The following is a 57,671-nucleotide window of genomic DNA, read 5'->3' on the forward strand; positions in this document are numbered from 1 at the left end:
CTGGCGGTCCAACGCGGCCAGATCCCGCCGAATCTCCATTTCTCGCAATGGAATCCGGCGATCAACGCCGCGGCGACCCGGTTCTTCGTGCCCACCGAGAACAGCCCGTGGCCGGGCACCGGAGGCCCCCGCCGCGCGGCGGTGTCCTCGTTCGGGCTGGGCGGCACCAACGCACACGTCGTCATCGAGCAGGGACCCGACCTGGCGCCGTCGGCCACCGCCGGCACCGGGGTGTCGGCACTGGTGGTTTCGGGCAAGACCCCGCAGCGGATGGCGGCGACGGCCGGAATCCTGGCCGACTGGCTGGACGTCACCGACGCGGCCGTCGCTGACGTCGCCCACACCCTCAACCACCACCGCACCCGTCACAGCCGGGTCGCGACCGTGGTGGCCCGCGACCGCGGCCAGGCAGTGACCGCGCTGCGCGCCCTGGCCGCCGGTCAGCATGCGCCGAACCTTGTTAATTACCAGGATGATTCGCCTGGACAGGGCATCGTGTTCGTGTACTCCGGACGCGGCTCGCAATGGGCGGGCATGGGCCGCCGGCTGCTGGCTGAGGAACCGGCCTTCACCGACGCGGTGGCGGAACTGGAACCGGTCTTCGCCGAACAGGCCGGCTTCTCGCTGCGTGATGTGCTGGCCGAGGGCCGGGAACTGGCCGGCATCGAGCAGATCCAGCTGGGCCTGATCGGCATGCAACTCGCGCTGACCCGGCTGTGGCGCTCCTACGGCGTGCAGCCCGACCTGGTGATCGGGCACTCGATGGGTGAGGTGGCCGCCGCGGTGGTGGCCGGCGCGCTCACACCCGCCGAGGGCCTGCGGGTCACGGCCACCCGCTCGCGCCTGATGGCACCGCTGTCCGGGCAGGGCGGCATGGCCATGCTCGGGCTCGACGCCGAAGCCACCGAGACGCTGATCGCCGGCTACCCCGAGGTGACGCTGGGCATCTACAACTCACCCCGGCAGACGGTGATCTCCGGTCCCACCGGCCAGATCGACGAATTGGTCGCGGCGGTGCGCGCCCAGAATCGCTTCGCCGGCCGGGTGAATATCGAGGTGGCTCCGCACAACCCGGCGATGGACGCGCTGCAGCCGGCAATGCGTGCGGAGCTGGCGGATCTGGCGCCGCGCCGGCCGGCCCTGCCGATCCTGTCGACGACGTACGAAAATCTGGACCAGACGCCCACTTTCGATGCCGAGCACTGGGCCACCAACATGCGCAACCCGGTGCGCTTCCAGCAGGCCATCGCGGCGGCGGCCGAGCGGCACCACACTTTTGTCGAGATCAGCGCCCACCCGCTGCTCACCCAGGCCATCGCCGAAACCGTGCCCGGCCCCGGCTACCGCGCCGTCGGCACCTTGACGCGCGACGCCGACGACACCGTCACATTCCGCACCAGTCTCTACACGGTGCGGCCGGCGGACACCCCGCACCCGCCCGAGCCGCACCCGGCCATCCCCACCACCCCGTGGCAGCACACCCACCACTGGATCGACCTGGAGGCCGCCGGCCCGGAACGTCCGGCGCGCAACCGGATACAGCGATCCGCAGACACCGTCGAGGCATGGAGTTACCAGCTGGACTGGCCGCTGCGTCCGGCGCCCGCCGCCGAGACAGCAGGCGGCCAGACCTGGCTGGTGGCGGGCGATCCCGCCCTGGTCGCCGCCATGGGTGCCGCCACGGGCTCGCGGGTGACCGAGCTGCCCGATGGTGCCGCCGACCTGCCCGATGCGCTGCACGGCGTGGACAACGTGCTGTATGCACCGCCGAGCGGCGATGAGCTGCTCGACATCCCGGCTGCGTATCGGATTTTCGGCGCCGCCCGCCGGCTCGCCGCGGCGCTGGTGGCCGGCGGCCCGCCACGCAGGCTGTTCATCATGACCCGCAACGCCCAGCCGATCGCGCAAGGCGATCGGGCCAATCCCGCCCACGCGGTGCTGTGGGGCCTGGGCCGCTCGCTGGCCCTCGAACACCCCGAGATCTGGGGCGCTCTGATCGACGTCGACCACACGATGCCCGCCGAGATCGCCGCGCAGCGCGTGGTCGAGGCCGCCGGCGCCGGAGACGGCGAGGACCAGGCGGTGTACCGGTCGGGCGGCCGCCACGTCCCGCGGCTGCACTGGCGACCGCAGGACGCGGGCTCTCCGCAGGCACAGCTCGGCGGCGACACCAGCCACCTGGTCATCGGTGCGACCGGCAACATCGGGCCGCACCTGATCCGCCAGCTCGCCCGGATGGGTGCCACCACCATCGTCGCGGTGGCCCGTAAACCCGGCGCGCTGCAACAGCTGGCCGACGAATTGCGCACGGCCGGAACGCAGCTCATCGAAGTGTCAGCCGACGCGACCGACGCCGACGCGATGGGCGCGCTGTTCGACCGGTTCGGGGCCGACCTGCCGCCCCTCGAGGGCATCTATCTGGCGGCGTTCGCCGGTGGACCGGTGCTGCTCAGCGAGATGTCCCAGGACGACGTGGCCGCCATGTTCCGTCCCAAACTGGACGCCGCGGCGCTGCTGCACCGGCTGTCGCTGCGGCAGCTGACCGGAAACCCGCTGCGGCACTTCGTGTTGTTCTCCTCCGTCTCCGGTCTGCTCGGTTCCCGCTGGCTCGCGCACTACACCGCGACCAGTACTTTTCTGGACACCTTCGCCTACGCGCGGCGCACCATGGGGTTGCCGGCAACCGTCGTCGACTGGGGATTGTGGAAATCGCTGGCTGACGCGCAACGCGACGCCAGCCAGGTCAGCGCCGAATCCGGGCTGGTGCCGATGGACGACGAAACCGCCATCGGCGCGCTGTCTTTCGTGATGAGCCCGGACGCCGCGGTGCGCACCGCGGTCGTCGCCGCCGATTGGCCCCTGCTGGCCGCGGCATTCCGCACCCGCGGATCGCTGCGCATCGTCGATGACCTGCTCCCCGCCTCGGCGGATGCCGCGCTGCCGGAAAGCGAATTCCGCAAGGCGTTGCGCACCGCCGACGCACACCGGCGCCACGACATGCTGCTCGACCACGTCGGCCTGCTGGCCGCCACGGTCATGGGCATGCCGGCCACCGAGACTCTCGACCCGTCCACCGGATTCTTCCAGCTCGGCATGGACTCGTTGATGAGCGTGACGCTGCAGCGGGCGTTGTCCGACAGCCTCGGCGAACATCTGCCCGCCTCAGTGGTTTTCGACTATCCGACGGTCTACGGCCTGACCGACTACCTGGCGACCGTGCTGCCGGAATTCGCCGAGCTTGCGACGGCAGCCGAAGAGGCGCCGCACGACACGTACGACGACCTGAGCGAGGACGAGTTGCTGCAGCACCTTTCGGAGAGGCTGAGCTGACCGCTGTGACTAGTCAGAATGCCCCGACACCAGACCGCCGGGCGATCATCACCGAGGCGCTGCGCAAGATCGACGATCTCACCGTACGTCTTGAGGTCGCCGAGGCGTCCCACCGTGAGCCGATCGCCGTCGTCGGCATCGGCTGTCGGTTCCCGGGCGGGGTGACCAACCCGGAGGAGTTCTGGGACCTGTTGCGCGACGGGCGGAGCGGCATCATCCGGGTGCCCGGACAACGCTGGGACGCCGACGCCTACTACACCGACGACCACACCGTGCCGGGCACCATCTGCAGCCGCGAAGGTGGGTTCCTCACCGGCTGGCAGCCCGAGGAGTTCGACGCCGAGTTCTTCGCCATCTCTCCCCGCGAAGCCGCGGCGATGGACCCACAGCAGCGGTTACTGCTCGAAGTCGCCTGGGAGGCATTGGAGAACTCCGGCGTTGCCCCGCACACCATTCGCGGCACCCAGACGTCCGTCTTCGTCGGGGTCACCTCGTACGACTACATGGTGACCCTGGCCGGTCAATTGCGGCCCGAGGACCTCGACGCCTACATCCCCACCGGCAACGCGCTCAACTTCACCGCGGGCCGGCTGGCGTATTTCCTTGGCGCACAGGGTCCCGCGGTGGTCGTCGACACCGCCTGCTCGTCGTCGCTGGTGGCGATCCACCTGGCGTCGCAGAGCCTGCGGTCCCGGGAGAGCGACATGGCCCTGGTCGGGGGCACCAACCTGCTGCTGAGCCCGGGACCCAGCATCGCCTGCTCCCGGTGGGGCATGTTGTCCCCGGAGGGCCAATGCAAGACCTTCGACGCCGCTGCTGACGGTTATGTGCGCAGCGAGGGCGCCGGAGTCGTGGTGCTCAAGCGGCTGACCGACGCCCAGCGTGACGGCAACCGCATCCTGGCCGTGGTGCGCGGTTCGGCGGTCAACCAGGACGGCGCCAGCAGCGGCGTGACGGTGCCCAACGGCCCCGCGCAGCAGGCGTTGTTGCGCAAAGCCCTGGCGACAGCCGAACTCGCGCCCGCCGACATCGACTACGTCGAGGCACACGGCACCGGGACCCCCCTGGGCGACCCGATCGAACTCGATTCGCTGAGCAAGGTTTTCAGCGAGCGCGCCGGGCGGCAACCGCTGGTGCTGGGTTCGGTCAAGACCAACCTGGGCCACCTCGAGGCCGCGGCCGGCATCGCCGGGTTCATCAAAACCGTGCTGGCACTGGGTCACCGGCATATCCCGCGGCACCTCAACTTCCGGCAGCTGACACCGCACGTCAGCGAGGGGGTGTCCCGGCTGGTGATCGCGGCGGACGGGATGGCCTGGCCTGCCACCGAGGGCCCGCGCCGCGCCGGAGTGTCCTCGTTCGGCGTCAGCGGCACGAACGCGCATGTGGTACTCGAGCAGGCACCTGATCCAGTTGTGCCACAGCCTGTTCCGCAAGCGCCGGTGTGCACCCTGGTGATATCGGGCAAAACACCGCAGCGGATCGCGGCCACCGCGGCGGCCCTGGCCGACTGGTGGGAAGGCCCGGGCACAGACATCGCGGCGGCCGACGTCGCGCACACCCTGAACCACCACCGCGCCCGGCAGGTCAAGTTCGCCACCGTAGTGGCCCGGGACCGGGCACAGGCGATCGCGGGGTTGCGGGCCGTGGCCGCCGACCCTGTCTGCAACGACGGCTCCGCCGCGCCCGGCACGGTGTTCGTCTACTCCGGCCAAGGTTCCCAATGGATCGGCATGGGCCGCCAACTGCTGGCCGACGAACCCGCGTTCGCCGCGGCGGTGGCCGAACTGGAGCCCGATTTCGTTGCGCAGGTAGGCTTTTCACTGCACCAGACCCTGACTGAGGGCCGCGAACTGGTGGGCATCGAGAACATTCAGCCGGTGCTGGTCGGAGTTCAGCTGGCACTGACCGCACTGTGGCGCCACTACGGCGTCAAGCCCGATGCGGTGATCGGCCACTCGATGGGCGAGGTATCGGCTGCCGTGGTGGCCGGTGCACTCTCCCCCGCCGACGGCCTGAAGGTGATCGCCACCCGCTCGCGGCTGATGGCGGCACTGGCCGGTCAGGGTGCGATGGCCCTGCTGGAACTCGACGCCTCCGACACTGCGGCGGCGATCGCCGCTTACCCGGAGTTGACCCTCGCGGTGCACGCCTCACCGCGCCAGTCGGTGATCGCCGGGCCGCCGGATCAGGTGGACGCGGTGATCGCCGCGGTCGCCACCAGGGACCTGCTGGCGCGGCGCATCGACGTCGACGTCGCCTCGCACCACCCCATCATCGACCCGATCCTGCCCGAATTGCGCTCCGCGCTCGCCGATCTCCAGCCCCGGCCGTCCGCCATCCCGATCATCACCACCGCCGTCCAGGGACCGACCCCGGCCCTGCTCGGCGCCGACTACTGGACGGCGAACCTGCGCAACCCGGTCCGGTTTCACCAGGCCGTCAGTCTGGCGGCACAGAGCCACCACACCTTCGTCGAGGTCAGCCCGCACCCACTGCTCACCTACGCGATCACCGACACACTCGGCGAAGCGAACGCGCGCGTGCTGGGCACGTTGCAGCGCGACACCGACGACACCGTCACCTTTCACACCAACGTCAGCGCGACGCACGGCACCCGGCCGCCCGACACACCGCATCCGCCCGAGCCGCACCCGCTGTTGCCGGGCACCCCGTGGCAGCACACCCGGCACTGGATCGACGCGGGCTCAACCACCGCGACAGCGGGCCATCCCCTGCTGGGCTCCGGCGCCGAGGACCCCACCAACGGCACCCGGGTGTGGGAATGCGCGATCAGCCCCGACCTGCTCTGGCTGGGCGACCACTGCGTGGACGGTGTCTGTGTGCTGCCCGGAGCCGCCTATGCGGACATCGCCCTGGCCGCGGCGACCGAGACCTTCGCCGGCGCGTCCTGGATGATCCGCGAACTCACCCTCGATCAGCTGATGCACGTCACCGACAACACCATGATCGCCACCACGCTCACCGGTGACGACCAGTCCTGCCGGGTCGAAATACGCACTCGCAGCTCAGGTTCCGGCTGGATCAAACATGCCACCGCCACGCTGGCGCCGGCTTCACCCGCCGCACCGGAGCCTGCGGAGCCCGTCGTGGCGGGCACACCCGTCGATCCCGAGGAGCTGTATCGACGCCTGCGCGCCGCCGGGCAACAGCACGGGGCGGCATTCCAGGGCATCGCCGGGTTGTCGCTGCTGCCGTCCGGCGCCGCCCGCGCGCAGGTGCGACTGCCGGCGACGGCCAAGACCGGAGCCCGCAAGTTCCTGCTGCACCCGGTCATGATGGACATCGCGATGCAGACCCTCGGCGCGACCCGGCCGGCCACGGAACTGACCACCGGCGCCCAGCCGGCGATCGTGCTGCCGGTGGGTTTCACCGGCGTCCGGGTCTACGGCGACGTGCTGGACGGCGTGACCGCGATCGCCTCGCTCGCCCCGACCGACGACCCGGACCGCCTGGCCGGCCGGGTGTCGCTGCTCGACGACGACGGCCGGCCGGTGCTGGATATCGAGCGGGTCGAGATGGCGGTACTGCGGTCCGGGACGAGAGAACTCGAGAACCGGTTGTTCTCCGTGCACTGGGCGGCTGCGGCCCTGGATGGGCAGGCCGCTGCGCCCGGGGCGCTGTTGCTGGTCGGCTCCGACGACGTCACGGCCGCCCTGCATGCGGAACTCACCGGCCGAATCGCCTGTTGCGAAACCGTTTCCGACGACGAGGCCATGCGCGCGGCGATCGGTCGGCGCGATATCTCGTGGGACGGCATCGTGGTGGTGTGCCCGCCCCGCTCCGCCGATGAGGCTCTCCCCCTGCCGGCCCAACTCGACCTCGCCCGCGCCCGCACGCAGCGGATCGCCGACATCGTCAGGACGGTGTCGCGGGTGGGCGCACGCAACAGCCCGCGACTGTGGATCGTCACCCGCGGCGCCCAACAGCTCGGCCCCGCCGAGTCGGTGACCCTCGCGCAGACGCAGCTTCGCGGCGTCGCGCGGGTGCTGACCTTCGAGCACCCCGAACTGAAGACGACGGTGGTCGACCTCGACTCGGACGGCACACCCGCGCTCGCCGGTCTGGCCGACGAGCTGCTGGCCGGCTCCGATCAGGACGAGGTGGCTCTGCGCGCCGGGCAACGGTATGTGAGCCGCTTGGTGGCGACGCCGGTGGTGTCCGGCGGGCTGATCCCGGAAAACCGTTTCAGCACAGTGGATATCGATGCCGGCGGTGCCTTCGTACTCGACAGCGAACTGCAGGTGCGCGCGGCCGGCCGCCCCGAGCCGGGTGACAACCAGCTCGAGGTCCGCGTCCTGAAAGCCCCGCTGAACCACGGCGGCGAGGTCACCGAATGCCTTGGGCTGGTCGAAAGCGGCAGGCGCGTAATCGCATTCGGTTCCGGGCCGCTCGGTTCTCACCTCGTCGCGGACGCCGACCTCGTCGTCCCCGTCCCCGACGTCGTGTCGGACGCCGAGGCGGCCGGCTTCGGGTTGCCCTATCTGACGGCATGGCATGCGCTGTGCACGGTCGGGCGGCTGGCGCCCGGTGAGAAGGTGCTGATCCAGGCCGGCGGTGACGGCGTGGAACTGGCGGCGGTAGCCATTGCCACCATGATCGGCGCGCAGGTGCATACCAGCGCGCCCGCGGAGCCGGTTGACATTGTCCTCAATTCGCTTCCGGGAGAGGCGATTCACACGGGTGTACAGCTGCTGGCCGCGGGTGGGCGGTTCATTCAACTGGGCGGGGCCGACACCTCGCTCGGCCTGGAGGCGCTGGCCCGCAGTGCTTCGTTTGCGGTCGTGGACATCGGGCTGAACCTGCGTCTGCAACCCACGCGCTACCGCGCCTACCTCGAAGAGATTCTGGGGCACGCGGCCGCCGGCCGGTTGGCGCCGCTGCCGGTCACGGAATTCGATCTCGAGCACGCGGTCGACGCCCTGCGGGCAACAGGCAAGCACCCCGGTCGCGTCACGCTGTCCATCCCGCAGACAGGCCGCATCACCGCACTCGCACCGCGTCCGGCACCGCCACTGGTCCGGCCGGACGGCGGCTATGTGGTGACCGGCGGCCTCGGCGGGCTGGGCTTCGTCACCGCCCGGTGGCTTGCCGAGCAGGGCGCGGGACTGGTTGTGCTCAACGGACGTTCGGCACCCGGTCCGGAGATGCAGGCCGCGATCGACGGTCTCAACGCCGCGGGCGCCCGCGTCGAGGTCGTCACCGGGGACCTCGCTGATCCCGATACCTCCCGGCGCCTGGTGGCCGCCGTCGGCGACGCCGGCTTCCGGCTGGCCGGCGTGGTACACAGCGCGATGGTGCTGGCCGACGAGATCGTGCTCAACATGTCCGACGCCGCGTCGGCGCGGGTGTTCGCCCCGAAGGTGGCCGGCGGCTGGTGGCTGCACGAAGCGACCAAGGATGCCGGCCTGGACTGGTGGGTGTCGTTCTCGTCGGTCTCCTCCCTGGTCGGCGCACCCGGGCAGGGCTCCTACGCCTCGGCGAACTCCTGGATCGACGGGCTGGTCGCCTACCGACGTGCCCACGGCCTGCCGGCAGCCGGAATCAACTGGGGCCCTTGGGCGCAAGTGGGCCGCGCGCAGTTCTTCGCCGACCTCGGCGTCTCGATGATCACCCCGGCGCAGGGCCTGGCGGCGCTGGAGTTGGTGCTCGCCGCCGACCGGGCGCGCACCGGCGTGTTCGCGCTCGACGCGCGGCAGTGGTTCCAATCCTTCCCCGCCGCAGCGGGATCGTCGTTGTTCGCCACGCTGCGAGAGTCGATCACCGTCGAGCAGCGCACCGGCGGCGGCCGGATCCGTGCCGAACTGGACGCGACCGATCCCGCCGACCGCCCGAGGCGGCTCGCCACAGCCATCGCCGACGAGATCCGGGCGGTGCTGCGCTCGACCGACCAGATCGACCACGACCTTCCGATGGAGCAGCTGGGCCTGGACTCGCTGATGGCGCTGGAACTGCGCAACCGGCTGGAGGCGAGCCTGGGCACCACCCTGCCGGTGGCGCTGGTCTGGGCTTACCCGACCATCACCGACCTGGCCGGCGCCCTGTGCGAGCGACTGGGTTACCAGGAGGACGCCCCCCAGGCCGAGTCTGCCGAGGAGGAGCCCGAGTTATCGGACGAGGAACTGGATCTGCTGTCGGACCTGGTTGCGGCCAGTGAGCTGGAAGCAGCGACGGAAGGCGCGGAGTAATGACGAGTCTGGCCGAACGCGCCGCCCAAATGTCCCCGAAGGCCCGCGAGGTTCTCGCGCGCGAACTGGTGCGTGCGGGCACGGCCTTCCCCACCGACGTCGCCGAGCCGATCGCGGTGATCGGGATGGGCTGCCGGCTGCCCGGGAATGTGCATGGGCCGCAGGACTTCTGGCAACTGCTGCTCGACGGCCGGGACACCATCGGTGAGGTGCCCGCCGACCGTTGGGACGCCGACGCGTTCTACGACCCGGATCCGGAGACCCCGGGCAAGATGACCACCAAGTGGGGCGGGTTCATCGACGACGTGGCGGGATTCGACGCCGACTTCTTCGGCATCACCCCGCGCGAGGCCGCCGCCATGGACCCGCAGCACCGCGTCCTGCTGGAGGTGGCCTGGGAGTCGCTGGAAAACGCCGGGCTGGCACCGGATTCGCTGAGCGGCAGCCGAACCGCCGCCATCATGGGCTTGTCGACGTGGGACTACACCATCGTCAACATCGAGCGCCGCGCCGAGATCGACGCCTACCTGTCCACCGGCACCCCACACGCGGCCGCGGTGGGCCGCATCGCCTACCTGCTCGGCCTGCGCGGCCCGGCGGTGGCGGTGGACACCGCGTGTTCGTCGTCGCTGGTGGCGGTGCACCTGGCCTGCCAATCCCTGCGGCTGCGGGAGAGCGACGTGGCGCTGGCCGGCGGGGTGCAGCTGGCGCTGTCACCGTTCGCCGCGATCGCGGTCTCCAAATGGTCGGCACTGTCCCCGACCGGCCGCTCGAAAGCCTTCGATGCGATGGCCGACGGCTTCACCCGCGGGGAAGGCTGCGGCGTGGTGGTGCTCAAGCGGTTGTCCGACGCCACCCGCGACGGCGACCGGATCCTGGCGCTGATCCGCGGATCGGCGGTCAATCAGGACGGCCGGTCCAACGGCATGACCGCCCCGAACGCCCTGGCGCAACGAGACGTGATCACCACCGCCCTCAAGCAGGCCGACGTGGCCGCCGAGAGCGTGCACTATGTCGAAGCGCACGGCACTGGAACCATCCTGGGTGACCCGATCGAGTTCGAGTCACTGTCGGCCACCTACGGAAGAGGTGAGGGCCGCTGCGCACTCGGGGCGGTGAAGACCAACCTGGGCCACCTCGAAGCGGCGGCCGGTGTCGCGGGACTGATCAAGGCGATTCTGGCCGTCGAGCACGGCTACATTCCGCGCAACCTGCACTTCACCCGGTGGAACCCGGCGATCGACGCGTCGTCGACCCGGCTGTTCGTGCCGACCGAGGGCACCCCGTGGCCCGACGGCTCGGGCCCGCGCCGCGCGGCCGTGTCCTCGTTCGGGCTCAGCGGGACCAACTCGCATGTGGTGATCGAGCAGGCGCCTAATACCGTTGCGGCGCAGGTGGATACCGGTGCGGCGGTCTCGACGCTGGTGGTCTCCGGCAAGACGCCGCAGCGGGTGGCCGCCACCGCGGGGGTGTTGGCCGATTGGCTGGAGAGGGCCGGCACCGACGTCCCGCTGGCCGACATCGCGCACACGCTGCACCACCACCGCGCCCGGCAGGCGCGGTTCGGGACCGTGGTCGCCCGCGACCGCGAACATGCGGTCTCCGGATTGCGCGCGCTGGCCGCCGGGACACCCGCACCGGGTGTGGTCGGCCCGCAGGCCACGGCTGCGGGGGCGGGGACGGTGTTCGTTTATTCGGGGCGGGGATCGCAGTGGGCCGGGATGGGTCGCCGGTTGCTGGCCGATGAGCCTGCGTTCGCGGCGGCGGTGGCCGATTTGGAGCCCGATTTTGTTGCCCAGGCCGGCTTCTCGCTGCAGGAGGTGCTGGCTCAGGGCGCCGAGCTGGTGGGGATCGAGCAGATCCAGTTGGGTCTGATCGGCATGCAGCTGGCGTTGACCGCGCTGTGGCGTTCCTACGGGGTGGAGCCCGATCTGGTGATCGGGCATTCGATGGGTGAGGTGGCCGCCGCGGTGGTCGCCGGTGCGTTGACCCCGGCCGAAGGGTTGCGGGTGACGGCGACCCGGTCCCGGCTGATGGCGCCGCTGTCCGGGCAGGGCGCGATGGCGCTGCTGGAGCTCGACGCCGCGGCCACCGAGGCGCTGATCGCCGACTACCCGCAGGTGACCCTGGGCATCTACAACTCACCGCGCCAGAGCGTGATCTCCGGGCCCACCGCGCAGATCGAGGAGTTGATCGAGAAGGCGCGCGCTCAGGACCGGTTCGCCAGCCGGGTCAATATCGAAGTGGCCCCGCACAATCCGGCAATGGACGCGCTGCAGCCGGCGATGCGCGCCGAGCTCGCCGACCTGCAGCCACGCACCCCGGTGATCCCGATCATCTCCACCACCTACGAAAACCCCGACATCACAGCGGTATTCGACGCCGAACACTGGGCCGTCAACATGCGCAACCCGGTGCACTTCCAGCAGGCCATCGAGCGGGCCGGCGAGCAGCACCACACCTTCATCGAGGTCAGCGCGCACCCACTGCTCACCCACGCCGTCATCGAAACGCTGGACGGCCCGGGTTATCGCGCTGTCGGCACACTCCAGCGCGACGCCGACGACACCGTCACCTTCCGCAGCCACCTCGCGCAGATCACCGGCCATCCCCCGGCGACGACCGGCGGCCGGTTGGCGGATATCCCCACCACCCCGTGGCAGCACGAGCAGTTCTGGGTAGCGGACCGGTCCTCGATGGCCGACCTGGTGATGAAACACCCGCTGCTGGGTGTGCACGTCGAAGTACCGTCCAGCCGGGATCACGTGTGGCGGGCCGACGTCGGCACCGATGTCTCTCCGTGGCTTGCCGAGCACCGGGTGTTCGGGCAGTCGATCATGCCGGCCGCCGGCTACGCGGAGATCGCATTGGCGGCGGCCGGCGAGGGACTGGGACTGCCCGCCGAGAGCGTGTCGGTCAACCAGCTCGAGGTCGAGCAGATGCTCACCCTGGACAAGCACACCGAGCTGACCACCCAGCTCATCCGCAACGGCGACAGCAAGATTCGTGTCGAGATCCACTCGCGCGCCGGCGGCGGTGACTGGACCCGGCACGCCGTGGCGAAGGTGGAGGCGACGCAGGCCGCCCCCGGACCGGTGCCTGCCACCGGACAATCCCAGACCTCGGTCTCGCCCGCCGACTTCTACGCGCTGCTGCGTCAGACGGGCCTGCACTACGGTCCGGCCTTCGCCGGCCTGACCCGCATCGACCGGTTGTCGGACGGTTCGGTGGAATCCGAGATCACGCTGCCCGACGAGGCGCCCCGCCACCCCGGCTACCGCATTCATCCCGCGCTGCTCGATGCCGCCCTGCAGAGCCTCGCGGCCGCGATGCCGACCGATGGCGTGACCGAATCCAGTTATCTGCCAGTCTCTTTCGAGAGCTTGCGGGTGTACGCAAACCCCGGCCGGTACGCCCGCTGCCGCGCCACCCTCACCGACGCGGGCGGCAGCGGCAAGCTCGGCCGGATCGTGTTGATGGACGCCGCCGGCAACGTGACCGCCGAGATCAACGACATCTTCCTGCGGTCGGTCGAACGGCGCAGCGTGCCACTGCCGCTGGCACAGAAGATCTTCGAAGCCGCGTGGATCGATCAGCCGCTCACGGCCGCAGCCGCTCCGCCGCTGCCGGGCAGCTGGCTCGTGCTGGCCGCGCCGACCGCCCAGGCGTCCGCCGAGCAATTCGCCGCCGCATGGCGATCCGACCAGCATCGGGTGCTCACCGCCGCATTGGACGACGAACCCGCGATGCTGGCCGCATTCGCCGAGGCCGCAGGCGATCCGGACCATCCGCCCGCCGGTGTGGTCGTCTTCGTCGGCGACACCTCCGACGTGACCGGGGCACGTGACCTGGTGTGGTCGATCAGCACCGTGGTCCGCGCGATCGTCGGCGGCTGGCACGGCGAACCGCCGCGGCTGTGGCTGGTCAGCAGGAGCGGTCTGGTGGTCGCCGACGGTGAAGCCGGGCAACCCGCCGTCGGTGCCCTGAAGGGTCTGATCCGGGTGCTCGCCTACGAGCACCCCGAATTGCGGGGCACTCTGCTCGATCTCGATGGCGGTACCGACGGACTGATCGCCGAACTCGGCGCGGCCGATACCGAACTCTTGAGCACCGTCATCGCGCACCGCGGCGAGCACCGCTATGTCGAACAGCTCACCCGGGCCACGCTCGACGACACCCGGAGCCATCCGGTGGTGCGCTCCGGTGCCGGCTACATCATCACCGGCGGCCTCGGCGGCCTGGGGCTGGTGGTGGCGCGTTGGCTGGTGGAGGGCGGCGCGGGCCGCGTGGTGCTCAACGGCCGCAGCGAGCCCGGCGAGGAACAGCGCAGAATCCTGGCCGACCTGCAGGGCCGTGCCGAGATCGCGGTCGTCCTGGGCGATATCGCGGATCCCGGCGTGGCGGAGCGGCTGGTCGCGGCGGCCGAGGACGGCGGCAGGACGCTGCGCGGCATCCTGCATTCGGCCGCCGTCATCGACGACGCCCTGTTGTACTCGATGACCAAAGACAGCCTGGACCGCGTCTGGGCACCCAAAGCCATTGGCGCACAACGGCTGCACCAGGCCAGCGCGGGCCGCGAGCTGGACTGGTGGGTCGGATTTTCCTCCACCGCCGCGCTGCTCGGCGCGCCCGGCCAGGGTGCATACGCCTGCGCGAACGCGTGGCTGGACGCCCTGGTTGCCGAGCGCAGAGCGGCCGGTCTGCCGGCCGCGGTGATCAACTGGGGCCCGTGGTCCGACGTCGGCATGGCCCGCAGCCTGGCCGGCAGCGTGCTGGACCCGATCACCCCGGCCGAGGGGCTCGCGGCCATGGAAACGTTGCTGGCCGGCGGTCGCAGCCACACGGGTGTCGCGCGGTTGCGCGCGGACCGGGCGCTGATCGCCTTCCCCGAGATCCGCGGCCACGACTTCTTCGCCGCCGTGGTGCGGGAGCTGGAAGCCGCCGGCGGCGGCGATGATTGGGCCGGCCCCGACTCGCTGCGGGACCTGGATCCGGCCGAGGCGGCACGCGTGATGACCGACCTGCTGCGGTCCCGGATCGCCGCCGTGATGGGGTATGCGGACAAATCCGCCGTCGACCCCGGTCTGCCGTTGCTCGATCTCGGCATGGATTCACTGATGGCCGTGCGGATCCGCAACACCGCCCGCGCCGACTTCGGCGCCGAGCCGCCGGTGGCGTTGCTGCTCCAAGGTGCCACGCTGCACGACCTGACCGCCGACCTGATGCGCCAACTCGGCCTGTCGAGCCCTGAACCGGCGACCGAGACCACTACCACCGTCCGCGACCGCGCGCAGCAACGCGCAGCGGCGCGACAGGGAGCCGCGCTGCGGCGCCGAACCAGACCTGACGTACAGGGAGGACAGATCCAGTGAGCATTCCCGACAACGCGATCGCGGTGGTCGGCATGGCCGGCCGGTTCCCCGGCGCCAACACCGTGTCGGCGTTCTGGGACAACCTGCGGCGCGGCAAGGAATCCATCGTCACCCTCTCCGAGCAACAGCTCCGCGATGCAGGCATCAGCGACAAGGCACTGGCGAATCCGTCGTATGTCCGGCGCGCCCCGATCGTCGACGGCGTGGACGAGTTCGACGCCGACTTCTTCGGTTTCCCGCCCCTGGTGGCCCGGTCGCTGGATCCCCAGCACCGGCTGTTCCTGCAGTGCGCCTGGCATGCGCTCGAAGACGCCGGTGTCGACCCGGCCCGATACGACGGGTCGATCGGCGTGTACGGGACCAGCTCTCCCAGTGGCTATCTGCTGCACAACCTGCTGTCACATCAGGACCCGAACGCCGTACTGGCCGAGGGGCTCAACTGGGACCAGCTGAGCATGTTCCTGCAGAACGACAAGGACTTCCTGGCCACCCGGATCTCACACCAGTTCAACCTGCGCGGGCCCAGCCTTGCCGTGCAGACGGCGTGCTCGTCGTCGCTGGTGGCCGTCCACCTGGCCTGCATGAGCCTGCTGTCCGGCGAGTGCGACATGGCGCTGGCCGGCGGCGTATCCCTGTGCGTCCCACACCATGTCGGGTACTGGCATTCGCCGGGCCAGATGCTCTCGGCGGTGGGGCACTGCCGTCCGTTCGACGTCCGCGCCGACGGGACCGTGTTCGGCAGCGGTGTCGGGCTGGTGGTGCTCAAGCCACTGCAGGCCGCCCTCGACAGTGGCGACCGCATCCACGCCGTCATCCGCGGATCGGCAATCAACAACGACGGATCGGCGAAGATGGGTTTCGCGGCGCCCAGCGCCGCGGCCCAGGCCGACTGCATCGCCGAGGCCCACGCCGTCTCCGACGTCGACGCCTCGACCATCACCTACGTCGAAACCCATGGCACCGGAACGCCGTTGGGCGACCCGATCGAGATCCAGGGTCTGCGGGCGGCGTTCGAAGCCTCCGAGGAGCCGCGGTCGGCGCCGTGTGTGATCGGCTCGGTCAAGTCCAACATCGGTCACCTCGAGGTCGCCGCCGGCATCGCCGCGCTCATAAAGACGATCCTGTGTCTGAAGAACAAGGCGATTCCCGCGACCCTGCACTACACCAGCCCGAACCCGGAGCTGCACCTCGACGAAACCCCTTTCACGGTGCAAAGCCGTTACGGTGCATGGGAATCCGGCGGAGTGCGCCGGGCCGGGGTGAGCTCGTTCGGCATCGGCGGCACCAACGCGCACGTGGTCGTGGAAGAAGCTCCGGAGGTCCCGGCGCAGGCCGGGCCCGAAGGCCCGCAGGTGCTGCTGCTCTCGGCACGCACCGCCGAGGCCCTCGGCGAGGCACGGACCGCGCTGGCCACCGCGCTGGACCGCCCGAACGCCCCGGCCCTGGCCCCGGGGATGGCGAATGTCGCCCACACGCTCAGCGGCCGCCGCCGGCACCACGTCACCATGGCGGCCGTCGCCGCCGACCGGGCTCAGGCGATCACGCTGCTGCGCGCCGCCGAGCACGACAACGTCTTCGTCGGCGAATCCCCATCCGACGGCCAGAGCGCAAGCACCGACCAGGTCGTCTTCCTGTTCCCCGGCCAGGGCGCCCAGCATCCCGGCATGGCCAAGGGGCTGTACGACACCGAGCCCGTCTTCGCCGAACACTTCGACGCCTGCGCCACCGCCTTCCGGGCGGAAATGGGCCTGGATCTGCACGAGGCGATATACCCGGTTGCCCAAGGGACCGCAGCCGATCTGGAGCGTATCGACCGCTCCCAACCCGCGCTGTTCACCGTGGAATACGCGCTGGCGAAGCTGGTCGAGAGCTACGGTGTGCGCGCCGGCGCGTACATCGGTTACAGCACCGGTGAATACGTCGCGGCCACCCTGGCCGGCGTCTTCGACCTGCCGACCGCCGTCAAGACGGTGTCGCTGCGCGCCCGGCTGATGCACGAGTCGCCGCCGGGCGCCATGGTCGCGGTGGCGCTCAGCCCCGCCGACGTCGCGCAGCACCTGGTACCGGGAGCCGAGGTGTCCGCGGTCAACGACCCGGGCAACTGTGTGGTGGCCGGGCCCAAGGACGCGATCCGCGCGTTCACCCAGCGTCTGGGCGAGCACGGTGTTCCGGTGCGGCGGGTGCGCGCCACCCACGCCTTCCACACCAGCCAGATGGACGGGATGCTCGGTGAGTTCCGGGAATTCCTGGGAAGCCGGCAGCTGAAGACTCCCGATACACGGCTGCTGAGCAACCTCACCGGAACTTGGCTCACCGACGAGCAGGCCACCGACCCCGACACCTGGACGCGCCAGATCCGTTCCACTATCAGGTTCGCCGACGAACTCGACGCGGTGCTGTCCGATCCGAACCGGATCCTCGTCGAGGTCGGGCCCGGCGGCAGCCTGACCGGTTCGGCGATCCGGCACCCGAGGTGGTCGAGCGCCAACCGTTCCGTCCGGCTGATGCGGCACCCCATCCAGCAGGCCGACGACCGTGACACCTTCCTGCGCGCGCTGGGCGAACTGTGGGCGGCCGGCGTCGAGGTCGACTGGTCACCCAGACATCCGGTGCCGCCGCGAATCGTGTCGCTGCCCGGCTATCCCTTTGCGCGGGAACGGCATTGGATCGAACCCAAGCCCACCCACTGGGAGCCGGCCACGGTGTCCGTCAACGGCTCCGCGGTCACTCACGCCGCCGAGCCCGCCGTCGAGTTGGGGCCGTCGCAGACCGGCGTCACATTGCAGCGCGTCTGGCAGCAGTGCCTCGGCGTCCCCTCCGTCGACCCGAAGGCGAACTTCTTCGACCTCGGCGGCGATTCGCTGATGGCGATCAGCATCGCGATGACCGCCTCCAACGAAGGTCTGAGCATCACGCCACAGGATCTCTACGAGCATCCGACCCTGGCATCGCTCACCGCCGCCGTCGATGCCGCGTTTGCGGCCAGCGGTCTGGCCAAACCACCCGAGCCGGAGTCGAATCCGGCGATCCTGCCGAACACCGAGTATTTCCTCGAACATGGACTGCACGACGGTGGCCGCTGGCGGGTACCGCTGATCCTGCGCTTGGAGCCGCAGGTGAGCCCGGACGACATCCGGACGGTGCTGACCGCGGTCTGCAACCATCACGACGCGCTGCGGCTGCAACTGGTGGACAACGACGGCGTCTGGGAACAGCACGTCGGCCCGCCTGCGGACTTCACGACCCTGGTGTCGCGCTCGTTGCCCGGCGGTACCGGGGTGGCCGCGGTGCTGGCCGAAGTGATTGCCGAGCACAGCGATTCGACCGCACCGCTCATCGCGGTGCACATTGTCGATTCGTCCGGCGGCCCGAACTATCTCGGGCTCGGCGTGCACGCCATGGTGGCCGACACCGCCTCACACCAGATCCTGGGCAGCGACATCGTGATCGCTTTCGGACAGCACCTGGCCGGCAGCGAGATCACGCTGGAGCCCGCCGCCACCGGCTGGCGGGAGTGGTCACAGCGGATGGCGGCCCTGGCCACCCATCCGGCCGCACTGGACACCCGGCACTTCTGGATCGACAACGCCGCCAGCGTGACCCGCTGGCTGGCCGAACCGGCGGCGACGCCGCCCACCGCCGCCGACCTCCGCAAACTGTCCGGCACCCTGGACGCCGAGCAGACATCGGAACTCGACGACGCGCGGCGACGGTTCCGGCGCTCGATCCAGGAGATTCTGCTTGCGGCACTGGGCCGCACCATCGCGCAGACGGTCGGGACCGGGGTGGTCGCCGTCGAACTCGAGGGCGAGGGTCGCTCGGTGCTGCGGCCCGACGTCGACCTGCGCCGCACCGCCGGTTGGTGCACGACGTACTACCCGGTGCCGCTGGCCTGCGCCACCGGCGAGGGCTCCGCGGTGGTGGAACAACTCGACGCCGTGCACAAGACCCTGAAGGCGGTGCCGCACTACGGCGTCGGCTACGGGCTGCTGCGCTACCTGTACGCACCCACCGGACGTACCTTCGGCGCGCAGCGCCCACCGGACATCCATTTCCGTTACGCCGGAACGATTCCCGAACTTCCGCCGATCGAGGCCCCGGTGCGGTTCGAGTCCGACGTGACCCTTCCGGTGCGCGAAACCATCCCCGGGCTGGGCCACGCCCTCGAAGTGCGCGTGTACCGGTTCGCGGGCTCGACCCATCTCGACTGGTGGTACGACAGCCGACGGATCGCGGCGGACACGGTGCAGGAACTCGCACGCACCTTCCCGCAGGCACTGCGCGAACTGATCCAGGAGGGTATCGCCGCCGAACAACTGGAGAGCGAAATCGCCGGCGTGGCCGAAGCGGGTGCCCTGGTGGACCTGTCGAGCCTTGACTGAGGAGACTGGAATGCCAAGTGACGCAGCGGTAGTCGTCAAAGGGGTCGGCAAGACGTTCGGCGCCCGCTCCGGACAGGTGGTGGCACTCGACGACGTCAGTTTCGAGGTCGGCCGCGGCGAGGTCATCGGCCTGCTCGGCCCCAACGGCGCCGGCAAGACCACCATGGTGGACATTCTGTCGACACTGACCCGGCCGACCACCGGGTCGGCCTCGGTCGCCGGCCACGACGTCGTCTCCGACGCGGCCGGAGTGCGGCGGTCCATCATGCTGACCGGGCAACAGGTCGCCCTCGACGACATGCTCTCCGGCGAACAGAATCTCGTAATGTTCGGCCGCCTCTACGGTCTGTCCAAGTCCGCTGCCCGCAGCCGTGCGGCCGAGCTGCTCGAGCAGTTCGACTTGGTGCACGCCGCCAAGCGGCGGGTCAGCACCTACTCCGGCGGCATGCGCCGCCGCATCGACATCGCCTGCGGGCTGGTGGTGCAACCGCTGGTGGCTTTCCTGGACGAACCCACCACCGGGCTGGATCCCCGCAGCCGGCAAGCGATCTGGGACCTGGTGAGCAATTTCAAGAAGCTCGGCATCGCCACGCTGCTGACCACGCAGTACCTCGAGGAGGCCGACGCGCTCAGCGACCGCATCATCCTCATCGACCGGGGCACCATCATCGCCGAAGGCACCGCGAACGAGCTCAAGCACCGCGCCGGCGGCACCTTCTGCGAGATCGTGCCGCGCGACGTCAAGGAGTTGCCGGCGATGGTCGCCGCGCTCGGGCCGCTTGTGCCCGAAAGCCAGCGGGCCATGCTGGCCGCCGAGTCCGACCGGATCATCATGCCGGCCGCCGAGGGCACCGGCACGCTGATCGAGGCCGTGCGCCTGCTCAACGCCGCCCACCTCGAACCGGCCGACATCGCGCTGCGCCGGCCGTCACTGGACGACGTGTTCCTCTCCATGACAGCCGATCCCAGCGAATCCCGGGCGCTGAGTCACCTCACCCCGGAGGCGGTGCGGTGAGCGTGGTCACCGGTTCGGCGGCGGCCGGGGCTCGGCAGCCGTCGATGCTGCAGCAGTGGTGGGTGCTGACTATCCGCTTCATCGCCCCGACCCTGCGCAATGGTGAACTGATCACCGCGATCGGCGCCTCACTGTCCTTCGCGGTGGGGTTCTACGTCCCGTTCTCCATCCCGTGGAATCACTACGTGGGTGGCGCCGGCAGCGGCATCGCCAGCAATCTGGGGCAGTACATCACACCGCTGATCACGTTGCAGGCCATCGCTTTTGCGGCCATCTCCTCGGCGTTCCGGGCCGCCACCGATGCCCTGCACGGGGTGAACCGGCGGTTCCGGTCCATGCCGATAGCGCCGCTGACGCCAGTGCTGGCCCGGGTGTCGGCCAGCGTGTACCGCTGCTGTGTCGGCCTGACCGTATCCCTGATCGCCGCCCACGTGATCGGGTTCCGATTTCATCGCGGGGCGCTCTACATCGCGGGCTTCTGCGTGCTGGCAATCGCGATCGGGGTGGTCTTGTCGTTCGGCGCCGACCTGATCGGCACCGCCACCCGCAATCCCGACGCGATGCTGCCGCTGCTGACCATGCCGATCCTGATTTTCGGGCTGCTGTCGGTGGGGCTGCAACCGCTCAAGATGTTCCCGCACTGGATCCAGCCGATCGTGCGCAATCAGCCGATCTCGCAGCTGGTGATCGGGCTGCGCGCGCTGGCCGGCGATACCGTCAAATCGCCTGTGCCGGTGACCTGGTCGGTGATGACGCCGCCGCTGCTGTGGCTGGCCGGCTTCGCGCTGTTCCTGGTGCCCGTGTCCGTTCTCGTCCTGTCCCGGCGCCCATGACCGCGGGCACTGTGGTGCGGGCACCGGAAAGCTCGGTACGGCTGATGCTGACGCAGACGCTGGTGCAGACCCAGCGCATCCTCACCCGCTGGGGACGCGACCTGGTCACCGTGATGGAGGCGCTGGTGCTGCCGGTCGCCTTCATGCTGGTGCTCTACATCGTGCTCGGCAACCTGATCTACGCCATGACCCACGACAGCGCGCTGTACAGCATCGTGCCGCTGCTGGCGCTGGGCGGGGCGGTAAGTGGTTCGGCGTTCGTCGCGATCGACCTGATGCGCGAGCAACAGAGCGGCCTGCTGACCCGGCTGTGGGTGATGCCGGTGCACCGCGCGTCGGGCCCGCTGGCGCGGATCATCGCCGAGGCGATCCGGATCCTGGTCACCACCGGTGTGATGCTGGGCGCGGGCGTGGCGCTGGGTTTCCGGTTTCGCGGGGGCGCGCTGGCCACCCTGATGTGGCTTGGCGTCCCGGTCATTCTCGGTATGGCGTTCGCCGCACTCACCACCGCCATTGCCCTGTTCACCTCCAAAACCCTGGTGGTCGAGGCGGTCGAGCTGTGGCAGCTGCTGTTGATCTTCTTCTCCACCGGCCTGCTGCCGCTGAACCAGTACCCGCACTGGATTCAGCCGGTCGTCGCGCACCAGCCGGTGAGCTACGCGATCACGGCCATGCGCGGGCTGTCGGCCGGCGGCCCGGTGCTGGCGCCGATGATCGCGACGCTGCTGTGGAGCGCCGGGATCGCCGCAGCCTGCGCCGTCCCCATGGCCATCGGCTACCGACGAGCCAGCACGCACTGACACGAAAGGCCGGATTCTCACGTGTTTCCCGGATCGGTGATCCGCAAGTTGTCCCGCAGCGAGGAAGTCTTCGCGCAGTACGAGGTCTTCACCGCCGTCACGGTCCAGCTGCGCGGCCGGGTCGATGCCGATGCCCTGTCCGAGGCGTTCGACGCCCTGGTGGATGCCCACCCGATCCTGGCCAGCCATCTCGAGCACAGCCCGGACGGCGACTGGAATCTGGTGTCCGACGACATGCTGCACGCGGGAATCGTGGTGCAGGAGGGCGCCGATAACGCGTGCGAGATCACGTTGGATCAGACCCAGACGCTACTCAATCTGCGGTTGACGCTGCACGAGAACAGCTCTGAGTTGACCATCTTTCTGCACCACAGCATCGCCGACGGCCACCACGGCGCCGGCCTTTTCGACGAGCTGTTCTCCCGCTACACCGATGTGGTGACCACCGGCGACCCGGGACCGGTCAACCCGCAGCCCGCGCCGCAACCGCTGGAAGTGGTGCTGGAACAACGCGGCGTCAAGAAGCTCGGCATGACCGGCGTCGAACGCTTCCTGCCGGTGATGTTCGCCTACGACCTGCCGCCCGCGGTGAAGCCGACCCTCGTCGCGACTCCTGGCCTGCCGCAACCGGTTCCGGTCACCCGGGTGCGGCTTTCCGAGCAGGAGACGGCCGACCTGGTGGAGTTCGCGCACGAGAACCGGGTCAGCGTCAACACCGTCGTGGCGGCGGCGATCCTGATGACCGAGTGGCGGCTGCGGGAGACGCCGCACGTTCCCATCCCCTACGTGTACCCCGTCGACCTGCGCTATTTCCTCAGCCCGCCGGTCGCCCCGACCGAGGCCACCAATCTGGTGGGCGTGGCCACCTACCTGGCCGAGGTCGGACCGGACACCGACATCGTGGATCTGGCCACCGATATCGGCGTCACCTTCCGGTCCGACATCGCCGACGGCATCATCCAGCAGTCCGGGCTCAACTTCGGCGTAGCGTTCGAGGGGACGCCCGCGGGGTTGCCGCCGCTGGTCTTCTGCACCGACGTGAGCGCGCTGCCGAGCGTACGGATGCCGGCGGGCATCGAGCTGGAAGGCTTTCGCGGACAGTTCTATTGCTCGATCACGGTGCCGCTGGACTTCTACGGGTGCGGCATGTCCGGCGACCACCTGGTGATCGAGAACCACGGCCACTCGCCGCAGCGCAAAGACTCACTCGAAGCGATCCGGGAGTTGTTGTGCACCGCGCCGTCGGACTACGGCTGGGCGGTCGAGTGACGTAGGGGTGGCGCGGCCCCTGGGGGTGGCGAGCGCCCCTGGGGGTGGCGAGCAGACGTAAAATCGCTTATTTCGGAACGAAATTGGGCGATTTTACGTCTGCTCGCGCCGCTCACCGTGCTGCTCGCGCCGCTCACCGTGCTGCTCGCGCCGCTCACCGCGCTGCTCGCGCCGCTCACCGCGCTGCTCGCGGCTTGACGCACCCAGCTAGGCGGCAGGCTCCTCGGCCAGCGTCTGCGCCAGATGTTCGGCCAGCGCCCGCGCCGTGTTGTGAGTGGCGATCACCTTGGGGCTCAACCGGATCCCGGTTTCGGTCTCGATATGAGTGCGCATCTCCAGCATGCCCAGCGAATCCATGCCGTACTCGACGAAGGGCCGGTCGGCATCCACGGTGCGGCGCAGGATCACGCCGACCTGCTCAGTGATCAGGCGGCGTAGCCGTCCCGGCCACTCCTCCTGCGGCGCCGCCGTCAGCTCGGCGCGGAACTTGCTCGGCCCCCGCGTGCTCTGCCCGCTGGACTTGAACATCTCGCCGAACGGGCTGCGTCGCACCACATCGTCCAGCCAGGGCGCCCCGATGATCGGGATGTACCCGCTGTAGGCGCGGTCGTAGCGCAGCAGCGTCTCGAACGCGTACATCCCCTCGTCCGGGGTGATCATCAGTTGCTTGCCGCCTTCGGCCAGGAAGGTGGCCCGGCCGACCTCGGCCCACGCACCCCAGGCGATGGTGGTCACCGGAAGCCCATGGGCGTGGCGCCAGTACGAGAACGCGTCCAGCCAGCTGTTGGCCGCGGCGTAGGCGCCCTGCCCGGGCGATCCCAGCAATGAGGCACCCGAGGAGAACAGGCAGAACCAGTCCAGCGGCTGCCCGAGGGTCGCCTTGTGCAGGCTCCACGTCCCGAAAACCTTGGGGGACCAGTCGCGGTCGATGATCTCGTCGGAGATGTTGGTCAGCGTGGCGTCCTCTACCACCGCTGCCGAGTGCACCACGCCACGCAACGGAAGTCCGGTGGCGGTCGCCGCCTCCACCAACCGCACGGCGGTCTCCGGTTCGGAGATGTTGCCCAACTCGACCACCACGTCGGTCCCGGCCCGCCGCAACCGCTCGATCATCTGGCGTGCCTTGGGATTTGGCTGCGAACGGGCGGTCAACACCAGTCGGCCGCAACCGGCTCCCGCCAACTTCGACGCGAAGAACAGGCCCAGCCCGCCCACCCCGCCGGTGATGATGTAGGCGCCGTCGCGGCGGAACACCGGAACCTGATCCGGCGGCACCACCACACTGGCCCGCCCACTGCGTGGCATGTCCAGCAGCAGCTTTCCGGTGTGTTCGGCGTTGCTCATCGCGCGCACCGCGTTCGCCGCGTCGGCTAGCGGATAGTGCGTGGTCTGCGGCGCCGCCAGCACACCGTCGGCGGTCAGCGTGAACACCGTCTCGAGCAGTTCCCGGACCCGCTCGGGCTGCAGCACCGACATCAGCGCCAGGTCCAGGTAGTAGAAGGTCAGGCCACGCCGGAACGGATACAGCCCCAGCCGGGTGTTGCCGTACACGTCGGCCTTGCCGATCTCGACGAACCGTCCACCGAAGGCCAGCAGCTCCAGACCCGCCCGCTGCGCCGCACCGGTCAACGAGTTGAGCACGATGTCCACACCGTAGCCGTCGGTGTCGCGGCGGATCTGCTCGGCGAATTCGACGCTGCGCGAATCGTAGACATGCTCAACGCCCATGTCGCGCAACATCTGTCGCTTGGCATCGTTGCCGGCGGTGGCGAAGATCTCCGCCCCGGCGTGGCGCGCGATCGCCAATGCCGCCTGCCCCACGCCGCCGGTAGCGGAGTGGATCAGCACCTTGTCGCCCGCCTTGATGCCGGCCAGGTCGTGCAAGCCGTACCAGGCGGTGGCATTCGCGGTGGCCGAGGCGATCGCCTGCTCGTCACTCAACCCCGCGGGCAACGTGATCGCCAGGTTCGCGTTGCAGGTCAGATACGTGCGCCAGCAGCCGCCCTCGGAGAAACCGGCGACGCGGTCACCGACCCGGTGACCGGCCACCCCCTCCCCTACCGCGGTCACCACGCCCACGAAGTCCATACCCGGCTGCGGCTCGCGGTCGTCGACGACGGGGAACTTGCCGAACGCGATCAGGACGTCGGCGAAGTTGATGGTGGACATCGCGACCGCCACCTCGATCTGCCCCGGGCCGGGCGGAACACGGTCGCAGGCAACGAGTTCCATCGACTGCAGGTCACCCGGGGTGCGCACCTGCAGGCGCATGCCGTCGGACTCGTGGTCGATCACGGTGGTTCGGCGGTCGTTGTGCACCAGCGGCGTCGGGCACAGCCTGGCGGTGTACCACTCGGCGCCGCGCCAGGCCGTCTCGTCCTCGGGCGAGCCGCTCAGCAGCTGCGCGGCCACCTGCTCACCCTGGGTGTGCTCGTCGACGTCGATCTGCGTGGTGCGCAGCAACGGGTGTTCACTGCCGATCACCCGCAACAGACCACGCAGGCCGGCCTGCTCGAGATTGACATCGTCGCCCGAGCACACCCACTGGGCCTGCCTGGTCACCACGAAGAGCCGGGGCAGTTCGCCCTCCAACTCCGGCAGTTCCCGCGCGAGGTGCACCAGCTGGCGCACCTGTTCCCGGCCCTGGGTCAACCCCCCGTCATCGGGCGCGCTGCCGCGGGGTCCACACAGGACCACCACTCCACGCAACGAGCGGGCCCGCAGCTGCGCCCGCAACGGCTCCATCTCGGCACCGATGGGCAGCTGCAGGTTGAAGCATTCCGCGCCTTGGGTTTTCAGCGCGTCGTTCAGCGAACTCATCAGCATGTCGCCGGCCTCGGCGGTGCCGATCAGCAGCCACGATCCCGCTTCGTCGTCGTCGACGTCGGGCAGCGTCCGTTGCTGCCACTCACAGGTCAGCAGCCGCTCGTTGAGTACCCGGTCCCGTTCGCCGCTCGCGGTGGTCCCGGTGCCCATCCGCAGCCCGCGCACCGCCAGCAGCACCGCGCCGCGCTCGTTGAGCACATCGAGGTCGGCCTCACCACCGGTCGGGTCGACCCGGGTCACCCGGGTGTAGCAGTAGCGGGCATCGCGCAGCGGCCCGTAGGCGCGCAACCGCTGCACACCCAGTGGCAACAGCAGGCCGTCGCCGCCGGCGCCGGCCACGCCGGCGGCCACCGACTGGAAGCAGGCGTCCAGCAACGCCGGATGCACGTGATAGGCGGCGTGCTGGAAACGAATCGATGCCGGCAGCGAGACCTCGGCCAGCACGGTGTTGCCGCCCGATTCCCCGGTGTGCGCGGTGGACAGGCCGCTGAAGGCGGCGCCGTGGAAGACACCGCGCTCGACGAACGACTCGCGTAGTTCGGACCCCTTCACACTCTGCGGGTGCGCGGCCAGCAGGGCGGCGACGTCGTAGGCAGGCGGCACCGAGTCGTCCTCGGCGGCGCACAGCGACGCGGTGGCGTGGCGGGTGGTCTCACCGTCCTGCGCGGATTCCACCACGAAGTCGACGACGCCGGGCGCCTGCACCGTGGCGACCGCGTCGATCGGGGTCTCGTCGTCGAGCAGGAGCATCTGCTCGAAGCCGATGTCGCGCGCCTCGGCTCCGTCGCCGAAGACCTCCGCCGCGGCGGCAAGGGCCATCTCGCAGTACGCGGCTCCGGGCAACGCGGCCACGTTGCGCACCTGGTGGTCGTCCAGCCAGGCCAGGGTCGCCGTGCCGACGTCGGTCTGCCACACGTGCCGTTCCGGCTCCTCGACCAGCCGGACATGGGACCCCAGCAGAGGGTGCACGGTGATCGTGCACGCGCCTTGCGTCTTGCTGTCGCTGCCGTCGGCGTCGATGAACAAATGCCGGTGACTCCACGCCGCCAACGGGGCGTCCACCAGCTGCCCGCCGGGGTAGAGCACGGCGAAATCGATTGCCGCGCCGGAGCTGTGCAGGTCCGTCAGGAAGTCGCGCAGCCCAAGCGGCAGCGGCTGCTCGCGCCGGATGGCGGCCAGGGCGGCCACCGTCATGTCCAGGCTCCGCGCGTTCTGGTCGACGGCGTGCGTCAACAGCGGGTGCGGAGACAGCTCGGCGAAAACCCGGAACCCGTCGTCCAGCGCAGCCTGGATCGCGGCGGCGAACTGCACGGTGTTGCGCAGGTTGTCCACCCAGTAGTCGGCGTCGCACACCGGCCGCTCGCGAGGGTCGAACTGGGTGGCCGAGTAGTACGGAACCGTGGGCTCCATCGGCTCGAGATCGGCCAGCGCCGTGGCCAATTCGTCGAGGATCGGGTCCACCTGCGGCGAGTGGGATGCCACGTCGACGGCGACCTCGCGCGCCATCACCTCGCGTTGTTCCCACCGCGCGACGAGATCGCGCACCTGCTCGGTGGCTCCCCCGATCACCGTGGACTGCGGCGAGGCCACCACCGCCACGGCGACGTCGTCGATTCCGCGGGCCATGAGTTCGGAATTGACTTGCTTGGCAGGCAATTCCACCGACGCCATGGCGCCCGAGCCGGCGATGCCGGCCATCAGCTTCGAACGACGGCAGATGACGCGCGCCCCGTCGTGCAGCGACAGCGCACCCGCGACGACGGCCGCCGCCGTCTCGCCCATCGAGTGCCCGACGACCGCGCCCGGCCGCACCCCGTAGGCCTGCCGCATCGTGGCGGCCAAGGCCACCTGGATCGCGAAGATCGTCGGTTGCACCTTGTCGATGCCGGTCACCGTCTGCGGCGCCGTCATCGCCTCGGTCACCGAGAAACCCGATTCGGCCTGGATCAGCGGCTCGAGCTCGGCGACGGTCGCGGCGAACACTGGTTCGCCGGCCAGCAGATCGGCGCCCATCGCGGCCCACTGCGAACCCTGACCGGAGAACACCCACACCGGCCCCCGGTCGTCGTGCGCCACCGCGGCCGGATACACGGCGTCTCCCTCGGCAACCTCGCGCAACCGCTGGGCGAGATCAGCCAGTCCGTCGGCCACCACCAGGGTGCGCACCGGCCGGTGCGCCCGGCGGCGGGCCAGCGTGTAGCCGAGATCGGCGGGACTCACCGAATCCGAATGCGTCTCAACCCAATCGGCAAGTCGTCGCGCGCTTTCGCGCAGACCGTCGGCCGACGACGACGACGACACCGCGTACACCAGTGGCCCCGGTGCCGCGGCCTCGGTGACGTTCTCCGGTTCGGGCGCCTGCTCGATGATGGCGTGCACGTTGGTGCCCGACATCCCGAACGAGGACACCGCGACGCGCCGGGGCCCGTCGCCCTGCGGCCACGGCGTGATCGACTGCGGCACAAAGATTCCCGTGTCGATCACGGCGAGGTCGTCGGGCAGCTTGTTGAAGTGCAGCAGCGGCGGCACCACCCCGTGCCGCAGCGACAGGATGGCCTTGATCAGTCCGACCGCCCCGGCGGCCGACTCGCTGTGCCCCATGTTGCTCTTGGCCGACCCCAGCGCGCAGCGGCTGCCGTCGGCGCCGTAAACGCGCGTGAGCCCGCGGTACTCGATCGGGTCACCCACCGGCGTGCCGGTGCCGTGCGCCTCCACCGCGCCGATCGATTCGGCGGCGACGCCCGCCGCGTCCAGGGCTTTGCGGTACACCGCCACCTGCGCGTCCTCGGACGGCATGGTCAGCGTCTCGGACCGCCCGTCCTGGTTGGTGGCCGTCCCGCGTACCACGGCGAGGATCCGGTCACCGTCGCGCACCGCATCGGGCAGGCGCTTGAGCAGCACCATCGCGCACCCTTCGGACCGCACGAAACCGTCGGCGTCCGCATCGAAGCTGTGACAGCGTCCGGTGGCCGAGAGCATGCCCTGCGCGGAGGTCGCCACGCTGCCATCCGGCTCCAGTAGCAACGCGCAACCACCGGCCAGTGCCAGGTCGCTCTCGCCGTCATGCAGGCTGCGGCAGGCCAGGTGCACGGCCATCAGACCCGATGAGCACGCGGTGTCGAACGTCATCGCGGGCCCGTGCAGCCCCAGCGCGTGGGAGATCCGTCCGGAGGCCACGCTGTTGTTCAGGCCCGTCACGGCATACGGGCTGGCCAGACCGCCGGAGCCCTTGGTCAGCAGCAGGTAGTCCTCGTGCGTCAGCCCGGTGAACACCGCCGTCGCGGTGCCGGCCAGCGCGGCCGGGTCCAGACCGGCGTGCTCGATCGTCTCCCACGCCGTTTCCAGCAACAACCGGTGCTGGGGATCGATCGACGTCGCTTCCCGCTCGCTGATCCCGAAGAACTCGGCGTCGAAGCCCGCCACGTCGTCGATGAACCCGCCCCACCGCGAGACCGTGCGGCCGGGAACCCCGGGCTCCGGGTCGTAGTAAGCGTCGGCGTCCCAGCGGTCTGCAGGGATCTCGGTGACCAGGTCGTCCCCGCGTGACAGCGCCTCCCAGAGCTTCTCGGGGGAATCGATACCGCCCGGCAACCGGCATCCCATACCGATCACCGCAATGGGGGTGACACGTGCGTCCATCCCTTTACCAACCTCGTCTCAGCTCAACCGGCGCGGGCCCGACGCGGCACCGGATAGGGGTACGGGCAACGGAATAGTGCAGCTCCGGGCTGGCAAACCCCCGGGCTGACGGGACCTCGACACCGTCTCGGGGCCGAGCTTAGACGCCGTGGCCGCCCCGAGTGCCCAAACTCAGCCAATTCCCAGGTGGTAGCCAATCTCAGGGCGCTCTACCAGCGCCGATGGCCCGGTGCCGGGCGGTCCCGGCGCCCTCCGGCGGCGGCCCGGTCATTACGATTCCGTCTCTGCGCACCCAGCAACGCCGGTAACGTCTTGCGCATGAGTGTGCGTTCCCTGCCCGCTGCGCTGCGCGCGTGCGCCCGTCTCCAGCCCAATGAGGCGGCGTTCACGTTCATCGACTACGAGCAGAATTGGGACGGCGTTCCACAAACGCTGACGTGGGCGCAGCTGTACCGCCGCATGATGAATGCCGCAGCCGAACTCAGCGGCCACGGCTCACCGGGTGACCGCGCGCTGATCCTGGCTCCGCAAGGGCTCGACTACATCGTCGCCTTCCTGGGCGCCCTGCAGGCCGGCATCATTGCGGTCCCGCTGTCGGTTCCCCAGGGCGGGGCCAGTGATGAACGCGTCATGTCGGTGCTCGCCGACGCCGCGCCGGTTGCGGTACTGACCACCTCGGCCGTCAAAGACGATGTGATACAACAAATTTCAACTCACCCCGGCGGGTCTGCGGTGAAGGTGATCGAGGTCGACTCGCTGGACCTGGATGCCCGGGTCCGAACCGGCGCCGCCACCGACGACCACCCGCCAACCGCGTACCTGCAGTACACGTCCGGGTCCACCCGCACCCCCGCTGGCGTCATCATGTCCCACCAGAATCTTCGGTCCAACGTCGAGCAACTGATGGCCGCCTACTTCGCGGAAACCGATGGCGTCCCACCGCCGGATCTGACACTGGTTTCGTGGCTGCCCTTCTACCACGACATGGGTCTGGTGCTGGGCGTGTGTGCGCCGATCCTGCTGGGGGTTCCGGCCGTGCTCACCACCCCCGTCTCGTTTCTGCAGCGCCCCGCCCGGTGGATGCACATGCTCGCCGACAGCACCTCGCCGTTCACCGCGGCACCGAACTTCGCTTTCGAGCTGGCAGCCAAGAAAATCTCCGACGAGGACATGGCCGGCCGCGATCTGGCCCACGTGCACACCGTCCTCAGCGGCAGCGAGCGCGTGCAGCCGGCGAGTGTCAGGCGCTTCACCGAGCGCCTCGCCCGCTTCAACCTCCGGGACAGCTCGATCCGGCCGTCCTACGGCCTCGCCGAGGCGACGGTGTTCGTGGCCACCAGCAGTCCGGACCAACCACCGAAACTCGTCGACTTCGACACCGAAAAACTGGCCGAGGGCCACGCTGTTCCGTGCGCACCGGGCACCGGCACCGCGTTGGTCAGCTACCTGGTGCCGCGCTCACCCACGGTGCGCATCGTCGATCCCGACTCGGGCACGCCGTGCGCGGATGGAAGCGTCGGCGAGATCTGGGTGCACGGCGCCAACGTCGCGGCCGGTTACTGGCAGCGTTCCGAGGACAGCGAAGGCACGTTCGGCGCCACCCTTGCCGACCCGCCGGAGGGCACGCCCGAGGGTCCCTGGCTGCGCAGCGGAGACTCCGGTTTCATCACCGACGGTCAGCTGTTCATCATCGGCCGGATCAAGGACCTCTTGATCGTCTACGGGCGCAACCACTCTCCGGACGATATCGAGGCGACGATCCAGGAAATCACCCGCGGCCGCTGCGCGGCGATCGCGGTCCCGAGCGATCGCAGCACCGAAAAGCTGGTCGCCATCATCGAACTGCGCAAGCAGCCGGACGACGACGCGGGCCGCTGGGTTGAGATCAAGCGCGAAGTCACCTCGGCCTTGTCCACATCGCACGGCCTGTCCGTCGCGGATCTTGTTCTGGTGCCGCCCGGCTCGATCCCGATCACCACCAGTGGCAAGGTCCGACGCCGGGCGTGTGTGGAGCAGTACCGGCACGATCAGTTCGCCCGGTTGGACGTTTAAGAACATCGTGTCCCGGCTTGCCAAACTTCTCGTCGTCGCGGCCTGGATCGCGGTGGCAGTGGTCGCCAACGCGCTCGTCGCACTGGCACCGCCACCAGCGCGCCCCAGCGCGCTACCTGCGCGCGCCGATGCCGCGAACAGCCGCCTCGCGCAGGCGTTTCCGGGCACCGGCTCCGACGCGATCGCCTACCTGGTACTGGACGGCCGCGATCCGCTGGGCGATGCCGACCGGCAGTACTACGACGACGCGGTGCGTGCCCTGCGGGCCGACACCGCGCATGTGGGATCGGTGCTGGACTGGTGGTCCGACCCGTTGATGGCGCCGCTGGGCACCAGCCCCGACGGACGGTCCGGTGCTGCGGTGATCTGGCTGCGCGGTGAGGCCGGGACCGCCAAGGCCGCCGAATCGCTCGATGCGGCGCGATCGGTGGTCCGCAAGCTCCCGCCGAACGCGGGACTGCGCGCCCGCATCACCGTCCCGGCCGCCGCGCGAGGCACGGAGCTGCGGTTGGCGCCCTGGCAGGCGGCCGCGATCGTCGCCGCGGCCTTGCTGGTCGCCGCGCTGTTCCTGCTGCGGCTGGGTCTGTCGTCCCTCGCGGTCGCGGCGTTGGCCGCCGGGCTGTCGCTGGCCGTCGCCTGGCCCTTGGCGGCGTGGTACGGCCTTTTCGCCTGGACTGTGGCGGCAGTGCTGATGATCGGGGTGGTCGCCGCATCCGCGCTGCTGCTCACCACCCGGGAGCGACGCGGCTACCGCGCGACACTGCCCATGCTGGCCGCGCCCGGGGCAGGTGTCGTGGCACTCACCGGCCCCCTGCTGCTGGCACGGACGCCGGCGATACATGCCGTGGGGCTGGCCGCGCTGGGTGTCGTTGTCGCACTTGGCGCTTCGCTGACTCTGCTGCCTGCGTTGCCGGCGAAAGCGACGGCGCGGCCGGGCCGTTCGTGGGGTCTGCCGCAACCGGTGCGCCGCGTGGTACGCAGCCCTGTCGTCGCCGTCGCGCTGGTGTCCGCGGTCTGCGCACTGCCCATCCTCGGAATGCACTGGGGCGTAGGCGATGTCCCGGCCCATTCGGTCAAGCAGTTCATGGCGAGCAACCGGCTACCCGATGTCGTCATGGTCAAATCCGCCCACGACCTGCGTGACCCGGCCGGCCTCATCGCCATCGACGCGGTGAGTCGCCGGCTGATGGAAATTCCCGGCGTCCGCAAGGTGCAGTCGGCCGCTTGGCCGGCCGGCGTCCCCTGGACAGATGCCTCGCTCAGTTCGGCCGCGGGCCGGCTCAGCGATCAACTGGATCGGCAGGCCGCCACATTCGTGCCGCAGGTCACCGCGGTCAAGACGCTGGGTTCGGTGCTGGACCAGGTCTCGGGCTCGGTCAACGAGCTCGAGGCAAGCGTGAGCGCAGGCGTCGGCGGGCTCGCCCAGCTGCAGCAGGCGATCAACTCCGTGGTGTCGGGCACCCGGAACATCAAGGACACCGCCGCCGAGGTCTCCGGTTATCTCGACCCGGTCCGCGGCTGGATGGGTGGGGTTCAGGATTGCGCCGCCGACGTGTTGTGCTCGGCCGCACGCAAGGCAATCGACCCGTTCGACCGGGTGATCGCCGACGTCACCGTCCTCTCCGATGGCGCCACCCGGCTCGCCGCCGGGTCGGCACGCGCCACCAACGCCCTTTCCGGTACCCCGCGCGCGGTGGCCGAGATGCGGTCGGCACTCAATCAGCTGCGCTCGTTCGTCCCGACCTTGCAGACCACCATCGAGAGCACGATTCCGCAGGTCGTGCAGCTGTCCGCGTTTTTGAAGAACCTCAGCATCGACTTCGCCGACACCGGCGAGGGCGGCTTCTATCTGCCGCGGAAGGCACTCGCCGATCCGTCCTACCAGCACGTGCGTCAGACCATGTTCTCCGCCGACGGCACCGCCGCCCGGCTCCTGGTGTACTCCGACCAGACCGGCGTGGACCTGGCCGCGGCCTCCCGCGTGGAGCGGATCGACACCGCCGTCGGGAACGCGACCAAGTACGGCAGCCTGGTCGACAGCGAGGTCACGGTGAGCGGCGGCGCGGCGTTGGCCGCGGCCGTCCGCGCCGCGCTGGAGCACGACGCGATTCTGCTCGTGCTCACGGTCATCACGGTGGCGGCCCTGGCCGGGATGTGGCGCGGCGTGGCCGGCGGGCTGTCGGTCGGGCTCGCGCTGATGGGCTCGTGTCTGGCCGGCTTGGGCGTCACCGTCGCGGTGTGGCAATTCCTGTTGCACGGCTCCGTGGACGCCGCGGCGGTGCCGGCATCCTTCGCCATGATTGCGGCCTGCGGCGCGCCCCACCTGATCGCAGCGCTGGCGGGGGCCGACTCCAGACGGGCCTTGGCACCGCTCGCCGCGGCGGGAGGGGTGTTGGGCGCCGGTCTGATGTTCCTCGGTACGTCGGTCGCCCTGGCTCAGACCGGCACCGCCGTTGCGGTGGGAGTGGTGCTGCTGGCGGCGATGGCGCCGCTAATCGACGGTGACCGGCTCGTTCCACTTCGACAGCGTGACCTGGACCGAGCCTGACCCGAGGTCGACGCTGGCGCGCACCAACCGGTGCGACCCGTCCTGGGCGATCCACACCGTCGCCGGCCTGGACTGCCTGGCGCCCGGATCGATGATCTTGACCGTGTCGGCCGGCAGCGTGCCGGTGATCTTGTTGGTGTTGACGCCGTCGATCACTTCGCTGCCCTGGGCCTGCAGGTTGTTGACGCCGGAAAGCATTTTCGCCACCCCGTTGGCCGGGTCGAGCAAGCGGGTCGCGGACAGGTCGGACACCGAGCCGAGGTTGGTCCAGTCGTCGAAGAGTTTCACCGAGATGGAGTCGTCCTTGATCCGGAACGGAACGTCAGCCTGGCCGTTGTAGGTGCACGATCCTTTTGCGGTAAGCGGGTTGGCACGGACGTCGACGTCAGCATTGGTGATGCCGAGCATGCTGTCCACCTGGCCGTTGGTGCGGACGGACAGGTGCGCGCTGGTCAGCGCCTTGGTCGCGTCCACCGATTGCCGGATGTCGGCCATCAACGGTGAATCGGTGGTGGTGCCGGTGGCGGGCGGGCCTTCGGATTCCTTTGGGGCAGAGGCGCATCCGGACAACCAGAGCGCCAGTGCGGCGACGAGTGCCAGCAGTAGAGCCGATGCCTTGGGCACCTTCAGGCGTGAATTCATCGTTTCCTCGTCTCAGCTGAGCTGGTGTGCGGAGTCTGGCTCCCGGCAGCACGAACCGCCAAGCTTAATGGCCTGAACCGAATTGAACGCCGAAAGCCGGCATTCTCCTGACCCACGGCGATTGACATATACCCCCATGGGGTATATATTTCGGACACTGACACGTACGAGCGGAGATCCTCGATGGCAGACAAAGTGCTGGGCGCCCTGGGTCATGCCCTGGCCCTGACGGGTTCGATGACGTGGGAGATCCTGTGGGCGCTGATCCTGGGTTTCGCCTTGTCTGCGGTCGTGCAGGCGGTGGTACGCCGCTCCACGATCGTGGGGCTGCTCGGTGATGACCGGCCACGGACCCTGGCGGTCGCGGCGGGACTCGGCGCCGCGTCGTCGTCGTGCTCGTACGCCGCCGTCGCCCTGGCCAGGTCGCTGTTCCGCAAGGGCGCCAATTTCACCGCCGCGATGGCGTTCGAGATCGGCTCGACCAATCTCGTGGTGGAGCTGGGCATCATCCTGGCGCTGCTGATGGGCTGGCAGTTCACCGCCGCTGAGTTCGTCGGCGGGCCGCTGATGATCATCATGCTGGCATTGCTGTTCCGGCTGTTCGTGCGTCAGCGGCTGATCGACGCCGCGCGCGAGCAGGCGGAAAAGGGAGTGGCCGGCTCGATGGAAGGCCATGCGGCGATGGACATGTCGATTCAGGGTGACGGATCGTTCTGGCGGCGGCTGTTCTCCGGTCCGGGGCTTACCTCGGTGTCGCACGTTTTCGTGATGGAGTGGCTGGCGATCCTGCGCGACCTGGTGATCGGTTTGTTCATCGCGGGTGCGATCGCGGCCTGGGTGCCCGAAAGCTTCTGGCAGGAATTCTTTTTGACCAACCACCCGACCTGGTCGGTGGTGTGGGGACCGATCGTCGGGCCGTTCGTGGCGATCGTGTCGTTCGTCTGCTCGATCGGCAACGTGCCGCTCGCCGCGGTGTTGTGGAACGGCGGCATCAGCTTCGGCGGGGTCATCGCGTTCATCTTCGCCGACCTGCTGATCCTGCCGATCCTCAATATCTACCGTAAGTACTACGGCACCAGGATGATGCTGACGCTGCTGGCGACCTTCTACGCCGCGATGGTGGCAGCCGGTTATCTGGTCGAATTGATCTTCGGCACAGCGGGTCTCATTCCCCGCGAGCGCAACGCCATGGTCATGTCGGCCGGTATCACGTGGAACTACACCACCTGGCTGAACATCCTTTTCCTGGTGATCGCCGGGGTGATGGTGGCGCGGTTCTTCACCTCGGGCGGGATGCCGATGCTGCGCATGATGGGCGGGTCGCCGGACGCCGAGCACGAGCACGGGGGGCACGGGGCGGGCTGCCACTGATTTTTGGCTGTTGCCTTGATTGGGTGCTGACCATGGGACAGTTCTCGACCCTGGTGGCTGATCGGCGGCATCAGGCCCTGGCACGTGAAAAAGCCTGCGCTATCAACCTGTTTCGCGATTGGCGGTGGAGCGTACTTGTCGGTGGTCCTTCGTAGAATCCGGGTATGTCATCGAGCACGCGTGAGGAGATCGTGGAGGTCTTCGACGCGTCCGACGAGGTGCAGGACCGGCTGTGCGCGTTGAGCTTTGACGCACTCACCACCCCCGAGCTGCTGCGGGCCCTCGAGCGCCTGGAACGCCGCGAGCGCCAATCCCGATCGGTGCGCCACACCCTGATCAACCAACTCAAAACCCAGGCCAGTGAGGACGAGCTCGGCGGAAAACTGCCCGCCGCACTGGCCGAGCGGCTACGGATCACCAAAGCCGAAGCCAACCGCTGGATCGCCGAAGCCGACGACCTCGGCCAGCGCCGCGCCCTGACCGGAGAAACCCTGCCACCACTGCTGACCGCCACCGCGGCGGCCCAGTGCGCCGGTCTGATCGGCGACGCCGCGGTCAAGGTGATCCGCAGCTTCATGTCACACCTACCCACCACCGTCGACGCCGGCACCCGCGAGGCCGAACAAGACCTCGCCGGCAAAGCCTGCGACTTCCGGCCCGACCAGGTCTCCGCCTACGCCCGCGAATTGATGGCACTGCTGCACCCCGACGGCGACTACACCGAGCAGGAACGCGCCCGCAAACGCGGCCTGGTCCTGGGCCCCCAGCAGTACGACGGCATGTCACGCATCAGCGGCCTGATCACCCCCGAACTCCGCGCGCTGATCGAAGCGCTGTGGGCCAAACTCGCCGCCCCCGGCGCCGGCAACCCCGACGACGACAAGCCCGTGTTCGATCCGGATGATGACGCGGTGCGTCGCGACACCCGCAGCCAACCGCAACGCCAGCACGACGCCATGATTACCGCCATCCGGGAACTGTTCGCCTCCGGCGAACTGGGCACCCACAACGGCCTGCCCGTCAGCATCATCGTCACCACCACCCTCAAAGACCTTGAAGCCGGGGCCGGGCGGGCCCGCACCGCCGGCGGCACCCGCATCCCCCTGACCACCCTGATCCGCTGGGCCGCCACCGCGCATCACTACCTGGCGGTCTTCGACCAGGCCAAGCCGTTAGCCCTGTACCACACCAAGCGATTGGCCAACCTCGCCCAGCGAATGATGTTGCTGGCCAAAGAAGGCGGCTGCACCCGCCCAGGCTGCGACACCCCCGGTTACCACTGCCAAGTGCATCACGTCTCCGGGTGGACCAACACCTACCTCACCGACATCCACGACCTCACCCTCGCGTGCGGACCCGATAACCGCCTCGCCGAAAAAGGCTGGACCACCCGCAAAAACGCCCACGGCCACACCGAATGGCTCCCACCCGCCCACCTGGATCACGGACAACCCCGCATCAACACATTCCACCATCCTGAAAAGCTATTCACGCCCGACGAAGAAGACGACCCATAGCTGCCGCAACGCCCGACCGCGGCGGTATCGTGGGCCTGCGGAAATTCACGGCGAAAGGGACCCAGGTGTCAACACCGAACGAGCCCGCCAACATCGGACGGTTGTTGCTGCGCTGCCACGACCGCCCGGGCATCATCGCCGCAGTGAGCACCTTCCTCACTCAGGCCGGTGCCAACATCATCTCGCTGGACCAGCATTCCACGGCACCCGAAGGCGGAACTTTCCTGCAGCGGGCGATCTTTCACCTGCCGGGTCTGACCGCGGCAATCGACGGACTGGGGCGCGAGTTCGGCGATTCTGTCGCCGAGAAGTTCGGCATCGACTACCGGTTCACCGAAGCCGCCAGACCCAAGCGGGTGGCCATCATGGCATCCAAGGATGACCACTGCCTGCTGGACCTGTTGTGGCGCAACCGACGTGGTGAGCTTCAGATGTCCATCGCCATGGTGATCGCCAACCACCCCGACCTGGCAGAGCAGGTACGTCCCTTCGGCGTCCCATTTGTTCACATCCCCGCCACCCGTGACACGCGCGCCGAGGCCGAACAGCGCCAGCTCCAATTACTCAGCGGCAACGTCGATTTAGTGGTCCTTGCCCGCTATATGCAGATTCTGACGCCGGAGTTCCTGGCTGCCGTCGGCTGCCCGCTGATCAACATCCACCACTCGTTCCTGCCCGCCTTCATCGGTGCGGCGCCCTACAAGCGGGCCCGGGAGCGCGGTGTCAAACTCGTCGGCGCCACGGCGCATTACGTCACCGAAGTCCTCGACGAGGGTCCGATCATCGAACAGGACGTGGTGCGAGTCAGCCACACCGACACCGTCGAAGATCTGGTGCGGGTCGGCGCCGATGTCGAGCGCGCCGTGCTGTCGCGGGCGGTGTTGTGGCACTGCCAGGACCGCGTCATCGTGCACGGCAACCAGACCATCGTCTTCTAGGCTGTTGCGACGTCCATCGCCGTGCTGCCGAACCGTGCACCGAGGGCGGCCCATGCATCGGCGTACTGCCCCGGCGATTTCCGATACGCCCCTTGACGTTTGATGAACCCGCGGGCCAACGGGACGACGACTCGTCGCGGGTAGCGCTTCCACCCGGTCTGCGCGCGCATCTCGGCCAGCATCTCCGGCCACGAATGGTGCTGGAATTGCAACGCCTGCTGCGCCGGCGCCACATCCATCCAGTCCGCGTTGGGATACCAGCCGTCGTCATTATTGGGGTCGCCGGGGCGGCCCTGTGGCATCAGACCAGGCATGCCCTGAGCGGCCGCCATCGCCGAGGCGATCTCGCCCTGCCGTAACAGGTGCGACTCGTCGCCGCCGATCAGAAAGATCTCACCGGCGACGTCGTTACCCGCGGCCGCCGCGAATGCCGCTGCCACATCGCGGGTATCGACGGAATGCACCCGGCCGTCCGAGGGCAGCGCACTGCTGAAGTACATGATGTCGCGCGTGACAGGCATCGCCCTCGGATCGATGCTCAGCACGCCGCCGAGCCGCAAGACCACCCAGTCCAGCCCGGAGGACCGCACACATTCTTCGGCTTCGAGTTTGTGTCCTCCGTAGAGCTCGCAGGGCCGAAGCGGCGTGTCGACGGTGATCAACTCGGGATGGCGATGGGGATTGCGCGAGCCGTAGATCGCAGTGCTGGACGCATGCAGAAACCGCGGCGGGTTCGGCTGATCCTGTGCGGCGCGCACCAACGAAGCGGTGGCACCGACGTTCAGCCTGCGGGCGAATCCGGCGTCGCGGTACACCAGCGGCGGGATCACCGCGGCAAGGTGGACGATCACGTCCGGCGTCGACTCCGCGACCAGCGAGCTCACCTGAGCGGAATCAATCAGGTCAACCCGCCGGGTCTCCACGCGCGGCGGCAACGTGTCATAGGTCTTGTGATGCGCCGTGGCGATCACCCGCCACCCGTCGGCCGCAAACCGTCTGACGGTCTCAGTCCCGACAAGACCGAAAGCACCGGTGATCATTACGGTTCCCGACATGGCAGTCCTCGATCCCGCCGAACAACGTTGTTCTGCGCAGGACCGTAACTCAAGCAGGAGCCACAGCGCTATACCTCGAGCAGTCCCGGGTTTCTTTGCAGTACAAGGCGAGCGCCCCGATCAACCGGTCGCGGATCGCGTACCGCTCGACCATGCCGCCGCTGCGACGAACCCGCCGACCACGGACCGGCACGTCGCGATGTCCTGCGGGTTACCCTCCGCACCAAGACTTTCAGAAGATTCCGCCAAGCACCCGGCCTCAGTCTTGCTGCAACGGCAATCCCGCCGCCTGATCAAAGCGAAGTGAGGCAACACATGAACACCACCCGTATCCGCGCGCTTGCCGGCATGTCGCTGCTGGCCTCGGCCATCGGCCTGGCGGCGCTCGGGACCGCGACGGCCGGCGCCGCTCCGAGCCACCAGCCCGAGTACGGCACCTACACCTGCTACGACTACGCCACGCAGACGTTCTACACCTGCTACGACCCCAGCTAGACGTCCCGGGATGCAAAGATCGGGTCGTGCAGGGTTACGACATCATCGGCGACATCCACGGCTGCGCTGCCGCTCTGGAGACGCTGCTGGCCGAACTCGGCTATCAGCACCGGAGCGGCACGCTCCGCCATCCCGAGCGGCAAGCGATCTTCGTCGGCGATCTGGTTGACCGCGGCAGTGAGCAACTGCAAGTCCTCGAGCTCGTCAAAGGCATGGTCGACGCCGGCAGCGCCCAAATCGTCATGGGCAACCACGAATTCAACGCGATCGGGTATGCGACCGAACATCCCGCCGGCAGCGGGCGCCATCTGCGCGAGCACAGCGACAAGAACAACCGGCAGCACCGGCAGTTCCTGGATCAGCTCACCGACGACCAACGGGCTCATTACGTGGCGTGGTTCGCGACCTTGCCACTGTGGCTCGACCTTGGCGATCTGCGGGTGGTGCACGCCTGCTGGCACGCAGAATCGATTAAAAGTCTTGAGCAACAACTCGGTTCGTCTGGTTTCACCGCTGCCGACCAGATCGTCGATGCCTCCACAAAAGGCCACCAGCTCTACGAAGCCGTCGAAGTGCTCCTGAAAGGACCCGAGATCAGCCTGACGGCCAGGAAACTCCCGCACTTCAAAGACAAGGACGGCCACCTGCGTGGGGCCGCCAGAATCCGCTGGTGGGACGGCAATGCCACCACGCTGCGCCAAATGGCCGAGATAGCAGAGACATTCACGGCCCCGGACGGCACCCCGTATCCCCCACTGCCCGACATTGAGGTCTCGCCGCGCGAGCGTTCCTACACCTACACCCAGACGGTGCCGGTGTTCTACGGCCACTACTGGCGCAACGGCGCCCCGCAACATACCCGCGACTGGACCGCACACTGCGCCTGCGTGGACTTCAGCGCGGCGAAAGGCGGCAAGCTGACCGCCTACCGCTGGTCCGGTGAGAGCACCATCCAGGCCGAGAACTATTGGCAGCTGGGCGGCTAACCGCTGCGCCGCGCCAGGTGCTCACGCAGGCGGCGGTTGACGGGCTCGGGCAACAGCTCGGTCACATCACCGCCGAGCATCGCGACTTCTTTGGCCAGCGATGACGACACGAACGAGTATCGCGGAGCGGTCGCGACGAAAAACGTGTCAACCCCGGCGACATGTTTGTTCATCTGCGCCATCTGCAGCTCGTATTCAAAGTCCGTGCCTGTCCTGAGACCTTTCACGATCGCGTTCATGCCCTGGGACCGGACGAAGTCGACCACCAGGCCCTGACCGGATTCCACCCGCAGATTAGGCAGGTGTGTCGTCGATTCCTCGATCATCGCGATCCGCTCATCGAGGTCGAACATGCCCTTCTTGGCCGGGTTGACCAGAATCGCGACCACCACCTCGTCGAACTGGGCCGCGGCGCGTTCGAAAACGTCGATGTGGCCCAACGTCACCGGGTCGAAGGACCCCGGACATACCGCGCCTGCCATAGGAGACGACGCTACACGGCGTCGTTGATCACTTCGGCCAGCTCCAGACGAGTGTCGCCGTAAACCCGCTCCGGCCACACCTCCCAGCCGTCGGGCCAGGTCAGCGGCGCACTTCCGACACCGCGCTCCACCACCGCCACGGTTCCGTCGCGCACCCAGCCGTGCGCGCCCAACGCACCCAGAATGACGTTCAGGTCCGCGGTTTCGGTGTCGTAGGGCGGGTCGGCGAGCACCAGGTCAACCGGCGTCGGCGCCCCCGCCGCCAGCACCGAGGCGACGGTGCCCCGGCGCACCACGGCGCCGGGCAGACCCACGGCGGCGATGTTGCGGTCCAGAACGGCCGCGGTGCGCTGGTCGGCCTCGACGAACAACGCGGACGCCGCCCCTCGCGATAGAGCCTCCAGCCCGAGAGCGCCCGATCCCGCATACAGATCGAGCACCGCCAGGCCGGCGAAGTCCAGCCGCACCGTCAGGATGTTGAACAGCGACTCGCGCACCCGGTCGGTAGTCGGCCTGGTCCCCCGCGGCGGCACCGTCAGCCTTCTGCCCCCGGCTGTCCCACCGATAATGCGCGTCAGCGCAGCACCACCAGCAGGTCCCCGCCTTCCACCTGGGCGGTACTCGACACGGCGACACGCTCCACGGTGCCGTCGCCGGGTGCGGTGATCGGAGCTTCCATCTTCATCGCCTCGATGGTGGCGATGGTCTGTCCCGCAGCCACCTCATCGCCGGCCGAGACGCTCACGGTGACGACTCCGGCGAACGGTGCCGCGACATGATTCGGGTTGCCGCGCTCGGCTTTCTCGGCGGTCGGTACGGCACTGGCGATGCTGCGGTCGCGCACCAGCACCGGCCGCAGTTGGCCGTTGATGATGCACATGACGGTACGCATGCCACGCTCGTCGGGTTCGGAGATCGCCTCCAGCCCGATCAACAGCTCCACGCCGCGCTCCAGCTTCACCCGGTGCTCTTCGCCCTGGCGCAGGCCGTAGAAGAACTGGTTGGCCGACAACTGCGAAGTATCGCCGTAGTTATCCCGGTGCTCCTCGAATTCCTTTGTCGGACCGGGGAACAGCAGCCGGTTCAAGGTGGCTTGGCGTTTCGGCCCCGGTGCCGACAGCGCATTCTCGTCGTCGGCGGACAGCGTCGGGGCAGGCTTGGCCGGCGCACGACCGGCCAGCGCCTTCGAGCGCAGCGGCTCCGGCCACCCGCCGGCGGGATCCCCGAGCTCGCCACGCAGGAAGCCCAGCACCGAATCCGGAATGTCGAAACGAGCCGGTTCCGAGGCGAATTCGTCGGCGGTGAGGCCCGAGCCCACCAGCGCCAGCGCCAGGTCGCCGACCACCTTCGACGACGGAGTCACCTTGATCAGCCGGCCCAGCACCCGGTCGGCTCCCGCGTATGCCTCTTCGATCTCCTCGAACCGGTCACCGAGCCCCAGCGCGATCGCCTGCTGGCGCAGGTTGGACAACTGGCCGCCCGGAATCTCGTGATGGTAGACCCGCCCCGTCGGGCCGGGAAGCCCGGACTCGAAGGGCGCGTACACCTTTCGCAACGCCTCCCAGTACGGCTCCAGCGCGCACACCGCCGACAGCGACAGGCCGGTGTCGTACTCGGTGTGCGCGGCGGCAGCCACGATCGAACTCAGCGACGGCTGGCTGGTGGTGCCCGCCATCGGCGCCGCCGCCCCGTCCACCGCGTCCGCCCCCGCCTGCCAGGCCGCCACGTAGCTGCCGAGCTGACCACCCGGGGTGTCGTGGGTGTGCACGTGTACGGGCAGGTCGAACCGGCTGCGCAACGCGCTGACCAGCGTGTGGGCGGCGGGCGCCCGTAACAGACCTGCCATGTCCTTAATGGCCAGCACGTGCGCGCCGGCCTCCACGATGCTCTCCGCCAGCCGCAGATAGTAGTCGAGGGTGTACAGCCGCTCCCCCGGGTCGGACAGGTCGCCGGTGTAACACATCGCGACTTCCGCTATCGCAGAACCGGTTTCGCGCACCGCGTCGATGGCCGGGCGCATCGAGTCGAGGTTATTGAGCGCGTCGAAGATCCGGAAGATGTCGATACCAGTGGCCGTCGCCTCCTCGATGAACGCCGACGTGACGATCTCCGGGTACGGCGTGTAACCCACGGTGTTCCGGCCCCGCAACAGCATCTGCAGGCAGATGTTGGGAATCGATTCGCGCAGAGCGGCCAGCCGCTCCCACGGGTCTTCCTTGAGAAAACGCAGCGCCACGTCGTAGGTCGCTCCGCCCCAGCACTCCACCGACAACAGCTGGGGTGTGGTCCGGGCGAGATGCGGTGCCACCATCAACAATCCGCTGGTGCGTACGCGGGTCGCCAGCAGCGACTGGTGCGCGTCGCGGAACGTCGTGTCGGTCACTCCGACTGCCGGCGACTCCCGCAGCCAGCGCGCAAAGCCTTCCGGACCCAGTTCGAGCAGCCGTTGCTTGGATCCCGCCGGGGGCGGGGTGTCCCGGTCGATTGCGGGCAACTTGTCCTGCGGGTAGACCTTCGACGGCCGCGTGCCGTGTGGCTTGTTGACGGTGACGTCGGCCAGGTAGTTCAGGATCTTGGTACCGCGGTCGGCCGAGGTGCGGGCCGTCAGCAGGTGCGGCCGGTCGTCGATGAACGACGTGGTGACGCGTCCGGCCTGGAAGTCCGGGTCGTCCAGAACCGCTTGCAAAAACGGGATATTCGTCGAGACCCCGCGGATCCGGAACTCGGCCATCGCGCGGCGCGCCCGGTTGACCGCGGTCTGGAAGTCCCTGCCCCGGCAGGTCAGTTTGACCAGCATGGAGTCGAAGTGCGCACTGATCTCGGCGCCCAGGTTCGTGCTGCCGTCCAGCCGGATGCCGGCGCCGCCCGGCGTCCGCAGCGCGCTGATTCGCCCGGTGTCGGGCCGGAAACCGTTGGCCGGATCCTCGGTGGTGATGCGGCACTGCAACGCGGCACCATGCGGCCGCACGGCGTCCTGCGTCAGACCCAGATCCTCGAGCGTCTCCCCCGAAGCGATGCGCAGCTGGCTGGAAACCAGGTCGACGTCGGTGATCTCCTCGGTGACGGTGTGCTCCACCTGAATTCGGGGGTTCATCTCGATGAAGACGTAGTCGCCGCTCTCATCCAGCAGGAACTCGACCGTTCCGGCACAGCTGTATCCGATGTGGCGGGCGAAAGCGACCGCGTCACCGCAGATCTTGTCGCGCAGTTCCGGCGACAGGTTCGGCGCCGGCGCCAGTTCGATGACCTTCTGGTGACGGCGCTGCACGCTGCAGTCGCGCTCGTAGAGGTGGATCACGTTGCCGTGCGTGTCGGCCAGGATCTGCACCTCGATGTGGCGCGGCCGCAGCACGGCTTGTTCCAGGTACACCGTCGGGTCGCCGAACGCCGACTCGGCTTCCCGGCTCGCCGCCTCGATCGCCTCGGGCAGCGCCGCGCTGTCGGTGACCCGCCGCATGCCGCGCCCCCCGCCACCGGCAACGGCCTTGACAAACAACGGGAATCGCATGGACTGCGACGCCGAAACCAGTTCGTCCACCGACGACGACGGCGCCGAGGACTCCAGCACCGGCAGTCCCACTTCCCGGGCGGCCGCGATCGCCCGCGACTTATTGCCGGTCAGCTCAAGCACTTCGGCGCCGGGACCCACGAAAGCGATGCCCGCCGCCGCACACGAGGCGGCCAGATCCGGGTTCTCCGAGAGGAATCCGTAACCGGGATAGACGGCGTCCGCCCCGCAGCGGAGGGCGGTCTCGACGATCTCGTCGACGGACAGATACGCCCGCACCGGGTGACCGACTTCGCCGATCTGGTACGACTCGTCAGCCTTCAACCGGTGCAGTGAGTTGCGGTCCTCGTAGGAATAGACCGCCACGGTACCCACACCGAGTTCGTAGGCCGCGCGGAACGCGCGGATCGCGATCTCGCCGCGATTGGCCACCAGCACTTTGGAGATCACCCTTGACCCCCTTTCAGATGAGCGTCGACCAATAGTTCCAGAAGCGAACCAGAATCAGGAGGAAAACGGCGGTGAACCAGAACGTGACGATCGACCACCGCCAGCCGAACAGCAACCGCCAGCCGGCACGGTCCTCGAGTGCCGGACGCAACAGGATGGACCCGACCACCACCAGCATCGTGACGGTGACGGCCCAGACCACCATGCAGTACGGGCACAGTGCCCCGATCCGGTAGAGGCTCTGGAAGATCAGCCAGTGCACGAACCCGGCGCCGATCAGCAGGCCGACCGCCATCCCGGCCCAATACCACCGTGGCAGCGGCACTTTGGCCACCGCCAGCACTCCGGTGACCACCGCCACGGTGAAGCCCGCGATGCCGACCAGCGGATTGGGGAAGCCCATCAGGGACGCCTGCGAGGTCACCATCACCGAGCCGCACGACATGATCGGGTTGATGTTGCAGGACGGCACGTAGGACGGGTTACGCAGTATCTCGATCTTCTCCACGGTCAGGGTGATCGAGGCGAGCAGGCCGATCACACCGCCGATCAGTACCCACCATGCGCTCAGTACGGGCACCCCCACGCCCGCCGGTTTCAGGTCGCCGGATTCCTCGGCGGCTACGTCGACGGACACGTCTTTACGTCTTCGACGCGGCCGAGGCCTCGTCCATGCCGGGGATGTTGCCGACGATGTCCCGGATCTTGGTGACCAGCGCTTCGGGAGTCGACGGGTCGTACTCCTCGCCGTTGATCCGGATGGTCGGGGTGGCGCGAATGTTGCTCGCGCTCGCCAGGCCGGTGACCTTGGAGATGTACTTGCCGCTGTTGATGCAGTCCGGCACCTGACCCGCGGCGCCGGCTTCGCGGGCGAGCTCGATCAGTCGCGCGTTGTCCGGGAACTTGGTGCCCGTCTCCGACGGCTGGATGTCCTTGCTGTAAAGCGCCGAATGGAACCGGCGGAACGCCTCGATGGACTCGTCGGCGACGCAGTAGGCCGCCGCGGCCGCCCGCGACGAGTAGTTCTGGGTGCGCGGGCTGTCCAGGATGGTCACCATCGAGTAGTCGGCGGCGATGGCGCCGATGTCGATCAGCTTGGAGACGGTGGGTCCGAAGCCCCGCTCGAAGTTGCCGCAGGCCGGACAGAGGAAGTCCTCGTAGAACGCGACGACGGCTTTCGGCTTCCCGTTATCGGCCACCAGCTTGCTCGACGTGACGCGGACCGCGCCTTCACCGCTGGCGGTGGTCTTCTTGTGGTTGGACGTGACGATGTAGAAGACCAGGACGACGGCGAAGATCACCACGATCGCCGTCCCGCCGATCTGGATGAGCCTGCCGAACTTGCCGTCTCCGGACTTCAGGTCGAGTCGGGCGGGGCGCTTGGGTTTGTCGGCCACGAGATCCTCACGTTTCGTTGACTTCACCCGCAGTCGGGCGCCTCTAGACTACCGACGCCACTGGTGCAACCGGTCAGTACCGGCTCAGGTGTGCCCGCAACGCCGAAATCAGCTCCGCCGTGCCGACGGCACTGCCGCCGCCCAGCGGAAACAGATTGGCGAACCCGTGCGTCAACGACCCCAGATAGCGCAGGTCCACCTCGGTGCCGGCGGCCCGCAGCGCGGCGGCGTAGTCCTGCCCCTCGTCGCGCAACGGGTCGAATCCGGCGACCGCGATCAGTGCCGGCGCCAGACCGGACAGCGACTCGGCCAGCGCCGGTGACACCTGCGGGTCCTTGGTGTCGATACCGGTGTTGCGGAGGTACTGCGCCGTGAACCAGTCGATGTCGCGCTTGGTCAACAGGAAGCCGCGGGCAAACAGACTCAGCGACCGGGTGCGCGCGTTGAAGTCGGTACGCGGGTAGATCAGCCACTGCAATACCGGGGCGGGCCCCCCGTTGTCGCGGGCCATCTGACTGACCACGGCCGCCAGGTTGCCGCCCGCGCTGTCTCCGCCGACGGCGACCCGCCCCGGGGTCGCACCGAGTTCTTCGGCATGTTCGCAGGCCCACTGGAAGGCGGCATAGGCATCCTCCACCGCCGCGGGCGCCGGATGTTCCGGAGCCAGCCGGTAGTCGATGGACAGCACGTGCGTGGCGGCGTCCCGGCAGGTCAACCGGCATAGCGCGTCGTGGGTATCCAGGTCGCCGATCACCCAGCCGCCGCCGTGATAGAAGACCAGCAGCGGTGCCGGCCCGTCGGTGGGCGGGCGGTAGTGACGCGCGCGGATCTCGCCCGCCTTGCCGGGCAACGAGAGTTCGGTCACCTCGACGTGGATCTGCGGGCCGGGCATCGACTCCATGTTCAATCGCATCATGGCCCGGGAGGCGGCGGCATCGTCGTCGGTGATCAGGCCGTCCATACCGGCGGCCCGCAGGCCCGTCAGCATCAGCTGCAGCGTGGGGTCGAGCGTGTTGCCGTCGATGATCACCGAACGGCCCCGCGTCAAAAGCCGTTTGGCGGCCGACGGAATCCACGGAATGACTTTCACGCCAGCGGTGGTGACGGTGTTCTGGACGCGCGTCATCCACCCGGTCGGTGCACGCGTTGCTCCGAGATGGAGGTCCTGCGTGCCAGGCAGGCTTTTGGTCATGGACCGCTCCCTACAAGAACTTTCGTGACACTTGACGACTCACCGATTTCGGCGCACCCCGCGACCAACTGTACGTCGTGGCCATATTGGCGATTTCGGACACTCACAGCGGGTTGATTAGGTGGCTTATATAGCTCAGTAATATCGTGGTCCCGAGATCCGAGAGCATTCACTTCAAACAGGTAGGTGAAATTACGTGACTGGCGAGTCGGGCGCCGCGGCGATTCCCTCAATAACCCTCAACGACGAGAACACGATTCCAGTGCTCGGCCTCGGCACCGCGGACCTCTCGGACGACGAGACCGAACGTGCGGTGTCGGCCGCGCTGGAGATTGGCTGCCGCCTCATCGACACCGCAGCTGCCTACGGCAACGAGGCCGCGGTGGGCCGGGCGATCGCAGCCTCCGGCATCCCCCGCGCGGAGCTCTTCGTCACCACCAAGCTGGCCACCGAGGATCACGGCTTCGCGTCAGCGCAGCAAGCCTGCAATGCCAGCCTGGAACGCCTGGGTCTCGACTACGTCGACCTCTACCTGATCCACTGGCCGGCGCCGGCGCAGGGCAAGTACGTCGACTCCTGGGGTGGGCTGATCCAGTCCCGCGGGGAAGGACATGCGCGCTCCATCGGTGTGTCCAACTTCACCGCCGAGCATCTGGAAATGGCGATCGACCTGACGTTCGTCACCCCGGCGGTCAACCAGATCGAGCTGCACCCCCTGCTCAACCAGGAGGAACTGCGCAAGGCGAACACCGGGCACCAGATCGTCACGCAGGCCTACACCCCGCTGGCGCTCGGCAAGTTGGCGGAGAACCCGACCGTCACCTCGATCGCCGGCGAATACGGCAAGACGGCGTCTCAGGTGCTGCTGCGGTGGAATGTGCAATTGGGCAACTCGGTCGTGTTCCGCTCGGCCAATGCCGAGCACATCGCCGGCAACCTGGACGTGTTCGATTTCGAGCTGGCCACCGAGCACATGAATGCACTGAACGGTCTGAACGACGGCACCCGCCTCCGTCCGGACCCGGACACCTACGCCGGAACGTAACGCACTGGCGCCGAGTGTGAATTCGGCGACGGCGCGGAGTGTCGCGCCGGGAGCTTCACAGTCGCCCGGTCAGCCGGGTGGGCAGGTCGCGGCGGCGCTGCGCAGCACGTCTCCGGAAGCCTGATCCACCGGCAGGGCGTAACCGCGCAGCACGGCGATGAACTGGACCGCGTACTGACAGGCGAAAGCGGCGTTGGGCGGCATCCACAGCGCGGGCGGTGAATCGCCCTTGTCCTGGTTGGCCTGCCCCTGCACCGCCAGCAGATTGGCGGGATCGTTGGCGAACCGCACCCGTTCGGCCACCGGCCAGACGTTGGCACCCATGTCCCAGGCATAGGCCAGCGGCACCAGGTGATCGATCTGCACCGCCTCGCCCACCTTGGCGCCGCGCTGAAACGTGATGACGGAGTTGGTGTACGGGTCGTGCAGGATGCCGGTGGCCACCGCGTCAGGGCAGCGTTTGGTGTAGACGTGGATGACTTCCACCAGATCGCGGTTGAGGATGTCGTCCCGGGTGTCACAGCCGTTGTGCCCGCCCGGAGCGTCGTTGTCGTCGGTCCAGGCATCGCCGAACGCCGCGCGCAGGTAGTCGTACCGGTGCAGGCGCTGCGGAACGACGACGATACCGGCGAGCACGTCGGCACCCGGCGCGACCGTGGGAACGTCTGCGCGAGCGGCGAATTCGTCGGCACGCCGGGCCGCCGACGAACCCAGGGTCTGGTAGGCGACGACCAGAGCGAGCACTGCGACGGCGGCCAGCCACCACAACGTCCGGGGTCTCATGACTTGTCCAGGTATTCGATGCGGTCGGCGTTGGTGAAAGGTGCTGCCATCAGGGCCAGACCGGCGTCGGCGGGGTTCTGTTCGTAGGCGGCCAGACAGAACGCGCGGGCGGCCTCGATGACCTCCAGATGGTCGGCCAGCGACAGCAGGCGCAGCGTGATCGCCCGGCCGGACTGGTTGCGGCCCAACACATCTCCCTCTTTGCGCTCCTTGAGGTCCAGATCGGCGAGCGCGAAGCCGTCCATGGTCGCAGCAACCGCTTTCAGCCGCCTACCGGCTAGCGACCCTTCCGAGCTCCAGGTCTCCAGCAGGCACAGGCTCGGATGCTGTCCGCGGCCGATGCGGCCACGGAGCTGGTGCAGCTGGCTGATCCCGAACCGGTCGGCATCGAGCACCAGCATCACGGTGGCATTGGGAACGTCGACGCCGACCTCGATGACGGTGGTGCACACCAACACATCGATCTGGCCGGCCCGGAACGCCGACATCGCGTCGTCCTTCTCGTCGGACGGCAACCGTCCGTGCATCAGGCCCAGTCGCAGGTCCGCCAGCTCTTTCGCATGCAGCCTGGCGAAAGTCCCCTCCGCCGTCGCCGATGGCCGCTCTTCGGCTTTGGCGTCGGCTTCCGTTTCGTCGATCCGCGGTGTCACCACGTAGGCCTGGCGACCGGCGGCGACTTCCTCCCTGATCCGCTGCCAGGCCCGCTCCAGCCAGGCTGGCTTCTCTTTCATGAAGATCACGCTGCTGGTGATGGGCTGGCGTCCCTTCGGCAGTTCCCGCAGGACGGACGTCTCCAGGTCGCCGTACACGGTCAGGGCGACGGTGCGTGGGATCGGCGTGGCGGTCATCACCAGCAGATGCGGGGTGATTCCGGCGGGAGCCTTGGCGCGCAATTGATCTCGTTGCTCGACGCCGAATCGATGCTGCTCGTCGACGACTACCAGGCCGAGCTTGTGAAACTCCACGGCCTCCTGCAGGAGTGCGTGGGTGCCGATGACGATGCCGGCCTCGCCGACGGCGATCTCGGCGCGGACCTTCTTCTTCTGCGCGGCCGTCATCGAGCCGGTGAGCAGCGCCACCCGGGTTGCGTTGTCGTCCGCGCCGAGCTGACCACCCATCGCCAGCGGACCCAACACATCGGTTATCGACAAGAGGTGTTGCGCCGCAAGGACTTCCGTCGGGGCGAGCAACGCGCACTGATAGCCCGCGTCGACCATCTGCATCATCGCCAGCACCGCGAGGATCGTCTTGCCCGAACCGACCTCACCCTGCAACAGCCGGTTCATCGGGCGGGTCTGCGACAAGTCGTCGGACAACACCGCTAGCACCTCGCGCTGGCCTTTCGTCAGCTCGAAGGGCAGTCGGTGCTTCAGTTCGGCGGCCAGACCGTCGGGTCGCGGCGGCGCCGCCGGTCCCGATTCGGACAGCTCGCCGTGCCGGCGGGTGACCAGCGCCCACTGCAGACCGACGGCCTCGTCGAAGGTCAGCCGGCGGCGGGCCTGCGCGCGCCGCGTCTCGTCATCGCTGAGGTGGATCGCACGCAGCGCCTCGTCCTCCGAAATCAGGTCGTGCTTGGCACACAGGTCTCGGGGCAGTGGGTCGGGAACCGGGTCCAGAACTTCGAGGACCTGCCGGACACACGAATAGATGTCCCAGGTCTGCAGCTTCGCGCTGGCGGGATAGATCGGGTAGAAGGGACGCTCGAACTCTTCGATCGCCACCTCGCCCCCGCGGGACTTCGCGGACGCGTCGGCGATGCTGCGCAGCGACTTGCTGCCGGTGTTCTTTCCGTCGGCGGAATCCAGGACGAGGAAAGCCGGGTGGGTGAACTGCATGACTCCTTTGAAGTAGCCGACTTCTCCGGACAACATCACCTTGGTGCCTTTGGTCAGCGACTTGATCAGGTAGTCGGCGTTGAAGAAGGTCGCCGTCACCTTGCCGCGGCCGGACCCCACGGTGATCCGGAGAAACTTCCGGTTCGGCGTCTTCCGCATCTGGGCCCAGTTCGCCTCGGTGATCACATCGACGACGGTGATGTGCTCACCTTCCTCGGGCCGCGCGTCCTCGACACCACGCGTCCCGTTGCGTGCGACATAGGTTCGCGGGTAGTGCCGCAGCAGATCGCCGACGGTCTTGATGCCGAACACGTCGTCGAGTGGGTCGGCGGATTTCGCCCCGATCACCATGTCGAGGCGGTCACCGAGCCCGACCACTACTCCACCCCGATCAACAGCACGTCGCCGCGATGTCCGGTGCGGTAGATCACCAACTCGCTGCCCGGATGGCGGTCGTGGATGTGCCGCTCCATGGCCTTGCCCACCGCGTCGACGTCGCTGTCGGCGAGTTCGCAGCCGGTCAGCACGGTCACCAGGTCGCCGCCGGAGGCCAACAGCAGGTCCAGCAATCCGATGGCCGCCGCGGCGACATCGGGGGCGACGATCAACACCTCGTCACCGGCGATGCCCAGGCCGTCGCCCGCTTTGCAGGTGCCGGCCCAGGTCAGGGCGTTCTCGGTGGCGATGCGCACCGAGCCGTGCCGGGCCACTCCGGCGGCGCGGGCCATCGAGTAGCCGTCGTCGACGGCCTGGCGGTCCGGGTCGTGCACCGCCAGGGCGGCCAAACCCTGCACCATCGACCCGGTCGGCACCGGGACCACGTCCACACCCCAGCCGATCGCGGCGGTGCATCCGGCGACCAGTTCTTCGGCGGCGACATATCCGTTGGGCAGCACCATGACCTGGGCGGCGCCGGTGTCCACCACGGCGTTCACCAGGTGGTGAGCGGTGACGTCGGCGTCCGAATCGGGCCGCAACACGCATGCGCCCTCGCCGGCGAACAACTCGTCGGCGCCGTCGCCGTCGACGACCGCCAGCACCGCACGCTCGCGGGTCCAGCTGCCGGGAGGCAGTCCGGTGGCACCGGAACTGAGCCCCGAGACCACGATCCGGCTCAGCTGTCCCGCGGCGATACCCGCCTCGATGGCGGCACCCGCGTCGTCGGTGTGGACGTGCACCGAATAGCTCTCCGACGGGACCGCGGCCACGGCCACCGAATCGCCCAGTTCGCCCAGCCGGTTGCGCAGCGTGTCCGCCGCCGCCGCATCGCAGGCGGCGAGCAGGTACATCACCTCGAACTGGGGGGCCGGACGGCGGGCAGCGGAGTCGGGGGCCCGCGACTGCGGCGACGGTTCGTAGCAGGACCGCGCGGGGGCGCTGCCGGTGATGGTCGAGCGCAGTGAGTCCAGCATGACCAGCAGCCCCCGCCCGCCCGCGTCGACCACGCCGGCGTCGGCGAGCACGTCGAGCTGCTCGGTGGTCTTCTCGAGCGCCACCACGGCCGCGTCGCCGGCGTCGATGACGGCCCGGGACAGCGTGTCACCGGCGGCCGCGGAGTGCTCGACGGCAACGGCGGCTGCACGCAGCACCGAGACGATGGTGCCGGGAACTTCGTCGCCGCCCATCGATGCCACGACCAGCTCAACGCCACGCCACAGCGCCGCACCCAGCGTCGCCGCGTCGATGGCGGACAGCGCGCCGCCGGAGTCGCCGGCCGCATCCGCGGTCACCTCGGCCAGACCCAGCAGGATCTGGGACAGGATCACCCCGGAATTGCCGCGCGCTCCGGTCACGGCGCCGGCTGACAGCGCCGCCGCCACGCGGGCGACGTCCGCGTCCACGTCCTCGTCGGCTTGTGCCAGCGCCGAACGCATCGTGAACAGCATGTTTGCGCCGGTGTCGGAATCGGCGACCGGGAACACGTTGAGCCGGTTGATCTCGTCGATGTGGGTGATGAGGTCGCTGACGACGGTGTGGGCCCAGTCGCGCAGGGCGGGGCCGTCCAGCGGACGATCCGGTGTGCCCAACCCCCCACCTCCTTCATGCAGGCTCGTTACGGCCCTTGGTGCGCGCCAGCGTAGCCGTGCAAGAGCCTAGTCAGCCGTGGCGACAGGTGCCGTTCCCGTTTTGGTGGATGCCGACCACAGTCGGTATTCTGGGACTCCCCTGGGCTATCCTGGGCTATTCCGGCTCAGTTTCGGCCGACCCTGTGACGAGGTCGGCGGACCCCAGCAACAGACTTGAGGAGTTTGAACCATGGCCGCTGTGTGCGATATCTGCGGGAAAGGCCCCGGCTTCGGTAAGTCGGTGTCGCACTCCCACCGCCGCACCAGCCGCCGGTGGAACCCCAACGTTCAGACCGTGCACGCCGTGACCCGTCCCGGCGGCAACAAGCAGCGCCTCAACGTGTGCACGTCGTGCATCAAGGCCGGCAAGGTTACCCGCGGCTAGATCCCCACGAGTCGCGCTTCGACGCGCTCGGGACGCTCGGCGGCGGCGCACCGTGAGGACGCTCGCCGAGGCTGTAAATCTGTGGGCCGAAGTGCGAGTACGGCCTGCGATATTGCAGGCTCGATGCCGCGCAGCCGCGCGTGCCAAGGGACACTCACCCAGACTGTAAATCCGCAGCGAAAATGCGGGTGCGGGCCACCAATTTTGCAGGCTCGATGAAACGCGGGACGGCCTGCCGAGCCGCCTCGGCCTCCAAGTAACGTCAGCAACGGGTCTGGCGTAAACAACGGAGTACAGCCGAGGCGGTTCCACGTGAGTGACAGCGCACTAGCAATCACCAACCTGATCTACACCTACGCCCAACTCCTGGACAGCGGCGACCTCGACGGTGTCGCCAGGCTCTTCGAACACGGCCGCATCTGCGGAGTCGAGGACGGTCCGCCGGAGACGGTGTTCGCCGGTGCCGCACGGGTGCGCCAGATGTACGAGATGGCCACCCGTATCTACGAGGACGGCACTCCCAAGACGAGGCACAACACCAGCAACGTCCAGCTCTACATCGACGATGCGGCCGGCACCGCGAGCAGCACGTCGTACTACTGCGTCACGCAGGCCACCCCCGACCTGCCGCTGCAGGTGATCGTCACCGGTCACTACAAGGACACCTTCCAACGGCTCGACGGGGTGTGGTGGTTCGAGAGCCGCACCATGTTCGTCGATCAGATCGGCGATGTCAGCCAGCACTTGAAGTTCTAGTGGTGACGCCGTTCGACGCCGCGGCGGTGATGGCCGGGACGCAACGCGAGGAGTCGCTGACCGATTGGGGGCTTGACGATTTCGAGCGTCCACCGTACCGGTTGGCCGATTACGGCCTGCGACCCGAACAGGTCGACGAGCGATTTACGTTGTACAACAGTCGTTTTCGAGACAGGAGCAAGGCATGACCGACCACCCGGTCGCCACCGCATCGCAGCACGAACAGGAACTGGCCGCTCTTGAGCTGATCGAGCACCCCACCGTCAAGGCCGCCTACCGCGACGTGGCGCAGACGTGGCTGGGCCGCGCGAAGGCGTCGGATGCCATGCGCGAGCGGTTTGACGATGCGTTCGCCGAGGTCATGTTCTCGGCCGCGGTGTGGTCGTCCAACCAGGACAAGCTGCGGCCCAAGGTCAGCTGCATCACCCGGTTGGCGCACTCGGTGGACGGCCGGCGCATTCCCGGATCCCGTTGGGGCATCGATAATCCGGACAGCGTGTACCGGGTGATCCCGATCTGCGGCAACGAACGCTACGAGATCCACGGCCGGGTGGGTGAGCATCGGATGACCGAGAACTACTTCACGCTGTGGGATGCGCACATGGGCACCGTCGACGTGCTCAACGGGCGCACCATGGCGGTCGATTCCGACGGCAGCTTCACCATCACCGTCGATTCCGACCCCGCCGGCGGGCGGCCCAACCACGTGCGGAGCACCCCGCAGGCACACGAGTTCTACATCCGCGACGTGTTGCTCGACTGGGCTCGTGACGATCCGAATCACTTTGACATTCAACGGCTCGGCGACGCTCCGTCGACGCCGGCCCGCACGCTCGATGAGCAGGCGGAGGCCACCGCGGCGATGATGGCGTACTTCGCGAACTTCACCGGCAAGCTCAGCCACGGCGTGTACAAGATGCCGGCCAACCGGTTCGACCTGGCCTGGTCCGCGGACACCGACGGCGCGATGCGCAACCAGTTCTACGTGATGGGCCGCTTCGATCTCGCGCCGGACGAGGGGTTCGTGGTGGACCTCAACGACGGTGGTGCCGAATACTTCACGGTGCCGCTGAGCAATATCTGGGGTACCACCCTCGACATCATCGACCGCACCGGCAGCCTCAACAAGGCGCAGTCGGTGGCCAATGAGGACGGCACCTACACGTATGTGATCGCGCCGGAGGATCCCGGTGTGGCGAACTGGATCGACACCGACGGGCTGCGAGAGGCGATTCTGACGTTGCGGACGGCGGAATTCGGCGAGACCGGGCCGCGGGCGGGCCTCGGCGCACACGGGCGAGTGGTGAAGCTGGATCGCCTTGATGCCGAGGTGCCGCACCTGCCGCGGGTGAGCTCCGAGCAGCGGGCCGCGGAACTCGCTGACCGGCGAGCGGCCTATCTGCGGCGGCTTCCGGAAGGGACGGTCTGAGATGGCACGCTGGTTGGTGACGGGTTGCTCCACCGGGTTCGGCCGCGAGATCGCCCGTGGCGCTCTGGAAGCGGGTCACCAAGTGGTGGTGACGGCACGTCGGGCCGAGGCGGTACAGGACCTGGCAGACGAGTTCGGTGATCACGCATTGGCGGTGGCGCTCGATGTGACGGACGCCGCGCAGATCGCCGCAGCCGTCGACGCGGCGGAGCGCGCCTTCGGCGGGATCGACGTGCTGGTCAACAACGCCGGCCACGGCTATCTGTCGGCGGTGGAGGAAGGCGAGGACGCCGAAGTCCGGAAACTGTTCGACGTCAACTACTTCGGCGCGGTCGACATGATCAAGGCGGTGCTGCCGGCGATGCGGGCCCGGCGATCCGGCCACATCGTCAACATCTCGTCGATGACCGGGCTGGTGGCCAACCCGCCCAACGCCTACTACTCATCCACCAAATTCGCGCTGGAAGCGGTGACCGAGGCCCTGGCCACCGAGCTGCGGCCGCTGGGGATCAAGGTGACCGCCCTCGAACCGGGCGCGTTCCGCACCGACTGGGCGAGCCGGTCGATGAAGGAAACCGCCACTCCTATCGATGATTACACCGACGTCGCGGCGCGCAAGGACCTGATCAAGCAGTTCGCCGACCACCTGCCGGGCGACCCGCGCAAGGTGGCTGAGGCGGTACTCATGGTCACCGAACTCGACGATCCGCCGCTGCGGCTGTTGCTGGGCCGCGATGTGCTCAAGGCCATGCGGGACAAGATCGCCGCCCTGTCTGCGTCGATCGAGGAATGGAAGGCCGTGACGAAAGACGTGAATTTCCCGGGTAGTTAGGTCATTCGTCGAGGAACACCGCGTGCTTGTCCAGGCTGTCGCGACCGATGCGCAGCGAGTTGGCCGGGAAGTCCGGGTCGGGATAGCCCACCGCGAGTCCGCACAGGATGCGCATGTCCGCTGCGATGCCCAGTTGCTCGCGGACGATCTCGGGATAGCCGGCGATCGAGACCTGAACACAGGTGCCCAGTCCACGAGCGGTCAAGGCCAGCAACAGATTCTGGATGAACAT

At 68.5% G+C, this 57,671-nt stretch carries 34 protein-coding genes (2 of these 34 running past the window's edge); 21 read left to right on the forward strand and 13 right to left on the reverse strand.

Features of this window, described 5'->3' with window-relative positions:
• The 8 genes in view from QXK92_RS09610 to QXK92_RS09645 are tightly spaced (at most 44 nt apart) and all read left to right on the forward strand, a layout consistent with a single transcriptional unit that may run on beyond the window.
• A protein-coding gene (locus tag QXK92_RS09610; RefSeq protein WP_306241424.1) for a type I polyketide synthase crosses the window boundary here: on the forward strand, positions 1 to 3,330 show its 3' portion. It extends 1,182 nt beyond the left edge of the window; the window shows 3,330 of its 4,512 coding nt (coding positions 1,183–4,512); its start codon lies beyond the left edge, outside the window; its stop codon occupies positions 3,328 to 3,330.
• 5 nt (positions 3,331 to 3,335) lie between these two features.
• Entirely contained in the window at positions 3,336 to 9,539 is a 6,204-nt protein-coding gene (locus QXK92_RS09615) for an SDR family NAD(P)-dependent oxidoreductase (RefSeq protein ID WP_306241425.1), read from the forward strand.
• Positions 9,539 to 14,911, forward strand: coding sequence for a type I polyketide synthase (locus tag QXK92_RS09620; protein WP_306241426.1), 5,373 nt, complete (start codon positions 9,539 to 9,541; stop codon positions 14,909 to 14,911). The genes QXK92_RS09615 and QXK92_RS09620 overlap by 1 nt, the downstream gene beginning before the upstream one ends.
• The gene (locus QXK92_RS09625) at positions 14,908 to 19,293 is read left to right on the forward strand and encodes a type I polyketide synthase (protein WP_306241427.1); all 4,386 of its coding nucleotides are present in this window, start codon (positions 14,908 to 14,910) and stop codon (positions 19,291 to 19,293) included. Before QXK92_RS09620 ends, QXK92_RS09625 begins: the two co-directional genes overlap by 4 nt.
• A gap of 10 nt (positions 19,294 to 19,303) precedes the next feature.
• Complete coding sequence (locus QXK92_RS09630) at positions 19,304 to 20,308, forward strand: ATP-binding cassette domain-containing protein (RefSeq protein ID WP_306241428.1); 1,005 nt, start codon at positions 19,304 to 19,306, stop codon at positions 20,306 to 20,308.
• Between the two features lie 44 nt (positions 20,309 to 20,352).
• Complete coding sequence (locus QXK92_RS09635) at positions 20,353 to 21,141, forward strand: ABC transporter permease (protein WP_306244307.1); 789 nt, start codon at positions 20,353 to 20,355, stop codon at positions 21,139 to 21,141.
• A complete protein-coding gene (locus QXK92_RS09640; RefSeq protein WP_306241429.1) occupies positions 21,138 to 21,941 on the forward strand; it encodes an ABC transporter permease in 804 nt (267 codons plus the stop codon). Before QXK92_RS09635 ends, QXK92_RS09640 begins: the two co-directional genes overlap by 4 nt.
• Before the next feature lie 21 nt (positions 21,942 to 21,962).
• Positions 21,963 to 23,210, forward strand: coding sequence for a phthiocerol/phthiodiolone dimycocerosyl transferase (locus QXK92_RS09645; protein WP_306241430.1), 1,248 nt, complete (start codon positions 21,963 to 21,965; stop codon positions 23,208 to 23,210).
• Between the two features lie 207 nt (positions 23,211 to 23,417).
• Here QXK92_RS09645 and pks2 read toward each other — a convergent pair whose 3' ends face one another.
• Positions 23,418 to 29,675 carry a sulfolipid-1 biosynthesis phthioceranic/hydroxyphthioceranic acid synthase gene (gene pks2, locus QXK92_RS09650; protein ID WP_306241431.1) on the reverse strand — a complete coding sequence of 2,086 codons (6,258 nt, stop codon included), beginning with the start codon at positions 29,673 to 29,675 and terminating at the stop codon, positions 23,418 to 23,420.
• A 318-nt stretch (positions 29,676 to 29,993) separates the two neighbouring features.
• Here pks2 and QXK92_RS09655 point away from each other — a divergent pair, with 318 nt between their 5' ends.
• Positions 29,994 to 31,727, forward strand: coding sequence for an AMP-binding protein (locus tag QXK92_RS09655; protein ID WP_306241432.1), 1,734 nt, complete (start codon positions 29,994 to 29,996; stop codon positions 31,725 to 31,727).
• Positions 31,681 to 34,275 carry an MMPL family transporter gene (locus QXK92_RS09660; protein ID WP_306241433.1) on the forward strand — a complete coding sequence of 865 codons (2,595 nt, stop codon included), beginning with the start codon at positions 31,681 to 31,683 and terminating at the stop codon, positions 34,273 to 34,275. The genes QXK92_RS09655 and QXK92_RS09660 overlap by 47 nt, the downstream gene beginning before the upstream one ends.
• On the opposite strand, the gene QXK92_RS09665 is transcribed toward QXK92_RS09660, so the two are convergent.
• Entirely contained in the window at positions 34,219 to 34,917 is a 699-nt protein-coding gene (locus tag QXK92_RS09665; protein WP_306241434.1) for an LppX_LprAFG lipoprotein, read from the reverse strand. The genes QXK92_RS09660 and QXK92_RS09665 overlap by 57 nt on opposite strands.
• 183 nt (positions 34,918 to 35,100) lie before the next feature.
• Between QXK92_RS09665 and QXK92_RS09670 the strand changes: the two genes are divergently transcribed.
• From QXK92_RS09670 to purU, 3 genes are all read left to right on the forward strand, one after another.
• Positions 35,101 to 36,288, forward strand: coding sequence for a permease (locus tag QXK92_RS09670; RefSeq protein ID WP_306241435.1), 1,188 nt, complete (start codon positions 35,101 to 35,103; stop codon positions 36,286 to 36,288).
• A 164-nt stretch (positions 36,289 to 36,452) separates the two neighbouring features.
• The gene (locus tag QXK92_RS09675; RefSeq protein ID WP_306241436.1) at positions 36,453 to 37,805 is read left to right on the forward strand and encodes an HNH endonuclease signature motif containing protein; all 1,353 of its coding nucleotides are present in this window, start codon (positions 36,453 to 36,455) and stop codon (positions 37,803 to 37,805) included.
• 65 nt (positions 37,806 to 37,870) lie between these two features.
• Positions 37,871 to 38,743, forward strand: a complete 873-nt coding sequence (gene purU / locus QXK92_RS09680; protein WP_306241437.1) for a formyltetrahydrofolate deformylase — start codon at positions 37,871 to 37,873, stop codon at positions 38,741 to 38,743.
• Here the strand turns inward: purU and QXK92_RS09685 are convergent.
• Entirely contained in the window at positions 38,740 to 39,798 is a 1,059-nt protein-coding gene (locus QXK92_RS09685; protein WP_306241438.1) for an NAD(P)-dependent oxidoreductase, read from the reverse strand. The two genes, purU and QXK92_RS09685, sit on opposite strands and share 4 nt — an antisense overlap.
• A 315-nt stretch (positions 39,799 to 40,113) precedes the next feature.
• On the opposite strand from QXK92_RS09685, the gene QXK92_RS09690 reads away from it, so the two are divergent.
• Together QXK92_RS09690 and QXK92_RS09695 are read left to right on the forward strand one after the other, a co-directional pair.
• Positions 40,114 to 40,293, forward strand: a complete 180-nt coding sequence (locus tag QXK92_RS09690; protein ID WP_306241439.1) for a hypothetical protein — start codon at positions 40,114 to 40,116, stop codon at positions 40,291 to 40,293.
• Positions 40,294 to 40,319: 26 nt separating this feature from the next.
• Positions 40,320 to 41,279: a metallophosphoesterase gene (locus QXK92_RS09695; protein WP_306241440.1), complete on the forward strand. Its 960-nt coding sequence runs from the start codon at positions 40,320 to 40,322 to the stop codon at positions 41,277 to 41,279.
• Here QXK92_RS09695 and coaD read toward each other — a convergent pair.
• The 6 genes from coaD to QXK92_RS09725 all read right to left on the reverse strand — a co-directional run bounded on the left by coaD (position 41,276) and on the right by QXK92_RS09725 (position 48,308).
• Positions 41,276 to 41,761 (reverse strand): pantetheine-phosphate adenylyltransferase, encoded by a 486-nt coding sequence (gene coaD / locus QXK92_RS09700; protein ID WP_306241441.1) that lies wholly within the window; start codon positions 41,759 to 41,761, stop codon positions 41,276 to 41,278. The two genes, QXK92_RS09695 and coaD, sit on opposite strands and share 4 nt — an antisense overlap.
• An 11-nt stretch (positions 41,762 to 41,772) precedes the next feature.
• On the reverse strand, positions 41,773 to 42,339 hold the full coding sequence (gene rsmD / locus QXK92_RS09705; protein ID WP_306244309.1) for a 16S rRNA (guanine(966)-N(2))-methyltransferase RsmD: 567 nt from the start codon (positions 42,337 to 42,339) through the stop codon (positions 41,773 to 41,775).
• Entirely contained in the window at positions 42,336 to 45,719 is a 3,384-nt protein-coding gene (locus QXK92_RS09710; RefSeq protein ID WP_306241443.1) for a pyruvate carboxylase, read from the reverse strand. The genes rsmD and QXK92_RS09710 overlap by 4 nt, the downstream gene beginning before the upstream one ends.
• 13 nt (positions 45,720 to 45,732) lie before the next feature.
• Positions 45,733 to 46,356 carry a vitamin K epoxide reductase family protein gene (locus tag QXK92_RS09715; RefSeq protein ID WP_306241444.1) on the reverse strand — a complete coding sequence of 208 codons (624 nt, stop codon included), beginning with the start codon at positions 46,354 to 46,356 and terminating at the stop codon, positions 45,733 to 45,735.
• Positions 46,357 to 46,360: 4 nt separating this feature from the next.
• Complete coding sequence (locus QXK92_RS09720) at positions 46,361 to 47,116, reverse strand: DsbA family protein (protein WP_306241445.1); 756 nt, start codon at positions 47,114 to 47,116, stop codon at positions 46,361 to 46,363.
• Between the two features lie 73 nt (positions 47,117 to 47,189).
• Positions 47,190 to 48,308, reverse strand: coding sequence for an alpha/beta hydrolase (locus tag QXK92_RS09725; RefSeq protein ID WP_306241446.1), 1,119 nt, complete (start codon positions 48,306 to 48,308; stop codon positions 47,190 to 47,192).
• 196 nt (positions 48,309 to 48,504) lie between these two features.
• Here QXK92_RS09725 and QXK92_RS09730 point away from each other — a divergent pair, with 196 nt between their 5' ends.
• A complete protein-coding gene (locus tag QXK92_RS09730; RefSeq protein WP_306241447.1) occupies positions 48,505 to 49,353 on the forward strand; it encodes an aldo/keto reductase in 849 nt (282 codons plus the stop codon).
• Between the two features lie 69 nt (positions 49,354 to 49,422).
• Here the strand turns inward: QXK92_RS09730 and QXK92_RS09735 are convergent, their stop codons facing one another.
• From QXK92_RS09735 to QXK92_RS09745, 3 genes are read right to left on the reverse strand one after another with little or no spacing between them, the layout of a single operon-like run.
• On the reverse strand, positions 49,423 to 50,136 hold the full coding sequence (locus QXK92_RS09735; RefSeq protein ID WP_306241448.1) for an HNH endonuclease family protein: 714 nt from the start codon (positions 50,134 to 50,136) through the stop codon (positions 49,423 to 49,425).
• The gene (gene recG / locus QXK92_RS09740) at positions 50,133 to 52,349 is read right to left on the reverse strand and encodes an ATP-dependent DNA helicase RecG (protein ID WP_306241449.1); all 2,217 of its coding nucleotides are present in this window, start codon (positions 52,347 to 52,349) and stop codon (positions 50,133 to 50,135) included. Before recG ends, QXK92_RS09735 begins: the two co-directional genes overlap by 4 nt.
• Positions 52,349 to 53,998: a DAK2 domain-containing protein gene (locus QXK92_RS09745; protein ID WP_306241450.1), complete on the reverse strand. Its 1,650-nt coding sequence runs from the start codon at positions 53,996 to 53,998 to the stop codon at positions 52,349 to 52,351. The genes recG and QXK92_RS09745 overlap by 1 nt, the downstream gene beginning before the upstream one ends.
• Positions 53,999 to 54,227: 229 nt before the next feature.
• Here QXK92_RS09745 and rpmB point away from each other — a divergent pair, with 229 nt between their 5' ends.
• The 5 genes from rpmB to QXK92_RS09770 all read left to right on the forward strand — a co-directional run bounded on the left by rpmB (position 54,228) and on the right by QXK92_RS09770 (position 57,439).
• Complete coding sequence (gene rpmB, locus QXK92_RS09750; RefSeq protein WP_036354526.1) at positions 54,228 to 54,422, forward strand: 50S ribosomal protein L28; 195 nt, start codon at positions 54,228 to 54,230, stop codon at positions 54,420 to 54,422.
• Positions 54,423 to 54,734: 312 nt separating this feature from the next.
• A complete protein-coding gene (locus tag QXK92_RS09755; RefSeq protein ID WP_306241452.1) occupies positions 54,735 to 55,178 on the forward strand; it encodes a nuclear transport factor 2 family protein in 444 nt (147 codons plus the stop codon).
• A 2-nt stretch (positions 55,179 to 55,180) separates the two neighbouring features.
• Complete coding sequence (locus QXK92_RS09760) at positions 55,181 to 55,366, forward strand: hypothetical protein (protein WP_306241453.1); 186 nt, start codon at positions 55,181 to 55,183, stop codon at positions 55,364 to 55,366.
• On the forward strand, positions 55,363 to 56,607 hold the full coding sequence (locus QXK92_RS09765; protein WP_306241454.1) for a hypothetical protein: 1,245 nt from the start codon (positions 55,363 to 55,365) through the stop codon (positions 56,605 to 56,607). The genes QXK92_RS09760 and QXK92_RS09765 overlap by 4 nt, the downstream gene beginning before the upstream one ends.
• Before the next feature lies 1 nt (position 56,608).
• Positions 56,609 to 57,439, forward strand: coding sequence for an oxidoreductase (locus tag QXK92_RS09770; RefSeq protein WP_306241455.1), 831 nt, complete (start codon positions 56,609 to 56,611; stop codon positions 57,437 to 57,439).
• 1 nt (position 57,440) lies between these two features.
• On the opposite strand, the gene QXK92_RS09775 is transcribed toward QXK92_RS09770, so the two are convergent.
• Positions 57,441 to 57,671, reverse strand: the 3' end of a protein-coding gene (locus QXK92_RS09775) for a nitroreductase (RefSeq protein WP_306241456.1). Its footprint extends 420 nt past the window's final position; 231 of the gene's 651 nt are visible here — the last part of the coding sequence; the start codon falls outside the window, past its right edge; it ends in the stop codon at positions 57,441 to 57,443.

Source organism: Mycobacterium sp. TY815, assembly GCF_030755135.1.
Lineage (GTDB): Bacteria > Actinomycetota > Actinomycetes > Mycobacteriales > Mycobacteriaceae > Mycobacterium.

What these genes read in the sequence shown, in the direction of transcription:
- QXK92_RS09620 (WP_306241426.1), top strand. Translation starts at nt 9,539, where the DNA reads ATGACGAGTCTGGCCGAACGCGCCGCCCAAATGTCCCCGAAGGCCCGC.
- QXK92_RS09630 (WP_306241428.1), top strand. Translation starts at nt 19,304, where the DNA reads ATGCCAAGTGACGCAGCGGTAGTCGTCAAAGGGGTCGGCAAGACGTTC.
- QXK92_RS09635 (WP_306244307.1), top strand. Translation starts at nt 20,353, where the DNA reads ATGCTGCAGCAGTGGTGGGTGCTGACTATCCGCTTCATCGCCCCGACC.
- QXK92_RS09640 (WP_306241429.1), top strand. Translation starts at nt 21,138, where the DNA reads ATGACCGCGGGCACTGTGGTGCGGGCACCGGAAAGCTCGGTACGGCTG.
- pks2 (WP_306241431.1), bottom strand. Translation starts at nt 29,675, where the DNA reads ATGGACGCACGTGTCACCCCCATTGCGGTGATCGGTATGGGATGCCGG.
- QXK92_RS09655 (WP_306241432.1), top strand. Translation starts at nt 29,994, where the DNA reads ATGAGTGTGCGTTCCCTGCCCGCTGCGCTGCGCGCGTGCGCCCGTCTC.
- QXK92_RS09665 (WP_306241434.1), bottom strand. Translation starts at nt 34,917, where the DNA reads ATGAATTCACGCCTGAAGGTGCCCAAGGCATCGGCTCTACTGCTGGCA.
- QXK92_RS09670 (WP_306241435.1), top strand. Translation starts at nt 35,101, where the DNA reads ATGGCAGACAAAGTGCTGGGCGCCCTGGGTCATGCCCTGGCCCTGACG.
- QXK92_RS09675 (WP_306241436.1), top strand. Translation starts at nt 36,453, where the DNA reads ATGTCATCGAGCACGCGTGAGGAGATCGTGGAGGTCTTCGACGCGTCC.
- QXK92_RS09685 (WP_306241438.1), bottom strand. Translation starts at nt 39,798, where the DNA reads ATGTCGGGAACCGTAATGATCACCGGTGCTTTCGGTCTTGTCGGGACT.
- QXK92_RS09690 (WP_306241439.1), top strand. Translation starts at nt 40,114, where the DNA reads ATGAACACCACCCGTATCCGCGCGCTTGCCGGCATGTCGCTGCTGGCC.
- coaD (WP_306241441.1), bottom strand. Translation starts at nt 41,761, where the DNA reads ATGGCAGGCGCGGTATGTCCGGGGTCCTTCGACCCGGTGACGTTGGGC.
- QXK92_RS09725 (WP_306241446.1), bottom strand. Translation starts at nt 48,308, where the DNA reads ATGACCAAAAGCCTGCCTGGCACGCAGGACCTCCATCTCGGAGCAACG.
- QXK92_RS09735 (WP_306241448.1), bottom strand. Translation starts at nt 50,136, where the DNA reads ATGAGACCCCGGACGTTGTGGTGGCTGGCCGCCGTCGCAGTGCTCGCT.
- rpmB (WP_036354526.1), top strand. Translation starts at nt 54,228, where the DNA reads ATGGCCGCTGTGTGCGATATCTGCGGGAAAGGCCCCGGCTTCGGTAAG.
- QXK92_RS09765 (WP_306241454.1), top strand. Translation starts at nt 55,363, where the DNA reads ATGACCGACCACCCGGTCGCCACCGCATCGCAGCACGAACAGGAACTG.
- QXK92_RS09770 (WP_306241455.1), top strand. Translation starts at nt 56,609, where the DNA reads ATGGCACGCTGGTTGGTGACGGGTTGCTCCACCGGGTTCGGCCGCGAG.